36 protein-coding genes and 3 tRNA genes (1 of these 39 cut by a window edge) are annotated in these 57,671 nt (G+C 30.1%); 17 read left to right on the top strand and 22 right to left on the bottom strand.

Features of this window, described 5'->3' with window-relative positions; all coding sequences use genetic code 11:
• Positions 1-306 precede the first annotated feature (306 nt).
• On the top strand, positions 307-1,137 hold the full coding sequence (locus tag ACUBP5_RS00680; protein WP_482168392.1) for a TerC family protein: 831 nt from the start codon (positions 307-309) through the stop codon (positions 1,135-1,137).
• Here the strand turns inward: ACUBP5_RS00680 and lpdA are convergent.
• The 3 genes from lpdA to rny form a co-directional block, all read right to left on the bottom strand.
• The gene (gene lpdA, locus ACUBP5_RS00675) at positions 1,134-2,540 is read right to left on the bottom strand and encodes a dihydrolipoyl dehydrogenase (RefSeq protein WP_482168391.1); all 1,407 of its coding nucleotides are present in this window, start codon (positions 2,538-2,540) and stop codon (positions 1,134-1,136) included. The two genes, ACUBP5_RS00680 and lpdA, sit on opposite strands and share 4 nt — an antisense overlap.
• 83 nt (positions 2,541-2,623) lie before the next feature.
• Positions 2,624-3,598, bottom strand: coding sequence for a deoxyhypusine synthase family protein (locus tag ACUBP5_RS00670; RefSeq protein WP_482168390.1), 975 nt, complete (start codon positions 3,596-3,598; stop codon positions 2,624-2,626).
• Between the two features lie 60 nt (positions 3,599-3,658).
• Positions 3,659-5,221 carry a ribonuclease Y gene (gene rny / locus ACUBP5_RS00665; RefSeq protein ID WP_482168389.1) on the bottom strand — a complete coding sequence of 521 codons (1,563 nt, stop codon included), beginning with the start codon at positions 5,219-5,221 and terminating at the stop codon, positions 3,659-3,661.
• Between the two features lie 1,106 nt (positions 5,222-6,327).
• Between rny and ACUBP5_RS00660 the strand changes: the two genes are divergently transcribed.
• From ACUBP5_RS00660 to ACUBP5_RS00645, 4 genes are read left to right on the top strand one after another with little or no spacing between them, the layout of a single operon-like run.
• Complete coding sequence (locus ACUBP5_RS00660; protein WP_482168388.1) at positions 6,328-6,897, top strand: nucleotide exchange factor GrpE; 570 nt, start codon at positions 6,328-6,330, stop codon at positions 6,895-6,897.
• 11 nt (positions 6,898-6,908) lie between these two features.
• Positions 6,909-8,030 carry a molecular chaperone DnaJ gene (gene dnaJ, locus ACUBP5_RS00655; protein WP_482168387.1) on the top strand — a complete coding sequence of 374 codons (1,122 nt, stop codon included), beginning with the start codon at positions 6,909-6,911 and terminating at the stop codon, positions 8,028-8,030.
• Positions 8,031-8,043: 13 nt separating this feature from the next.
• Positions 8,044-8,976 (top strand): ABC transporter ATP-binding protein, encoded by a 933-nt coding sequence (locus tag ACUBP5_RS00650; RefSeq protein ID WP_482168386.1) that lies wholly within the window; start codon positions 8,044-8,046, stop codon positions 8,974-8,976.
• Positions 8,969-10,246, top strand: a complete 1,278-nt coding sequence (locus tag ACUBP5_RS00645) for an ABC transporter permease (RefSeq protein ID WP_482168385.1) — start codon at positions 8,969-8,971, stop codon at positions 10,244-10,246. Before ACUBP5_RS00650 ends, ACUBP5_RS00645 begins: the two co-directional genes overlap by 8 nt.
• Before the next feature lie 525 nt (positions 10,247-10,771).
• On the opposite strand, the gene ACUBP5_RS00640 is transcribed toward ACUBP5_RS00645, so the two are convergent.
• The 4 genes from ACUBP5_RS00640 to ACUBP5_RS00625 form a co-directional block, all read right to left on the bottom strand.
• Entirely contained in the window at positions 10,772-13,042 is a 2,271-nt protein-coding gene (locus ACUBP5_RS00640; protein ID WP_482168384.1) for an aconitate hydratase, read from the bottom strand.
• A gap of 86 nt (positions 13,043-13,128) precedes the next feature.
• A complete protein-coding gene (locus ACUBP5_RS00635; protein WP_482168383.1) occupies positions 13,129-13,899 on the bottom strand; it encodes an alpha/beta fold hydrolase in 771 nt (256 codons plus the stop codon).
• A 5-nt stretch (positions 13,900-13,904) separates the two neighbouring features.
• Positions 13,905-14,642 (bottom strand): pyridoxine 5'-phosphate synthase, encoded by a 738-nt coding sequence (locus ACUBP5_RS00630; protein WP_482168382.1) that lies wholly within the window; start codon positions 14,640-14,642, stop codon positions 13,905-13,907.
• Between the two features lie 26 nt (positions 14,643-14,668).
• Positions 14,669-15,910 carry a mechanosensitive ion channel family protein gene (locus ACUBP5_RS00625; RefSeq protein ID WP_482168381.1) on the bottom strand — a complete coding sequence of 414 codons (1,242 nt, stop codon included), beginning with the start codon at positions 15,908-15,910 and terminating at the stop codon, positions 14,669-14,671.
• Positions 15,911-15,956: 46 nt separating this feature from the next.
• On the opposite strand from ACUBP5_RS00625, the gene ACUBP5_RS00620 reads away from it, so the two are divergent.
• The 3 genes from ACUBP5_RS00620 (at position 15,957) to infB (ending at position 21,771) form a co-directional block, all read left to right on the top strand.
• On the top strand, positions 15,957-16,736 hold the full coding sequence (locus ACUBP5_RS00620) for a Bax inhibitor-1/YccA family protein (protein WP_482168380.1): 780 nt from the start codon (positions 15,957-15,959) through the stop codon (positions 16,734-16,736).
• Positions 16,737-17,643: 907 nt separating this feature from the next.
• Positions 17,644-18,882 (top strand): transcription termination factor NusA, encoded by a 1,239-nt coding sequence (gene nusA, locus ACUBP5_RS00615; RefSeq protein WP_482168379.1) that lies wholly within the window; start codon positions 17,644-17,646, stop codon positions 18,880-18,882.
• A 102-nt stretch (positions 18,883-18,984) separates the two neighbouring features.
• Entirely contained in the window at positions 18,985-21,771 is a 2,787-nt protein-coding gene (gene infB / locus ACUBP5_RS00610; RefSeq protein ID WP_482168378.1) for a translation initiation factor IF-2, read from the top strand.
• A 577-nt stretch (positions 21,772-22,348) separates the two neighbouring features.
• Here infB and fsa read toward each other — a convergent pair.
• Positions 22,349-23,008, bottom strand: a complete 660-nt coding sequence (gene fsa, locus ACUBP5_RS00605; protein ID WP_482168377.1) for a fructose-6-phosphate aldolase — start codon at positions 23,006-23,008, stop codon at positions 22,349-22,351.
• Between the two features lie 86 nt (positions 23,009-23,094).
• Here fsa and ACUBP5_RS00600 point away from each other — a divergent pair, with 86 nt between their 5' ends.
• Positions 23,095-24,003, top strand: a complete 909-nt coding sequence (locus ACUBP5_RS00600) for a TIGR01777 family oxidoreductase (RefSeq protein WP_482168376.1) — start codon at positions 23,095-23,097, stop codon at positions 24,001-24,003.
• Positions 24,004-24,065: 62 nt separating this feature from the next.
• On the opposite strand, the gene recG is transcribed toward ACUBP5_RS00600, so the two are convergent.
• From recG to murI, 7 genes are all read right to left on the bottom strand, one after another.
• Complete coding sequence (gene recG / locus ACUBP5_RS00595) at positions 24,066-26,171, bottom strand: ATP-dependent DNA helicase RecG (protein ID WP_482168375.1); 2,106 nt, start codon at positions 26,169-26,171, stop codon at positions 24,066-24,068.
• A gap of 871 nt (positions 26,172-27,042) precedes the next feature.
• Positions 27,043-28,296, bottom strand: a complete 1,254-nt coding sequence (ilvA, locus tag ACUBP5_RS00590; RefSeq protein ID WP_482168374.1) for a threonine ammonia-lyase — start codon at positions 28,294-28,296, stop codon at positions 27,043-27,045.
• 120 nt (positions 28,297-28,416) lie between these two features.
• The gene (ilvC, locus tag ACUBP5_RS00585) at positions 28,417-29,505 is read right to left on the bottom strand and encodes a ketol-acid reductoisomerase (protein ID WP_482168373.1); all 1,089 of its coding nucleotides are present in this window, start codon (positions 29,503-29,505) and stop codon (positions 28,417-28,419) included.
• Positions 29,506-29,511: 6 nt separating this feature from the next.
• Positions 29,512-29,841 carry an ACT domain-containing protein gene (locus tag ACUBP5_RS00580; RefSeq protein ID WP_482168372.1) on the bottom strand — a complete coding sequence of 110 codons (330 nt, stop codon included), beginning with the start codon at positions 29,839-29,841 and terminating at the stop codon, positions 29,512-29,514.
• 14 nt (positions 29,842-29,855) lie between these two features.
• Complete coding sequence (ilvB, locus tag ACUBP5_RS00575) at positions 29,856-31,547, bottom strand: biosynthetic-type acetolactate synthase large subunit (RefSeq protein WP_482168627.1); 1,692 nt, start codon at positions 31,545-31,547, stop codon at positions 29,856-29,858.
• Positions 31,548-31,551: 4 nt separating this feature from the next.
• Positions 31,552-33,234 carry a dihydroxy-acid dehydratase gene (gene ilvD, locus ACUBP5_RS00570; RefSeq protein ID WP_482168371.1) on the bottom strand — a complete coding sequence of 561 codons (1,683 nt, stop codon included), beginning with the start codon at positions 33,232-33,234 and terminating at the stop codon, positions 31,552-31,554.
• 1,096 nt (positions 33,235-34,330) lie between these two features.
• The gene (murI, locus tag ACUBP5_RS00565; protein ID WP_482168370.1) at positions 34,331-35,137 is read right to left on the bottom strand and encodes a glutamate racemase; all 807 of its coding nucleotides are present in this window, start codon (positions 35,135-35,137) and stop codon (positions 34,331-34,333) included.
• Positions 35,138-35,678: 541 nt separating this feature from the next.
• Here murI and mutS point away from each other — a divergent pair.
• The 3 genes from mutS (at position 35,679) to ACUBP5_RS00550 (ending at position 38,535) form a co-directional block, all read left to right on the top strand.
• Positions 35,679-38,288 (top strand): DNA mismatch repair protein MutS, encoded by a 2,610-nt coding sequence (gene mutS, locus ACUBP5_RS00560; RefSeq protein WP_482168369.1) that lies wholly within the window; start codon positions 35,679-35,681, stop codon positions 38,286-38,288.
• Between the two features lie 45 nt (positions 38,289-38,333).
• Positions 38,334-38,406, top strand: a tRNA-Gly gene (locus ACUBP5_RS00555).
• Between the two features lie 44 nt (positions 38,407-38,450).
• Positions 38,451-38,535: transfer RNA gene (locus tag ACUBP5_RS00550), tRNA-Leu, on the top strand.
• Positions 38,536-39,940: 1,405 nt separating this feature from the next.
• Here the strand turns inward: ACUBP5_RS00550 and ACUBP5_RS00545 are convergent.
• The 3 genes from ACUBP5_RS00545 to bamG form a co-directional block, all read right to left on the bottom strand.
• Positions 39,941-42,058, bottom strand: a complete 2,118-nt coding sequence (locus tag ACUBP5_RS00545) for a peptidylprolyl isomerase (protein ID WP_482168368.1) — start codon at positions 42,056-42,058, stop codon at positions 39,941-39,943.
• A gap of 72 nt (positions 42,059-42,130) precedes the next feature.
• Complete coding sequence (locus ACUBP5_RS00540) at positions 42,131-43,417, bottom strand: hemolysin family protein (protein ID WP_482168367.1); 1,287 nt, start codon at positions 43,415-43,417, stop codon at positions 42,131-42,133.
• Between the two features lie 578 nt (positions 43,418-43,995).
• On the bottom strand, positions 43,996-45,294 hold the full coding sequence (bamG, locus tag ACUBP5_RS00535; protein WP_482168366.1) for a BamG family beta-barrel-assembly machinery protein: 1,299 nt from the start codon (positions 45,292-45,294) through the stop codon (positions 43,996-43,998).
• 146 nt (positions 45,295-45,440) lie between these two features.
• On the opposite strand from bamG, the gene ACUBP5_RS00530 reads away from it, so the two are divergent.
• Positions 45,441-45,513 (top strand) — tRNA-Phe (locus tag ACUBP5_RS00530).
• A gap of 976 nt (positions 45,514-46,489) precedes the next feature.
• Here the strand turns inward: ACUBP5_RS00530 and ACUBP5_RS00525 are convergent.
• The 4 genes from ACUBP5_RS00525 to ACUBP5_RS00510 all read right to left on the bottom strand — a co-directional run bounded on the left by ACUBP5_RS00525 (position 46,490) and on the right by ACUBP5_RS00510 (position 52,087).
• Positions 46,490-46,981, bottom strand: coding sequence for an OmpH/Skp family outer membrane protein (locus tag ACUBP5_RS00525; protein ID WP_482168365.1), 492 nt, complete (start codon positions 46,979-46,981; stop codon positions 46,490-46,492).
• 294 nt (positions 46,982-47,275) lie between these two features.
• A complete protein-coding gene (locus tag ACUBP5_RS00520) occupies positions 47,276-49,822 on the bottom strand; it encodes a BamA/OMP85 family outer membrane protein (RefSeq protein WP_482168364.1) in 2,547 nt (848 codons plus the stop codon).
• Entirely contained in the window at positions 49,822-50,580 is a 759-nt protein-coding gene (gene uppS / locus ACUBP5_RS00515; RefSeq protein WP_482168363.1) for a polyprenyl diphosphate synthase, read from the bottom strand. Before uppS ends, ACUBP5_RS00520 begins: the two co-directional genes overlap by 1 nt.
• A 616-nt stretch (positions 50,581-51,196) precedes the next feature.
• A complete protein-coding gene (locus tag ACUBP5_RS00510; RefSeq protein ID WP_482168362.1) occupies positions 51,197-52,087 on the bottom strand; it encodes an NAD kinase in 891 nt (296 codons plus the stop codon).
• A gap of 926 nt (positions 52,088-53,013) precedes the next feature.
• Here ACUBP5_RS00510 and ACUBP5_RS00505 point away from each other — a divergent pair.
• From ACUBP5_RS00505 to mnmG, 4 genes are all read left to right on the top strand, one after another.
• Complete coding sequence (locus ACUBP5_RS00505; RefSeq protein ID WP_482168626.1) at positions 53,014-53,949, top strand: GHMP family kinase ATP-binding protein; 936 nt, start codon at positions 53,014-53,016, stop codon at positions 53,947-53,949.
• 498 nt (positions 53,950-54,447) lie between these two features.
• The gene (locus ACUBP5_RS00500; protein WP_482168361.1) at positions 54,448-55,254 is read left to right on the top strand and encodes a pseudouridine synthase; all 807 of its coding nucleotides are present in this window, start codon (positions 54,448-54,450) and stop codon (positions 55,252-55,254) included.
• A gap of 532 nt (positions 55,255-55,786) precedes the next feature.
• A complete protein-coding gene (gene ybeY, locus ACUBP5_RS00495) occupies positions 55,787-56,233 on the top strand; it encodes an rRNA maturation RNase YbeY (protein ID WP_482168360.1) in 447 nt (148 codons plus the stop codon).
• A gap of 2 nt (positions 56,234-56,235) precedes the next feature.
• Positions 56,236-57,671 carry the 5' portion of a tRNA uridine-5-carboxymethylaminomethyl(34) synthesis enzyme MnmG gene (gene mnmG / locus ACUBP5_RS00490; RefSeq protein WP_482168359.1) on the top strand. The gene runs 433 nt beyond the window's last position, so only the first 1,436 of its 1,869 coding nucleotides appear in the window; its start codon is at positions 56,236-56,238; its stop codon lies beyond the right edge, outside the window.

Raw genomic sequence — 57,671 nt, 5'->3', positions numbered from 1 at the left:
GAAAGTATCCGCCGCTATAAATAGAAATAAAAATAATTTGTATATCCCAGTAGATTGTTTTTAAAAACAGTGGTTTTAATATAAAGTTCCAGTTAAAAGGCTAGATAATTATAGAGATATAGTTTTGCATAATAGTATGAAAAAGTAAAATTTTTTGATATCTTCTATATATAATTATATAAATTATGTTCTAATTAATAGAGTTACTAAAATATTAATCAGTAAAAGGAACATTGATATTTTTTTATATTCACAAATATCAAAAATATATTTTATAATATTCTGCTAAATTTGTAAAAAAACCACATGTGGGAATTTTTATTCAATCCATCTTCATGGATTGTGCTTGTCATACTTGTTTTTCTAGAAGTCATATTAGGAATTGATAATATATTATTCTTAGCAATTTTATCTGGGAAACTTCCTAAAAGTCAACAAAAAAAAGCACGTCACCTAGGACTTTTGTTCGCAATGTTATTTCGTTTGGCACTTTTATTTTCTATATCATGGGTTTTAAGTCTTCAAAGGACTTGGATATATTTACAAAATGAGTTATTTAGTTGCCATATATCTGGTCATAATACTATTTTCCTCCTTGGAGGCTTATTCCTTATTTATAAAAGTATTGAAGAAATTCGTTATAAGATAACGTATTCATCTAGAAAAGGTATTACTCTTAAAAAAAAAACTCATGGTTTTTGGAAAATTGTAGTTCAAATTGTTTTTCTAGATATAGTTTTTTCAATAGATAGCTTACTTACAGCTATAGGTCTTATCAATCTTAATAATCCACCAGAAGGTTTTGGTGAGAGAGGGCTTTTACTTATAGCTATTGCTATTATTATTACTATAGTGATTATACTATTTTTTTCTGAAGCAGTAAGTTCTTTTATACAATATCGCCCTTCACTGCAAATACTTGGATTATGTTTTCTGATGTTGGTAGGTATAATGCTTCTTTTAGAAGCAGCTCAGATAGGAAAATGTAATCTGATTGGATATGATATAAAAAACATTCCTAGGGGTTATTTATATTTTGCAATATCTTTTGCCCTTATTATTGAATTGCTTAATTCTAAAAGAATTCGGGAACCTTCAAATAAGGATCCTACAGAACATAATTCTAAAAAATCTTAAATATGCAAAGGCCTGTTTTCTGAGGCAGCAAGAGCTGCTTCAGAAAGAGCTTCTGTAAAGGTAGGATGCGGATGAGGAATCCTAGTGATATCTTCAGCAGAAGCTTCAAATTCCATAGCAATTACAGCTTCCATTATCCAATCTGCAGCACGCGCTCCTAAAATATGCACGCCTAGAATTTTATCTGTATTTTTATCAGCTAATACTTTTACATATCCTTCTGTATCACCGCTAGCATATGCCCGCCCTAAGGCGCGCATAGGGAATTGACCGTGTTTATAAGAGACACCTTCGATTTTAAGCTGCTCTTCAGTTTTTCCTACTGTCGCTACCTCAGGCCAGGTATAAATCACAGATGGGATTAAATGGTAATTGATATGCGGCTTTTGTCCAGATAATTGCTCTACTACAAAAATCCCTTCCTGACTTGCTTTATGAGCTAACATCACTCCTCCGATAACATCCCCTATAGCATAAACGTTTTCACAAGTACTCTGTAATTTTTCATTTACATGAATAAACCCTTTATTATTTGTTTTAACCCCTATATTTTCAAGTTCTAAGCCTGTAGTATAAGGGCTTCTACCAATAGCTACTAAAACATAATCTGAAGTAAAAGAAAGTTCTTTTCCTGATTTTGTACGTACTAAAACCTTGACTTCTTTTATATTTATTTGAGCTGAGATAACAGAGGTAGAAAGATGAAATGAGATGCCTGATTTTTCTAGAACTTTTTCAAGTTCCTTCGCTAAGGAAGAATCTAATGAAGGAGCTATTCTATCAAGAAGCTCTATAATTATAACTTCGGAACCTAAACGATTATATATCGAGCCTAATTCAAGTCCAATAACTCCTGCACCAATAACTATTAAACGTTTAGGAACTTCATTTAATGAAAGCGCTTGAGTAGAATGGATAATCCTCTTTTTATCTGGCCTTAGAAAGGGAAGGTCAAATGGTTTAGATCCAGTAGCTATAATGGCATTTTTAAAAGATATCTCTATAGATATTCCTTCTAGATTTTTTAAGGAAAGTAAATTTTTGTTTTTAAAAACACCTATACCATGATAAACCATGATTTTGTTTTTATCCATGAGATATCTTATTCCTTTGCAAATTTGAGATATAACTTTATTCTTTCGGGAAATCATCTGGGTAAAGTCCAGAGAGATATCCTTAGCAAGGATTCCATGAACAGCAATTTTTTTTTGTATATTATAGTAATATTCCGATGAGTCTAAAAGGGCTTTTGAGGGGATACATCCTACATTTAGACAAGTTCCTCCTAAAACAGGATATTTTTCAACTAATGCTACTTTAAATCCTAATTGTGCTGCTCTTATAGCTGACACATAACCTCCAGGTCCAGAGCCTATAATGATAAGATCATAAGTATTATTCATTTTTTACAAATTTGTTTACTTGCTCATATAATGTGAGTATTCAAGATAAAAAGCTTGGATTTATAATTTAATATTTTCTATTATTACATATCTAATATATAAGCGAACATTAAAGGTGCGACTATCGTCGCATCTGATTCTATAATGAATTTTGGAGTATCGATGCTTAGCTTACCCCAAGTGATTTTTTCGTTAGGCACAGCTCCTGAATAAGATCCATAACTGGTAGTAGAATCAGAAATTTGACAAAAGTATCCCCACATAGGAAGGTTAGATATAGCTATATCTTGTGTTAATAAGGGGACTACACATATAGGAAAATCTCCTGCGATACCACCTCCAATCTGATAAAAACCTATTTTTTTACTCTGAGCTATTTTTTGATACCATTCAGCTAGATACATCATATATTCTATACCATTCTTTATAAGGTCAAACTTTAAATGACCTTTTATACAATAGGAAGCGAATATATTACCTATAGTGCTATCTTCCCATCCAGGGACAATTATTGGAATATTCTTTTCAGCTGCAGCAAGCACCCAGCTATCTTTTGGATCAATCTCGTAATAAGGCTCTAGGGATCCCTCTTCCAATAACTGATATACATATTCATGAGGAAAATAGCGTTTTGAAAAACTTTGTGCTATTTCCCAAATAGCATAAATATACTTCTCAATACGTCTGAATGCCTCTTGTTCAGGGATACAGGTATCAGTAATGCGATTATAACCTTTTTTAAGTAAAACATGTTCTTGTTCAGGACTAAGATCACGATAATTAGGGATTCGCTTATATCGTTTATGGGCTATAAGGTTCATCAGATCTTCCTCTAAATTAGCTCCGGTACACGATATAATATGTACTTTATCTTTCCGGATCATCTCAGCAAGAATTTTTCCTAATTCAGCCGTGCTCATGGCGCCGGCAAGAGTGATCATCATTTTACCACCTTCTTTTAAATGCTGTTTATAACTAATCGAAGCATCTAAAAGAGATGCGGCATTAAAGTGTAGAAAATACTTATCGATAAATGAGCTAATAGGAGTAGATTTCATGCAGAGAAAAAATTGAAGAGTTAAATTAACTTTACTATTAACAAAGATCTATTAAATTTTTTATTTGGCAATCTGTATGGCGCGAGTCTCTCGAATAACTGTTATCTTTATCTGACCAGGATAAGTCATTTCATTCTGTATTTTATTAGTGATTTCCTGAGAAAGCTTAAAAGCGCGCTGATCATCTATTTTTTCACTCTCAACTATTACCCAGAGCTCACGACCAGCTTGTACAGCAAAAGATTTACTAACTCCTTCAAAATTTAAAGCAATATTTTCCATATTGTTAAGCCGTTTAATATAAGATTCCATATTTTGTCTACGAGCTCCAGGGCGTGCACCACTAATAGCATCAGCTATCTGAACAACTGGTGCAATTAAATTTTCCATCTTAATCTCATCATGATGAGATCCTATAGCATTACATATCTGTGGATGCTCTCCGTGTTTCTCAGCCCAATGCATACCTAATAAAGCATGGGGCAATTCAGATTCAGTTTCAGAAACCTTTCCAATATCGTGTAAAAGACCAGCACGTTTAGCTAATTTAGCGTTTAACCCAAGCTCAGCAGCTAATATTCCAGCAAGATGGGCTACTTCACGAGAATGTTGTAAAAGATTCTGTCCATAAGAAGACCGGTATTTCATACGTCCTACCATTTTAACTAGTTCAGGTCGCAAGGTATTAATATCGAGATCAATCATAGTTTTTCTACCGTTTTCTATAATTTCCTCTTCTATTCGTTTTTCAGTATCAGAAACCGCATCTTCAATGCGAACAGGGTGTATGCGTCCATCAGTTACTAATCTTTGTAAAGTTAACCGAGCGATCTCACGTCTAATAGGATTAAAACAAGATAATAATATAGTCTCTGGAGTATCATCCACGATAATTTCTACGCCGGTAGCTTGCTCAAGTGCTCTAATATTCCTGCCTTCACGACCAATAATTCGTCCTTTGATATCATCTGATTCAATATTAAAAACCGATACAGAGTTTTCTATAGCTTGTTCAGTGCCGATACGTTGAATAGATTGTATAATAATCTTTTTAGCCTCAGTCTTAGCTGTAAGCTGTGCATTTTCTATAATCTTTTGTATATGCACTTGTGCTTTTACTTTAGCTTCATCTTTAATTGTTTCTATAAGTTTTTCACGTGCCTCAATAGCGGAACATTGGGAAATTTTTTCAAGTAATCCTATTTGTTTTGAATAAAGATTTCTAAAATCTTCTTGTTTTTTAATAACAATGCTAAGCTTTTTTTCATAATCTATTACTTGATTTTTAAGTTGAGTATTTTTTTTATGGTAAAGGCAAATCTCATCCGAGAGTTTTCGTTCTTTATCTAATATATGTTTTTCTATATCTACGATTTTTTTTTCTCTGTGAGATATATCTTTTTCATGTTTAGACTTCAGTTCCATAAATTTTTCTTTTGCTTGGAGCATCTTATCTTTCCGGGTGATTTCAGCATCTTTAATGATCCTATGTGCCTTTTCTTTGGCTTGCAAAAACAACCTATGATTTTTTTTTGAATAAAGTCGATTACTAAATAAATAGTGAATGATAAAACCAGTAGAAAAACTCACTACTATTATTACAAAAGCTATATATATTTCCATATATTTTACAGACAAAGGCATAAATTAATTGTAACCGGGGATATATAAACAGCATATATGTTAAATACATGTGTGCTTATAGTAATCCGGAATTAATCAGTATACACACAAAGTGTATAATATTAAGCTAAATGGTATTAAGTTTATAAATTAATCTATAAACTAACTATAAGCTAATTTAATATGGAAATTTAAACAGTTTGCTATATCTATATTTAAATAGATACTATGAATAAACACATATAGATGGTACATTTTGTTTGTCACCTACAACATAGATAGATTCTATGCCCTTAATAACTAAAAGTAATATCTTTAATATAGTTATTACGTGACGACTATATCTTTTCCCTTTAATATAGTAATAACATTACTGATTGGTAATGATCATTTAATCTTAATACATTTTTGCATTCTTGCTTTATATCTTAATATAATTTTAGGCAGATCCATGTGGATTCATTTAATCAAATGATCTATATTTAAATTCTATCAATTCTTACTTATAAATATTCTTGACTTCACCGACAGTGAATGAGCTATTTTAAGCAGTTCATTAGTTAGTATAAATTTGATTTTTTACGTATTTTATAATTGAGTTTATGCTTTATCCCCCTATTTTTTCTAAAAACTCTAAACCTAGATTTATGAGATTCATATGTCAATTAAAAAAAAAAAATAGATAATTCCTTTTCAAACTATATTTAAGCGCCTATGGCCATAGGCGCTTAAATAATTAAGCTTATATACCAAATATACAAAGATATCAAGTGGAGGATTATTTTCAATAAATAAAAATATTTTATTATAGTATCTTCTTTTTTTTTATTAACTTAATATCATTAATTTAAATGATACTCTGTTATTGATAATAATACTATAGTTCAATTCGAAATTGAAAAATTATCCCAACTATAAAAATATAATATATATAGTTAATTGATGATTTTTTAATTTTGCTCGGTTTTAAGCTCTATTAAATGAAAAACTATAGAAAATTCGGTAATCTTTAGAAGAGACGATAAGCGTCATTATTCCAAATTAAACTATCTTTGATAAAGCTTTTGATACGTAAAAGATTGCTATTTTACTAAAAATCATAATAAATGATAAACATAATAAACATAGATGATCAAAACCAACAATCTTTTGAAAGAGACAAAGAAAAAAAAACCTGTGAAAAAGAAAAAAAGGAATTAGATGAAAACACTGAACCTTCAAAAGAAATAAATCAGGAAGAACTTAATAAAAAATTAGAAGAAAAAGAAGATAAATTTTTGCGTCTTTTTGCCGAATTTGAAAATTATAAAAAACGTACACAAAAAGAACGTATTGATTTTTTTAAAACGGCTCATCAGAAAATATTAGTTGATTTGATACCTGTAGTAGATGATTTTAAACGAGGGATGTTAGAGATCAAGAAGTCTAAAGATGAAAATCTCATCCGAGGTATTGAGCTTATTCAGGAAAAGTTCTTTCGTATTCTTAAAGAAAAAGGGCTTGAAGAAATTCAAACACAAAAAACGGATGATTTTAATACGGATATTCATGAAGCGGTAACTCAAGTTTCCGCTCCTTCGGAAGAATTAAAAGGGAAAGTCATAGAAATTATTGAAAGTGGTTATAATTTACATAATAAAGTAATACGACACGCAAAGGTAATCGTCGGAAAATAAGTCAAATATTCATGACAAAAAGAGATTATTATGAAATATTAGGCGTTTCAAAAAACGCTTCTGCAGATGAAATTAAAAAGGCTTATAGAAAACTTGCTATTCGTTATCATCCAGACAAAAATCCAAATGATAAGAATGCAGAAGAAAAATTTAAAGAAGCCGCTGAAGCTTATGAAGTATTGAGTTCTTCTGAGAAGAGACAGCGTTATGATCAATTTGGACATGCCGGATTAGCAGGGACTTATACATCAAATGGTAGCGGCATGAATATGGAAGATATCTTTGCCAATTTTGGAGATATCTTTGGAGACGCTCTTGGAGGTGCTTTTTCAGGTTTTAGTTTTGGAAATAGTAGCAGATCTAAACTCCTTAAAGGCAGTGATCTAAGGATTCGCATAAAACTCACCCTTGAGGAAATTGCAAAAGGAGTAGAAAAAAAAGTAAAAGTACGTAGGATGAAAATGGCTAAGGGCATTAAATTTAAAACTTGTTCTAGCTGCAATGGAAATGGGCAGATACTTGCCCAAGTAACCAATACTTTCTTAGGTAAAATGCAAACTATGAGTACTTGTAGACAATGCCAGGGTATAGGTAAAATTGCTGATAAAATTCCTACTGGAGTTAATAGCCAAGGGATGATTAAGGAAGAGGAGCTTGTTAGTATTCATATTCCTCCTGGAGTAATTGAAGGTATTCAGTTAAAAGTATCGGGAAAAGGGAATGAAGCTCCATTTAACGGAGTTAATGGAGATCTTATCGTGCTTATCGAAGAGATACCTCATGAAACGCTCAAACGTGAAAATATTAATTTGCATTACGACCTTTATCTTTCTTTCCCTGAGGCTGTTTTGGGAGCTAATAAAGAAGTCCCTACCCTTGGCGGGAAAGCACGTATTCCAATAGATGCTGGAATACAGTCTGGGAAAACCTTACGTCTTAAGGGGAAGGGGATCCCTGATATCGAAGGGAATGGCCATGGCGATCTCATGATTCATATTAATATCTGGACACCTAAAAAGATCAGTAGAGAACAAAGAGAAATGTTTGAAAAAATGAAAAACGACGAAAATTTCGTGCCTAATCCTAAACAGAACGATAAGTCTTTTTTTGATCGAGTACGAGAAATGTTTTAAAAATTAAAACATTGTGATTAAACCCCTTATTTCTATATGTGACTTAGGAAAAAATTACGGTGATAAGATAGCACTGCGTCAATTTAATTTAGAGCTCTATAAAGGTTCTATTCATGGATTGATAGGGCTAAACGGAGCTGGTAAAACAACCCTCATACGAATTATTAATCAGATTTATAAGCCTGATAAGGGTTATATATTATTTAATGAAGAAAAACTCTCTCAAAAACATATTCAACAAATAGGGTATATGCCTGAAGAACGTGGCCTATATATGAATATGTATCTCAAGGAACAGCTCATTTATTTAGGCCAACTTAAAGGAATGAATATAAAGGAAGCACAGAGAAAAATAAGGCTATGGCTTGAATATATGGATCTTAAAGCCTTAGAAGGGGAAAAAATAAGCATCCTTTCAAAGGGTATGGCTCAAAAAGCACAATTCATAGCTGCTATTTTACATGAGCCTGAATTAATTATTTTTGATGAACCTTTTACCGGTCTCGATCCTATAAATGCAGGCCTTATACGTAAGGAAATATTACAACTTAGAGAAAAGGGGCATAGCATCCTTCTTTCAACACATCGTATCGAATCTGCCGAGGGACTTTGCGATGAAATTACTTTTATAGACCGTGCCTGTAAAATTCTCCAAGGGACTCCCTTTTCTATAAAGAACAATTTTAAAGAGAATAGTTATTACAATGTGCAAATTGAATTGCATGAGGAAAATCTCTGGAAAGATTTTTTAATAACTCATACCATATCCCATATTAAAAAGGATGAAAATAATTGTAGTTTCAAACTAAAAAAAAACATAGAAGATACTACTCAGGAATTGCTTAAAACTTTAATTTCTATAGGTGAAGTTTATGTTTTTCAACAAGTAATGCCTACCTTAGAAGAAGTGTTTATACAGATTATAAAGAATTCCCGTAATGCGTAAAAGCGTTCTTATTATAAGAAGAGAATACCGAGTACAAATACGGCAGAAGTCCTTTAAAATTATGACTTTTCTAGCCCCTATAGTGATTATAGCTTTAATCTTAATTATAACTTTTATAAATCATTTTAGTTCTATCAGGCAAAATATAGCTGTGATAGACGAAAGCCATCAAATATACCCTGAACTTAAAAGTGGCAATACATTTGCTTTTATTTTTTCTAATTCTTCAGAAAAAGAGAAGATAAAAAAACGTTTGCAAAAAGACATAGATGCTATGCTCTTAATCCCTAAGACTGAACATCTAGACTATCTTGAGAAATCTATAAGTTTTTATAGCTATAAACTTCCGTCAACTAAACTTATAAATGAACTTCAGAAGGTTCTTTCTCAAAGAATAACAAATTTAAAACTCATAAAAAAATGCGTATATAATACTTCATTAAAAGATTACGAGACTCATGTCCAGCTTAAAACTATATCTTTGAAAGATCAGACACACCGTCAGATACAACGAACTGAATCTAAAACTCTCCTCCTAGGTATCATGATGTATATTCTTATGATGTTTATCATCATATATGGCGTACGTGTAATGCGTGGTGTTCTTGAGGAAAAGAACAATCGAGTTGTAGAGATTATTATTTCTTCGGTTCAGCCTTTCCAACTGATGATGGGAAAGATTATTGGGACGGCCCTTGTTGCACTTACACAATTTACTTTATGGCTACTAATATTTTTAATTGCGTTCCTAGTTTTTCAATGGTACCCGCTTGATTTAATCAAAAATATAAAAGAGATCCCCTTAGGGAAAATTTACATTTTTATTCAGTCTTTTAAAACGTTAAATTTAACATTTTTGCTGAGCCTATTTTTTCTTTATTTCATAGGCGGTTATCTGCTTTTCAGCGCTTTTTTCGCCGCTATAGGTGCCATTATAGAAAATGGGAGCGATACTCAACAATATTCTATTATTAGTTCTGTGATTTTAATTATCGGGTTTTATGGAGGTATTTTAGCGCTTGATAATCCGGACTCATCAATAGTTTTTTGGCTATCTATGATCCCTCTTACTTCCTCTATTACAATGCTTGGTCGTTTATATAGCAATATAAACGAATGGCAGATTGTAGTATCTCTCATAATCTTAGGTATTTCTGTATGGTTAATGATAGTACTCTCTTCAAAAATATACCGACTTGGCATCCTTAAATATGGAGAAAAAATAGGGCTTATAAAAATATATAAAAGGTGGTTTTATATGAGAAATTAAATTAATAAATAATTAAATATATAACTAAAATATATAAGTATTGTGGTTTTTCGATCTATTCTTGATTAATTATCTATGACTTGATAAAAAAAGTATCAATGATATAAAAAATTTAGGATAGACCAAAATATATTTTGACAGAGAAAGTATATATAGGAGATATGCTTATAATAGCATTTATAAGCATATAGCGTGTAATTTAAATGTTAAAAATATTAAATTAATAATATAAAAATCACAAAATACGTTATTATAATGATATCTATTAGATCTCATCGTTCTATTTGAATTTTAATAAATAAAGCTTGTCCTACTGCAAAGTATAGAGAAGTGTTTATCTACAACAGTTAATAGCTATATATATATAGGATCAAAATAATAATTAATCAATTAATCCTTTTCAAGGAAAAGGATTAATTTCTTTATCAGAGTAATATTTATCTCAACAAGATTTTTAACTCTTTTGTAAAAAAGCAATACATAGGAGATATATAATATTTTAAAATAAATATTAAGATACAATGATCAATTTTTTTTATCTCTCATTTTTATCATATTAAGTGCCGATCCTGCCTTAACCCATTCAATTTGATTCTCATTATAAGAGTGACATGCTTTTATAGTATCTTTTCGTTTATCTTTATGAATTAATTCAACACTAACTAGCTTATTTGGGGCAAAATATTTCAAATCCGTAAAATTAAACCAATCTTCTTCTTGTATCTTTTCATAATCATCTTTATCATAAAAAGTTAGAGCTATAATTCCCTGTTTTTTGAGATTTGTTTCATGAATTCTTGCGAAAGAACGAGCTAAAACTACACGAATGCCTAAATGACGGGGTTCCATAGCAGCATGTTCCCTAGAAGAACCCTCTCCGTAGTTTTCATCTCCAATAATTACAGTGGGTATACCTGCAGCTTTATAAGCCCTTGCTGTAGTTGGAACTTCTCCGTAAATATCGTTAAGTAGATTTTTTACTAAATTAATTTTACCGTTAAATGCATTGATAGCTCCAATAAGTAGATTATTTGAAATATTATCTAAATGTCCACGATATTTTAGCCATGGTCCAGCCATAGAAATATGATCAGTAGTACATTTTCCTTTAACTTTAATTAAGAGTCTTGCTTTCATTATATTTTCTCCATCCCATGCCCTAAAGGGCTTGAGTAATTGCAAGCGCTCTGAATTTGGAGATATACTGATAATTATGTTTTTCCCATCCTTCACTAAAGCTCTATAGCCTGAATTTTCTACTGAAAATCCTTTAGGGGGTAATTCAAAACCTTCAGGAGCAATAAGTTTTATATGTTGTCCTTTTTCATTTTGTATGGTATCAGTAAGAGGATTAAAATTTAGATTCCCCGCTAAAGCCATAGCAGTAACAATTTCTGGAGAAGCTATAAAAGCATGGGTATTAGCATTCCCATCATTACGCTTAGCAAAATTTCTGTTGAAAGAAGTAAGTATAGAATTTTTACGACTCGGATCATTTATATCTCTTTTCCATTGTCCTATACAAGGGCCACAAGCATTTGCTAATACTAATGCTCCTATCTTTTCAAAAAAATTTAAATAACCATCACGTAATAAAGTATAACGCACTTGTTCAGAACCGGGAGTTAATGTAAATTTTGATTTAAATTTTAGATTTTTTTCAATTGCTTGTTTTGCAATTGAGGCTGAGCGACTTATATCTTCATAAGAAGAATTTGTACAAGAACCAATAAGGCCTACTTCAAGTTTTTTTGGCCAATTATTTTCTTCAACCGCTTGAGCAAATTTTGAAATAGGCCAAGCAAGATCAGGAGTAAAAGGGCCATTAATATGAGGTTCTAGCTCACTTAAATCTATGGTAATAAGCCGATCGAAATATTTCTGTGGATTTTCATATACTTGTGGATCTGCTCTAAGATGTTCTTTTATATCTGAAGCTAAGTCAGCTATATCCGCTCGTCCTGTAATTTTTAGGTAATTTTCTGATGCTGTGTCATACCCAAAAATAGAAGTTGTAGCCCCGACTTCAGCTCCCATATTACATATAGTCCCCTTACCGGTACAAGATAGCTTTTCAGCTCCTTCTCCGAAATATTCTAAAATAGCATCAGTCCCCCCTATAACACTGAGTATACTTGCTACTTTTAAAATAATATCTTTAGGTGAACTCCACCCGTTTAATTCTCCTTTAAGGAGAACTCCAATAAGTTTAGGAAATTTTAGTTCCCAAGGCATACCTGCCATCACATCTACAGCATCAGCTCCTCCTACCCCTATAGCAAGCATCCCTAGGCCTCCGGCATTAGGGGTATGAGAGTCTGTACCTATTATCATTCCTCCTGGAAAGGCATAGTTTTCTAAAATCACTTGATGTATAATGCCGGCTCCCGGTAGCCAGAAACCAATGCCATATTTAGTTGATACAGACTGTAGAAAATTAAAAATTTCATTATTTTCGTTAATCGACTTTTGAAGGTCTTTATAAGCTCCTGAGTTTGCCTGTATGAGATGATCGCAATGTACTGTAGATGGTACGGCGGTTTTGTTTTTACCTGATTGTATGAACTGAAGAAGAGCCATTTGTCCTGTAGCATCTTGCATAGCAACACGATCGGGGACAAAATCTACATAGGTTTCATTACCTAATGAACTATTTTCATTTATATCTTTGAATAGATGACTATAAAGTATTTTTTCTGTGTAAGTAAGGGGTCTACCTACAATCGCTCTTGCTCTTGGTACGCGCTCTTTTATTCTCATATATACTTGAGTAATCATCTGTAAATCAAATGCCATAATCTTATTATTATATCTTATCTAAAATGTAGCTTATTCAAAAATAAGCATAATGTAATGATCAATATATATTATTTTATTTATACTTATTCTTGATAATCCCTTAAAAATAAATCAACTTTTTTATAAACGGCTTGTGGATTATCTGCATGAGTCCAATGTCCTGCATTAGGTATAGTTACTATCTCGGATCTTACGAATATTCTTTGAATATCTATAAAATCTTCTTTATCAATATAATTTGAATTAGCTCCACGAATAAAAAGAGTTCTTCCCTGATAAATCTTATCCGTATTTTGCGATGATATTAATTCTTTATAACTATCTTCAATCCCCTGAAGATAAAAACGAAAGGAGAAATTACCTTCTTTAGTACGATAGATATTTTTAGAGAGTAGTCCCTGAATATTTGGATTATCTATAGTTTTTTGCAAAAATATATTTAGATCCATACGAGTCTTAATGTTCTCTATAGGAATACTTTTTAGGTTATTTAATATCTTATGATGATGTGGTGGATAGTCTTTTGGTGCAATATCTATAACTATAAGCCCTTTTAGCTTTTCAGAATGAAATAGACTAAAATGCATAGCTGCTTTACCTCCTATAGAATGTCCAAGTAAGATAGGGTTAAAAAGTTTATAATGGTCTATGTAATTTAAGATATCCTCGCTTAAAAATTTATATCCCATATTTTTGCTATGAAAGCTTTTTCCATGATTTCGGAGATCTAATAAATGAACCTCTAGTTGATTCCTAGCCCACTTTTTACCTAAAGTCATCCAGTTATCTCCCATACCAAAAAGACCATGTAATATGAGCAAGGGGGGGCCTTTTCCGAAAATTTTCGAATGCATGATCATTACTTGTTTACTTTTTTATAAATATTTTTTATACGCTTAAGGTAAGATTGTATAGTTTTTTCTATACCTAAATATATCGCTTCTACTATAAGAGCATGCCCTATAGATACTTCTAAAATCTCCGGTATATGTTCTATAAGATTTTGAATATTATTCAAATTTAAATCGTGTCCTGCGTTAATTCCTAAGTTATTTTTAATAGCCTCTTTTGCTGTTAGTAAATAAGGTTTTATAGAATCGAGTTTTTTATTTGCAAAATCTTTTGCGTAGGCCTCTGTATAAAGTTCTATTCGATCTGTTCCGCTGCGCGCAGCGCTCTCAATATATTTAGGATTTGCATCTACAAATATCGATGTACGAATTCCATAAGATTTAAATTCACTAATTACTTCAGTAAGAAAAGTTACATTCTCAAGAGTATTCCATCCGGCTTTAGAGGTAATATCATCTCGAGAATCTGGAACAAGAGTAACTTGCTGAGGCTTCACTTGTTTTACCAGTTCTATAAATTGGGGAGTAGGATTTCCTTCGATATTGAACTCAGTATATACAGTCTTTTTAAGTTCTAATACATCTTGGTAACGTATATGTCTTTGATCAGGACGTGGATGCACTGTAATACCTTGTGCACCAAATTTTTGTATATCTTTAGCTATCTGAATAAGATTTGGGAAATTCCCTCCTCGTGCATTTCTCAGGGTAGCTATTTTATTTATATTTACGCTTAGATTAGTCATAAAAGAGAGCTATTTTATATACGATTCTAATACGATTTTACTTGAGTGAGTTCTAAATCAAAAAGATGAATAACTGCAAACAAATGGTCAAATACATCAGCTTGAATCCTTTCATATTCTTCTAAAACAGAGGTCTTTGTAAAACAGTAAAGTTGTAGAGGTAATCCATATTCTGTAGGTTCAAGCTGACGCACCATAATCCTTTCATAATTTGAAATCATAGAATGGGCTCGTAAATAATGTACAGCATACTCTCTAAAGAGTCCTATATTAGTGAGTTTAATGCAATTAATTTGATCTTTTTGCCTCTGTTCACTATTATAAGTATTTATTTCCTTCTCTTTTTCCTCAATATACTTTCCGAGTAAGAAAGAATTTTTAAATTTTTTTAAATCTTCCATCTCTAAAAATTTAAAAGAAAGCGCGTTAAGTAGAATCGAACGTTTAATGCGACGAATATTTTTAAGGCGCATTACTTCAAAATTAGTGACAGCTGTTGAAATTAGATCATAAGTTGGTACTGTGGTTATAGTTTTATCAAAATTTTCGATTTTAGCCGATATAAGATTAATTTCAATAACTATCCCTTCTATATTATATTTAGTAATATTGATCCAATCCCCCACTTTAATCATTCTCGTAGTAGCCATTTGTACTCCTGAAATAAATCCTAATATAGTATCACGAAAAATAAGTAAAATTACTGCCGTAGCTGTTCCTAAACTTGTAATAATAGAAGAGAAAGACACACTAAAAATAATTGATATGATTAGCAATGCACTTAATATAATCGAAATAATTTTCAGGAGTTGTGAAAAGGAGCATACTGCAATAGTTTGATGATTATTTTCATTAATGGTAATTTGCATTATAGCATTAATCATACGTATGGAAAATTGCAGGAATATTAATACAAAAACCGTATAAAAAATTTTTTGTATTTGTATAATAAAATCTCTATCATCCTTAAAAAATATTTCCAGTAAAATAGAACCCAAGGCTACTGTAAAAAAGTACCCTAAACTGTTAAAAACCTTATTTTTATAAAAAGTATTATCCCAATTAAAATGAGTAGAATCAACTATATGTTTCCTTGTAAATTTTATTAAGCGATTAAATAAAATCCCAAATGTCAAGATAATAATAAAGAGAATAAATAGCTTGATACCTAAATTCAGGTAAACAGAAGTATACTGATTTAGATTAAAATTTATAAAAAGAGGTTCAAGCCATTGATCATGTTGATCAAAATTTATAAAATTTTGCATTAAGGTAGTTTTTTTTACTTTCAAGTGAAAAAGCAAATTTAGTTAAGTGAGATATAAGTATTATATTTGTACACAAAAAAAAATAGTTGAAATGGCCAATCCATTTTTCAAGAAAGGGTTTTCGCACCCTTCTTTAACAATCGTTGTTCATAACGACAAGATTATGACACGTGCAGGAGTGATAAATAAGGGAATATTTCTCTTAGTCCTAATATTATTGGGAGCATCAATCACTTGGGGGATGTTTTTTCAAGGACTGAATACACTCCCTTATACACTTGCAAGTGGATTACTTGGGTTTATAATAGCCTTGATATCTCATTTTAATCCAACTTGGAGCCCTTATCTTGCACCTGCTTACTCGATATGCCAGGGTGTTTTTTTAGGGGCCTTCTCTGCCTTATTACATTATAGTTACCCAGGGTTGCCTTTGCAAGCAGTTTTAGCTACTTTCGTTACCTTTTCACTTATGCTTTTACTCTACCATATGAGAGTTATAAAGGTTACTGAGAAATTTCATTCTGTTTTATTAGGCGCTACGTTAGCAGTTGCTGTATATTACCTTATAGCCATGGTATTCAGTATATTCTTCAAGGCTATCCCTTTCCATTTTGGAGCTTCCTGGTTAAGTATTTCTTTTAGTGTATTTGTAATTATTATAGCAGCACTAAATCTTGTAATAGACTTTAACTTTATAGAACGTCAGTTAGCTCAACGTGCTCCAAAATATATGGAATGGTTTTCTGCTATGGCGCTTATGATAACTTTGATATGGTTATATATTGAAATATTAAGTCTTCTTTCAAAAATTAATAGAAACAATTAAAGTATGAGAAGACTTACTAATTGAAATTATGATTCTAATAAAGAAGCTATATTTTTAATTATTCACTATTTTTAGCTGCTACTGCAAATATTAGTAATCTTATAAATCTTAAATCTAGATGGAATTATAGTTGTCTTTTTAGATTGATTCTAGACGGTATTATATACTTTCCTAAATAAAGATACAGTTACTATATATATGAGAGATATTCCCCCTCATGAAGAGGGGGTTCTTTTTTTTAGTATAAAAATTATACACTTCACTTTGTAAAAGTTAGTTGGAATAATATTTTCTATCACTTCTTTAAAAGTATATCAAGAAGTATAATTAAGCAAATTTGTATTATAGAATTTTTAAGATATTTTATCTTTGTTATCCTATAAATATATTTATTATATTTGTGTCTTTGGGATTCAATTTGAATGAACAAAACTAAGTAAGGGCTATGAAGGCCCTTATTTTACTATATAATATTTTATCGAAGAAAAATCCCTCAATAATAAAATAGTTAACATACTTAATTCAAGCGATCTTTTAAAAAGTTTCGATTTTTTTAAGTATGATATAGTGTTTGGAACTAACATAATATGAGTAATTAAGATAAGAATAGCAGTATTTTTAATAAAGCCAATCTACTCTATATAATTTAGTATCATGTAAAAATATTAAATAAGAAAAATATTACTTCCTTAAGTATCTTCATATAAGGTTAGATAATTTTTTAAAACATTGTTTATATATACTGAAAAACTGATTAAATACGATATTTTTTATAAGGGTCTTCTTATATTTATGTCAAAAAAGAGACAACGTCACGAATTCGTAAAATTTCCTTATCCTCGTAAAATCCTTTTTCAAAGACTTAAAAAGATAAATTAAAAATCAAATTCTGAAAATATTAAATAATATGAATAATCTGGCTTTGATCGATTCATTCGCAGATTTTAAAGAAGAAAAGAATATAGATCGCTCAACTCTTATGGCTATATTAGAAGAATCTATTAAGGCGGTCTTACGCAAGAAATATGGTTCTTCTGATAATTTTGATATTATTGTTAATCCAGATAAAGGTGATTTGGAAATATGGCGTAATCGTACAGTAGTAGAAGATGGTTTAATTTTAGATGATAATGAACAAATTGAGCTTTCAGAAGCTAAAAAAATAGAGTCTGATTTTGAAATTGGAGAAGAGGTGTCTGAAAGAGTTAGACTTGAAGATCTTGGACGAAGGGCAATTTTATCACTTAAACAAAATTTATTTGCCAAAAGCAAGGAATATTATAATACGGTAATTTATAAAAATTTCAAAAATCGTGTAGGAGAAATTATTATCGGAGAGATTCATTACATGCGTTATAATAAACATTTAATTGTTCGTGATGATAATCATAATGAAATGATCCTACTTAAAGAAGAACAAATCCCGAATGAATTTAATCGTAAAGGCGATAGTATTAAAGCTCTTATTAAAGAAGTACGCCTTGAGGATAATAAACCAGTAATTATTCTTTCACGTAGTGATCCTATTTTTCTTAAAAAGCTTTTTGAGCAGGAGATACCTGAAGTTTTTGATGGACTTATCACTGTAAAAAATGTAGTGCGTATTCCTGGGGAAAAAGCTAAGGTATCAGTAGAATCTTATGACGACCGGATAGATCCAGTCGGAGCCTGTGTGGGGGTAAGAGGAACACGCATACATGCTATAGTTAAAGAATTAAGAAATGAAAATATAGATATTATTAATTATACTAATAATTATCAGTTATATATAACCAGAGCTTTAAACCCAGCAAAGATATCCATGATAGAAATCGACGAAAAAAATAAAACGGCCAAAGTCTTAGTAAAATCTGATCAAATATCAAAGGCTATTGGTCGTAATGGTCAAAACATTCGGCTAGCGAGTCAATTAATAGGGTATAAACTTAATATTTTTAGAGATTCCCCTTATGAAGATGATGTAGAACTCACCGAATTTGGTGATGAAATAGAACCATGGATTATAGAACAATTTAAAAATGCTGACCTTAATACAGCTCGTGCTGTATTGGATTGTGCTTTAGAAGATCTCATTAAACGTACTGATTTAGAAGAAGAGACTATTTTAGATGTCTATAGAGTATTAAAAGAAGAATTTAACATATAAGTTATAGAGCGGGAAAAGAACCCTTATACCGCTGTATAATAATACTTGAAACAAGTACTTTTGTAAAGGTTAAGACGATTTTTTCACAATAGATAGTTTTTTATGATTGATAAGATGAGGTTAAGGACAGTACTTAAGGAGTTAAATGTTTCCCTAAAAAGGGTAGTAGATTTTTTGCAGAGCAAAGGGATAGATTTGCATGGTAATCCTAATACAAAAATTGAGGCGAGAAGTTATCAACTTCTCATAAATGAATTTCAATTAGATAAAAAAGCAAGACATGCTTCTGAAAAAATTTCTTTACAAAAGAAAATAGAAAAAGATGAACTTAGGGAAGAAGTTATACAAAAGACGAAAGCAAAAGAACCTAAGTTAAAAGAGGATACAATTAAATCTAGAGAATACATGCTAGGACCTAGAACTATAGGAAAAATAGATTTACCTTCCTTAGGTCACAGAAAAAAAAAACCTTTGTCAAAGTCTAAAAAAAATATATCAGAGGTCTCTTTAAATTCTCAGATAAATAAATTATATGTTGATCAAAATAATCAGAATCCAAAGATAAAGATAGAATCTACTTTAAAAGAAGAAAGTCTTAGTCAAGAGACTAAAAAAGACTTATCTCAGTCAACAAATCTTTCCGTAACTTTGAATACGGAGACTCAAAAACATCCTTTAAATCCAGAAATTTCTTCAAATCATATAAAAACTCACTATCAAAAGCTTGAAGGACCTGCTTTTACAGGTGATAAAATCGATCTTTCTAAATTTGAGAAGCGCAAATCTTCTATATCTAACGCTAAAAAAAAACGCAGACGTATTCAAAAACAAGTTACTTCTGAGGATTTCCAAGCCATAGGTACACAGCGTATTGAACGTTCTTCAGAGGAAGAATCCTCAAAAAAATCCTCTAACCTAAAGCAACGCTCGAATCCTGTTAGAATAGGCCAACGTAAAATCCGAAGGCAAATTCAGCCATCTGGATTGACAGACGACCAAATTGGTAAACATATTAAAGAAACTCTTGATAAACTTACCTCAAAAGGAGGTAAATCTAAATCTTCTAAATTTCGTCGTGAAAAACGTCAATCTAGAAAAGATCATCAAAATTTTGAAACTAATTTACGAGATGAAGATAGCAAAGTGCTTAAGATAGCTGAATTTGCTACGGTTAATGAGCTAGCAGCTATGATGGAAATTCCTGCTACAGATCTAATTACCACTTGTATGTCTTTAGGAGTCATGGTGACGATGAATCAGCGGCTAGATGCGGAGATACTTACTCTTGTAGCTGATGAGTTTGGATATAGTATAAATTTTGTTAGAGCTGATATTGATGAACTTTTTCAAGAAAAAGAGGATCCTCAAGAAAGTTTACTCAAACGTGCTCCTATTGTTACCGTAATGGGACACGTAGATCATGGAAAGACTTCTTTGCTTGATAACATTAGAAAAACTAATATTATTTCGCAGGAATCAGGAGGAATTACTCAACATATAGGAGCTTATAGTGTTGAGTTCAGAACCGGACAACGCATTACTTTTCTAGATACCCCAGGCCATGAAGCTTTTACGGCTATGCGTGCTAGGGGAACACACATTACGGATATCGTTATTATTGTTATAGCTGTTGATGATGAGGTGATGCCTCAGACTAAAGAAGCCATCAGTCATGCTCAAGCTGCAGGTGTCCCTATGATATTTGCTCTAAATAAAATAGATAAGCCTACGGCAGAACCAGATAAGATTAGAGAACAATTAGCTAGTATGAATCTTTTAGTAGAAGAATGGGGAGGGAAATATCAATCTCAAGAAATTTCTGCGAAAACAGGATTAGGTCTTGATCAATTACTAGAAAAAGTCTGGTTAGAAGCTGAAATGCTAGATTTAAAAGCTAACCCAGATAAACCAGCCTTAGGGACAGTTATAGAAGCTACTCTGGATAAAGGACGTGGTTATATTACTACTCTACTAGTACAGGAGGGCACTCTCAGATTAGGAGATTATATACTAGCAGGATCACATCATGGCAAGACTAAAGCGATTTTAGATGAAAATGGTCATCATATTAAAGAGGCTGGTCCTTCAAGACCTGTAGCTGTTTTAGGTATTGGAAGTGCCCCTACAGCAGGTGATAAATTTAAAGTGTTTTTTGAAGAAAAAGAAGCTAAACAGCTTGCTTCTAGAAGACATCAGTTACAACGTGAACAAAATATTCGTACTCAGAAACATCTTACTCTTGATGAAATTGGTCGTAGAGTTGCATTAGGTGAATTTAAAGAACTCAAAATCATCCTAAAAGGAGATGTAGATGGATCAGTAGAGGCTATTACAGATGCGCTTCAAAAACTTTTCACAGAAAAAGTAGTAGTAAATATAATTCATAAAGGGGTAGGACAAATTACTGAGTCGGATGTGCTATTAGCATCTGCATCAGATGCCATTATATTAGGATTTAATGTTAGGCCCGCGCCTAAAGCTCGTAGTATTGCTGAAAAAGAGAATATTGAAATACTCACTTATTCTGTTATTTACGATGCTATTAATGAGATTAAAGAAGCTATAGAGGGGATGCACTCTCCTGAAATACGTGAACAAATTTGTGGTATGGCCGAAATTCGGGACATGTTTAAAATTACTAAAGTAGGCCCTATAGCTGGCTGCATGGTTATTGATGGTAAAATATCGCGAGGTGTTAAGATAAGATTGATCCGGGAAGGTATTGTTATATATGATGGAGAACTAACTTCTCTTAAACGTTTTAAAGAAGATGTCAAAGAGGTTCCTAAAGGATATGAATGTGGGTTAAAGATTAAAAATTATAACGATATACATATTGGAGATTTTATAGAAGCCTATGAGGAAACTTCAGTTAAAGTAAAAATATAATTCTAAAAATTTATAAAATATCCCCCTATGCTAGGAGATATTTTATACAGTATCTACTAATAGTAGTAAAATTTATTTTTAAGCAATTTATTATATCCTATAATAGAAGTAGTTTTATTTTATATGTGTTCCTAAATAGAAATATACTTATTAATAATTATAGTACCTTTTAAAGGTCTTTTTACCTATAATAGGTCTATAAGTTTTAAAGAAAACACGTTAAAACTAAAAAATATGACTAGCAGATATATAGTATTATTGGAGAAGTGTTTTTTTTCTTATACCAGATTTTATACAGTAATATATATAGCTTTGCTTATTCTATAGTTGTAGAAAGAAGAGAAACTCAGAATAATAATAATATTCATGGTTAACTTCATTATACCTATATAAGGTATAATAGGTAAGCATTTATTTATAATATAATTATCATATATATTATAATTCTATAATAAGTTATTATATATCATAATATGATACTTTATCTTCTAATGAAGAATCCTAATAAACTAGAACAAACAATCTAAAATTATTTTTAGAGATATTAAAATTTTTAGCATAAAAAAAAAATATTAGATTAAGAATAAGATGCTTTATTGTGGTCATCAAGAAATTTTTTAAGACCTATATCAGTAAGTGGATGATATACTAGACTTTTAATAGTTCCTAAAGAGGTAGTAATAATATCCACACCTATTTTTGCGCAACTAACAATATGTAGGGGATTACGGACTGAAGCAGCTAAAATTTCTGTTTCAAAACCATAAATATCATATACTGTCTTAATATCTTGAATTAGTTGTAGACCATCTGAAGAAATATCGTCGAGTCTTCCAATGAAAGGAGATACATAAGTGGCTCCTACCTTAGCAGCTAAAAGTGCTTGCGAGAGAGAAAAAACTAAAGTACAATTAGTTCGTATACCTTGTTTAGAAAAATAGCTAATAGCTCGAATCCCATTACTAGTCATAGGAATTTTTACAACAATTTGCGAATGTAATTCTGATAAAATTATTCCCTCAGAACATATACCATCATAATCAGAAGCTATGACTTCAGCACTTACATCCCCTTGAAAAATATCACAGATACTTAAATAGTGTTTATATATAGTTTCTTTACCAGTAATCCCTTGTTTAGCAATAAGTGAAGGATTAGTAGTAACTCCATCAAGAATACCTAACTCATTAGCTTGACGTATTTGATCAAGGTCCGCTGTATCTATAAAAAATTTCATGACACATTTTTTTATATACTTACAAAAGTATATATTATTTTGATTTTTATATGTGATTTTTTTTAAATTATATTAAAAATTTATATATGAAAAATATACTTATCACTGGCGCTAGCGGACTTATAGGGATGCGATTAAGTGAAATCCTTTCGGAAAGGAACTATACTATAACTCATTTGAGCACAAAACTGAAAGTTTCAGGAAAATTTAATAGTTATTTCTGGGATCCAGAGAAAGGATATATCGATCAAGAGGCCTTAAAACAAATAGATGTCATAATTCATTTAGCAGGGATATCCTTATATGATAAAAAGTGGAGCGCGCTACAAAAAATAAAGCTGTTAGAAAGCCGGAGTGTAAGTGCCCATCTTTTATGGGAATATATTATTAGACTTGATAAAAAACCTGAATGTTTTATAAGTGCTAGCGGGATAAATTATTATGGAAGTATTACTCAAAAAAAACCCTTTACGGAGGATGATCCTCCAGGAACTGATTTCCTAGCAAAGGTATGTCAATTATGGGAAGCTAAAGGAGATCTTTTCCACAAAAGTGGAATTCGTACGGTAAAATTACGTACAGGAATAGTTCTTTCCAGGAAAGGTGGTATTTTAAAAAAAATAGAAAAAATTGTAAAATGTTATCTTGGTTCTCCGTTAGGCAGTGGGAAACAATATGTTCCATGGGTTCATATTGATGATATCTGTCATGCATACATAAAAGCAATAGAAGATAAAACCTTGAAAGGTGCTTATAATATTGTAGCTCCAGAGATAGTAAGTAATTTAGAATTTACTAAAGCCTTAGCCCGGATTCTTCACCGAACTTTATTTTTCCCTAGAGTTCCTGCTTTTATTTTAAGGGTGTTGTATGGAAAAGATTTTTCTAAAGTTTTACTAAATGGAAGCCCTATATCAGCACAAAAAATATTAGATAAAGGATTTATATTTACTTATCCTAAATTAGGAATAGCATTAAAAGAAATATATTCATAGAAACTATAATTGAAAAGGCATTATATACTATAATGATAGTAACTTATATATAACTAGAAAGCTTATCCAATTTTTCCCCAATTCAATTTTTCTTTATATTTTTTTTTAACTATCTCTCGAATCATATGATGATCAGGAACTAAAAACTCAGGATCTTCTTTCATTAAAAGTATGACTTGTTCACGTGCTTTAATTAGAATTGAACTATCTTTAGATATATCAGCAATTCTAAGATTTAGTAATCCACTCTGTTTTGTCCCTATTAAGTCTCCAGGGCCTCGTAAATGAAGATCTTCTTCAGCTATTTCAAAACCATTATTTGTACGACACATTGCTTCAATACGCGCACGTGCTTCATTGCTTAATTTTTTGCCACACATTAATAAACAGTAACTTTGCTCAGAACCTCTTCCTACACGTCCACGTAATTGATGTAATTGCAAAAGACCAAAACGCTCAGCACTCTCAATAATCATAACTGTGGCATTTTGTACATCAACTCCTACCTCAATTACCGTAGTAGAAATCATAATTTGAGTCTCCCCTTTAATAAATCGGTTCATTTCAACTAATTTTTGAGTAGGACTCATTTTCCCATGTAAGACACCTATACGGTATTCAGATAAGGGAAAAGCACAACATATATTTTCATAACCATCTATTAAGTTTTTATAATTTATTTTTTCAGATTCTTCTATCAATGGATAGACAATATATATCTGCCTTCCATAAGCAATCTGATCTTTAATAAATCTAAAAACTTCTAGACGAGAGTTCTCATACCTATAGATTGTTTTTACTATCTTACGTCCATGAGGTAATTCATCAATAATAGAAACATCTAAATCTCCATAAAGTGTCATAGATAGCGTACGGGGGATAGGTGTAGCTGTCATCAAAAGCATATGAGGAGGACGTTGATTTTTACTCCAAAGTCTAGCGCGCTGAATCACCCCAAAACGATGTTGTTCATCTATTATAGCCAACCCTAGATTTTTAAACATTACCTGATCTTCAATAAGAGCATGCGTTCCTACAAGAATAAAAATTTGCCCTTGCTGTAACCCATAATGCAATTGACGCCTTTTAGATTTTGAAGTGCTTCCTGTTAATAGAGAAACTATAATACCTAAAGGTTCTAGAAGTCTAGAAATGGTATGATAATGTTGCACCGCCAGGATCTCTGTAGGAGCCATCAAAGAGGCTTGAAATCCATTATCTAAAGCCATAAGCATAGCCATGAGCGCTACTAAGGTTTTCCCACTTCCTACATCTCCTTGTAAAAGACGATTCATCTGAACGTTTTGTCCAAGATCATAACGTATCTCTTTTAAAACTCTCTTTTGCGCTCCAGTTAAAGAAAAAGGTAAACACTCTTTATAAAAACGGTGTAGATATGAGCCCATTTTTGAGAATGGATAGCCCGAGTGATTTTTTTTTTGATGATATTTTTGCATAAGAAGTGCGAATTGAAGAAAAAAAAACTCCTCAAATTTTAAGCGCCACTTAGCTTTTTGGAGTTTAACTAAGGAAGTAGGGAAATAAATCTGAGAAAAAGCCTCTTCCCTACTCATTAAAGTATAAGCCGTAATTATTTTCTCAGGGAATACTTCATAAATATGTCCTCTAAGCAACTGTAGTAGTTCTTGAAAAATATTTGTAAAAAAATGCTGATGTAACCCCCTCCTTTTCAGCAACTCAGAAATAGACCATACTGGTTGTAAAGGTATAGGAATTCGATTCTTATATCGATCAAAAAGTTCAACTTCAGGATGTGTTATTTGCAGCCGTCCTTTAAAAAAACTCAAGCGGCCAAAAACTACTACAGGTAAATATTTTGGGAGCCAGTTCTTTATAGCATCAATTTTTTGGAACCATATAAGATCTATACTACCGCTTTGATCTTCAAAATGTGCTAAAAGACGTTTGTACTTATCCCTATTAAGTACTTTTGTAAAAGTAATTTGACCTATAATCTGAACTTCAACTTGAGAATCCCCCAACTCACAAATCTTATAAAATCGGGAACGATCGATATAACGTTGTGGATAAAAAGCCAAAAGGTCTTCATATTTTTTAATTCCGTATTCAGCAAAAAGCCATCGAGCACGTTGAGTGCCCACTCCCTTAAGATATTCTATAGGAGTCTCTAATAGAGATTTTGACATATTAGTTCTTTATCTCGTCCCAGATATCCAAAAATATAATTCGTGATCTTGCTTTTAATAAAGCCTTTAACATTTACATCCTTTTCATTAAACTTATTTTTTATTAGATATATTATAAAAAATTAGTCTCGGATCATTTCCATAAAAATTTTATATATCAAGTAATAAAATGATTAGCGTTTTTTTTAACTTATGAATATCCAATTTTCACTTAATCTGAATGTAAGTAAAAATAACAGACGAAAAAGTAAAAATTGCATATTAAACTAGATAATAAAAATAATAAAAATTTTAGTACTGATTTATAGTAAGATAAATAAAATTATAAATATAAGATAAAGTTAAATAAGATGATATATAATGTAACTATTAACTTCTAATCTCAAGTACAAGTAATAAGAGCATAAAGGTAGTATACTAGCTATACTAAATAAGTATATTATAAAGAACCATCCCAAATCTTATATATATATTTATTATATATTAATACTTTAACTTTTGAAGTACTTCTGGTAAGTCTAATTCTACCAAATGCTAGTTTTTTGTGAAAAATTAGGTTAACCGGATTATTACTAATATTTCTATATCTAGAAAAACTAACAATGGAATAATAAGTAATAACCCTCTTAAATTAATTTCAGTATTATTGTATATAATACTAAATAAGTACTTTAACCTTAATCCCCAATTTATGAATCCTCCTATCCTAGGATAGTTTTATTAACTTAAAAAAGAAAAATAATATCCTTAATGGTAAGGATGATAAATAAAATAGCATTTCTTTCTTACATATTAGAATTTAATAATTATGACATAATAACATTTTTAATGTTATTGTCTATCTATTTTACTTATTGAGTAAATTTTAAAACTATATCAGTAAACGAAACAAATCTGGATTTTTATTTATATATTCAAAGGGTATACAGGATTGTTTTATCTTTTTCATAAGCTTTGAAAAATCCTTCTTATCAGCGAGCTCTATACCAACAATAGCAGGCCCTTCCTCACGCGAGGTTTTTTTAGAGTATTGGAAATAAGTAATATCATCATAAGGCCCTAAAACATTACTTACAAACTCTTTAAGAACACCAGCATGCTGAGGAAAATTTAAGATAAAGTAATGTTTGAGTCCTTCATATATTAAAGATCGCTCACGTATCTCTTCAGTACGCATAATATCATTATTACCTCCGCTTAGGATACAAATTACATTTTTCCCAATAATTTCTTCTGAAAAATCATCCAATACTGCAATAGCTAAAGCTCCAGCAGGTTCAGCTACGATAGCTTCCATATTATAAAGTTCTAATAGAGCACTACATACTTTTCCTTCAGGAACAATTTTTACCTGATAAAGTACTTTTTGGCAAATATTAAAATTATGATTACCTACTTTTTTAACAGCTGCTCCATCTACAAATTTATCGATTTGATCAAGTGATACTATATTTCCAATATCCAAAGAAAGTTTCATAGCAGGTGCGCCCTGTGGTTCTACTCCTATGATCTTAGCAGGAAGCCTGTTTTGATAAAAATAAGCTCCTAGACCCGAAGCGAGTCCACCACCTCCTACAGGCAAAATCAAATAATCAATAATCTCCTTAAAATCTTCTAGGATCTCCACACCTATAGTTGCCTGCCCTTCGATGATCTTAGGATCATCGAAGGGATGAACGAAAAAAATTTGATTCTTTTTAGAATATGTTATAGCCTCTTCATAAGCAGAATCGAATGTATTTCCTGTAATAATAACCTCTACATATTCTTTCCCAAACATTTTTACACGTTGAATTTTCTGGCGAGGAGTAGTGGCGGGCATGTAAATCCTTCCAGGAACTTGTAAGTGATAGCACGAATAGGCTACTCCCTGTGCATGATTCCCAGCACTAGCACATATTACACCTTTTTTTAATTCTGATAAAGAAGCACTTTTCATCTTGTTGTAAGCCCCTCTTATCTTATAAGATCGTACTACTTGTAGGTCTTCACGTTTGAGATAAATATGCGCATTATATTTCTCAGAAAGATGATGATTTTTCTGTAAGGGCGTATGAAGGATTACTCCTTTTAATCGTTCTCTAGCTTTTAAGATATCTTCTATAGTAGGGAAATAATTAAGCATGGTTTTATTTATATTTTTATACCCATTCAAAAAAAAAAATACTAAAAAAATTGGCGCCTGTTTTTACAAAAAACGGGCGCCAAGAGAAAAGCAAATAAATCGTATAAAATTTAATGTATCTTATTTTTTCATATAACAATTTTCCTGTAATCCTTCATAAGGTTTTTCATTTTCTCTAGGTCTAAGTTTGCGAACGGTTGCTCCAACTTGCCATAACTCACTTTTACTTAGATCTTTAAGCTCTTCCTTAAGTTTTTTTCTATAGTTTTTATCGCTATTTGCATCTATAGTACGCTGAGCTTCATTACCTGAAGCTACTTCATGGTATAGTTCCTTAAAAACAGGAATAGTAGCATCTCTGAATTTTCTCCACCAGTCAAGAGCCCCTCTTTGAGCAGTTGTGGAACAGTTAGAATACATCCATTCCATTCCATTTTCTCCAATGAGCGGCATTAAACTTTCTGTAAATTCCTCAACAGTTTCATTAAAAGCCTCTGAAGGGGAATGTCCGTTATCTCGTAATACCTGATATTGAGCGTCAAATATACCCTGTATAGCACCCATTAAAGAACCTCGCTCTCCAACTAAATCTGAAAAAACCTCGTTTTTAAAATTAGTCTTAAAAAGATATCCTGAGCCTATACCTATACCTATAGCAAAAGTTTTTTCTTGTGCACGAGTGCTATAGTCTTGGTAAATAGCATAACTAGAATTTATTCCTTTCTTTTTTAAGAATAATCTTCTAACACTAGTACCAGACCCTTTAGGTGCTACTAGAAATACATCTATATCTTTAGGTGGATAAATTCCTGTTTTCTCTTGAAAAGAAAGACCAAATCCATGAGAAAAATACAAGGATTTACCGGGGGTAAGATGCTTTTTTAAAATAGGCCATACTAAAATTTGCGCTGCATCAGAGAGCAGATTCATAATAATAGTGCCTTTAATTGCAGCTTCTTCCACTTCAAAAAGCGTTTCTCCTTCAACCCATCCATCATTTAGCGCTTTTTCCCAAGATGGAGAATTTTTTCTTTGGCCTATAATTACCGAAAAATTATTATCTCTTAGATTTAGAGCTTGTCCAGGGCCTTGGATACCATACCCTATAACAGCTATTATTTCATGTTTTAATACTTGTTTTGCCTTTTCGAGAGGAAATTCTTCTCTTGTAATAACATTTTCTTCAATTGGACCGAACTTTATCTTCATTTTTACTTAATTTCTTTTTTTAGTATTTGATATTAAAATATTATCTGTTGAGTATAGAGATTTTTTTGTTTTATGCGAGTAATTAAATTTCTCTTTATCGTTCTCATAATAAAGGACTGACATCACTCCTATTTGTTTTTCTATTTGTTTAATTAAATTTTCCATATATTTTTCATAGCTTTCTACTCTAACGCTAAAGCGCATAGTATTTGACTCTTCTGAAAAAGAAACAGTAAGAGAAAGTATATTAATATTTCTTCGATTTAATATTATTAATATACGGCTGATCAGCCTTTCTAAACGACTCGCTAAAATAACTATTTTGAATCTCTTCACAGTATTATTATTTTTCAAGCCAGTCTGATTTCATCTACAGCACTCCCAGTAGGGATCATTGGGAAAACATTATTTTCTTTTTCTACTATTATCTCTAAAAGATAGGCTTTACTATATTCGAACATTTCCTTTATAACTTTTTCTAAATATTCTCTTTGATCAATTTTTTTACCCCGTATATTATATGCCTTTGCCAATTGTGTAAAATCTGGATTAATAAGTTCTGTAGAGGCATATCGCTTTTCAAAAAAAAGCTCTTGCCACTGGCGTACCATACCTAAAAAACTGTTATTTAGTAAAATAATTTTTATAGGGAGATCATTTTGAAGAATCGTTCCAAATTCTTGAAGGGTCATTTGTATCCCCCCATCGCCTACTAAACAAATGATCTGACGGTCTCTTGCAGCAAATTGTGCACCAATAGAAGCAGGCAATGCAAAACCCATAGTACCTAACCCTCCCGATGTAATATGGCTTTTTCGAGAAGAGAAATTAAAATAGCGTGAAGCAATCATCTGATGCTGTCCTACATCAGTAACTAAAACAGCATTTTTATCTTTATATTTATTAATCCATTTGATAATTTCTCCCATAGTCAGACCATCTTTTTCAGGATATAGATCCTGTAGTATAATCTTTTCTTCTTTCTGCTGTAGAATTCTAAAATGATTTATCCACTTTTCATGTTTGACCTTGACTATTTTTTCAGTTAATGCAGGTAAACTTTCTTTGCAATCACCTAACACAGATATATCACACGGAATATTTTTCCCTATCTCACAAGCCTCTATTTCTAAATGAATTACTTTAGCCTGTCGTGCATATCGTTTAACGTCTCCTGTTACTCTATCATCAAAACGCATCCCTATAGCTATAAGAACATCACATTGATTAGTTAGGATATTAGGAGCGTAACTTCCATGCATACCTAACATACCAACAAAAAGAGGGTGATTACTATCAATAACATCCAGCCCTAAAAGAGTACTAGCTACAGGAATGCCCGCCTTCTCTACGAAGGCTTTAAATTCTTCTTCAGCTTTAGCTAAAGCTACACCTTGACCAACAAGCACAAGAGGTTTTTTTGCTGAATTAATTAATATAGCAGCAGTTTCTATCTTATCTTGTTCTAGTATAGGGTAAGGATAGTAATAAGGTATCTCTTTATCTATTTTTTTATGAAACAAATATTCTTGAAACTGTGCATCTTTAGTGATATCTATAAGTGTTGGGCCAGGACGAGCGCTTCTAGCGATGTAGAAAGCCTTACGAACCATATTAGCAATATCACTAGCTTTAGTAACTTGCACATTCCACTTAGTTACAGGTAATGAAATATCCATAATATTAGTTTCCTGAAAAGCATCGGTGCCTAACAAAGTCGAAGATACCTGTCCAGTAATGCAAACCACGGGAGTACTATCTGCAAGAGCATCTGCTAACCCGGTAATTAAATTTGTCGCACCAGGACCTGAAGTAGAAATACACACTCCTACCTTTCCACTGACACGTGCATAGCCCTGAGCGGCATGAATAGCACCTTGTTCATGGCGCGTAAGTATATGAGATAAACGATCTGAATAACGATATAAAGCATCATATATAGGCATTATAGCTCCTCCGGGATAACCAAAAATATACTCAACTTTTTCATCTAAAAGAGATCTTATTAAGATATCAGATCCAAAATAAGATTTTTCTTGCATATCCTTAGAACTCATCAGTTAAACATCCTTGAGAAGCGGAAGATACTGTTTTTGCATATTTATAAAGCCATCCATTAGCTACTTTTAAAGGAGGTTGAACCCATTTTAGTCTACGTTTATTCCACTCGTCTTCACTTACTTTAATATTAATAAGGTTTTTTTCTGTATCAATAGTGATAAGATCTCCATTACACACAAAAGCGATTGGCCCTCCTTCTTGCGCTTCAGGGGTGATATGTCCTACTACGAAACCATGGGATCCGCCAGAAAATCTTCCATCCGTAATTAAAGCGACTTCTTTTCCTAGACCGGATCCCATTATATAGGCTGTAGGTTTTAGCATCTCAGGCATTCCAGGACCACCTTTAGGCCCGACATATCTGATTACGATAACTTCCCCTTTATCAATTTTGAGTGCTAAAATGGCGTAATTAGCCTCTTGTTCAGAATTAAAAACCCTAGCAACCCCGGAAAATATAGTTCCTTCTTTCCCTGTAATCTTAGCTACAGCTCCTTGTGGAGCAAGATTCCCATATAGAATACGAATATGTCCATCCTTTTTTATCGGTTGTTCTAAAGGATATATAATTTTTTGATCAAAAGAAAGAATAGGTACTGATTTTAAATTTTCTTCTAAAATATTTCCTGTAACGCTCATACAGTTACCTTTTAAAATGCCTTTCTCAAGTAAATATTTCATAATAATAGGGGTGCCTCCGATAGCATGTAAATCTTCCATTAAAAATTCCCCACTGGGCTTAAGATTCCCTATGAAGGGGATTCTATCGTTAATCCTTTGAAAATCTTTAAGATGAAGAGATATACCTGCGGTTTTGGCAATTGCAAGTAGATGCAAAACTAAATTAGTCGATCCTCCTAAAGCTATAGCTAAAGCAATAGCATTCTCAAGAGAGTCTTTTGTAACAATATCCTTAGGTTTAATGTCTTTCTGTAAAAGTTTCTTAATAGCTTTCCCTATCTGTAAACATTCATAATCTTTATCGCCTCCTACGGCAGGCCTTGAGGAGGAGTAAGGGAGAGTCATACCCATAGCCTCAAGAGCTAATGCCATGGTATTAGCTGTATACATTCCTCCACAAGCACCAGCGCCAGGACAAGAATTTTTAATGATATCTTTATATTCTATCTCTGATATTAATTCTTGATTTTTTTTCCCTAAGGCCTCAAAAGCTGATACCACATCAAGCTTCTGGGATTTATAACTACCTGAGGATATGCTCCCACCATATACAATAATAGAGGGCCGATTAATTCTAAGAAGCGCCATCAAAACTCCAGGCATATTTTTATCACAGCCAGGTATAGCAATAATTCCATCGTAATGCTGAGCATTTACAACTGTTTCTATGCTATCTGCAATTAACTCCCTAGAAGGTAGCGAATACCTCATACCTTGAGTGCCCATAGAAATTCCATCACTCACTCCTATAGTATTAAATTGGAACCCTATCAGTTCTTCCGATTCTATAGAATATTTAACCTGTTGACTCAGTTTATTAAGATGCATATTGCAAGGATTCCCTTCATACCAATTGCTTACAATACCTATCTGGGCTTTTTTAAAATCTTTTTCTTTTAATCCTGTAGCATAGAGCATAGCCTGAGCTGCTGGGAGACTAGAATCCTGGGTAAGCTGACTACTAAAATGATTGATTTGTTTTTTCATGGATTTTTTTCAAAAAACTTTTACCTAATAAAAAAACCCTGCCTCTTTCGAAAATAGGGGTTTATATACATACGCAATGTACCCGCGCCCTAACTGATTAGGAGAATAACTGATAAAATATAATTATCTATAAATTATTAAAATTATTTCATGTAGCAAACATAATTAAAAAAAGATGATTAAAAAAATAAGCATTTCTCGTATTCATATATACAACGTATTAAGTTAATATTCATAATACTATTCTCGTAATCTATTTTTTAAAATTTCTTATCTCTTATTTAGAGATATCAATTCTCATAAATTCTATATATTATTAATAATAAAAACCTTATTTACCTTATTAAGGATAACTATAATTATGCTATAACTCTTTATTTATTAGAAAAGTGATTTTATTCTTTTTTTACAGAAAATCAACCTAATCAGTAAACATATATCAATATTAGTGAGTATTTTTCAGGTAGAAATGATCTCATATGTATTACTTATATATACTGTACGTAGTGAATTGATATAAAAGTATATCCTAAATAAAATAGGGTTTTATATCCTTTTTACTAAGTTCTTATATTAAGCTTCTAGATGTAAATAGAATTTATAAGATTATTTTTTAATAAATTTTATAATAAAACTTCGAAAGTTTTTTATGCCATTTAAATTAAGGATGTGTATTTCGGCAAATAAATATTAATAAAGAATTATATAGTAATGATCCCAATTTTTATAAAAAAAACTAATCTTTCAAAGATTATGTAATTTTATCAAAAGACAATAACTTCTGAAGTTCTATGTATACACTATCTTGTATAGATAAAGAAATTATATAGATAATTTAACATCCTAAATTTTATAAAAAGTTTAGTAAAACTTCCATTTAGAATATGGACATATAATATAAATTATATAAAAGAATATATTCTAACCTTATATCATAATATGTAGAGTTAGTTAATCTTAATCATTAAAAAAATATCCATTATTTGGATTTATATTATCTATAATAAGGTTAAAAATATTAATTAACAATTAATGATTTATTCTTCTATTCTTCTTGAAAATAAGATTTACATGCTAAAAAATTATAGAAGAATGCTTAAAAATTTAAGTAAATCTCTTTAAAAGAAATTTCACCGCCAAAAAACTCCTGAGCACGATTATTAAAATTTTCTGTAAAAGCAGATGTATAAAAAATATCTTCTGTAATTTTATTTTTTGCCAAAGCATCTCTATTTTTCAATGTAAGATACAATTGTTCAGCTAATAACTTTGGAACTTCTACTATAGGGATAGTCCCCTTGTAAAAACAATTAATTTCTTTAAAAAGTATAGGATAGTGAGTGCAACATAGCAATAGAACTTCTATGCCAAATAGTATTTCTTGATTTAAATAATATTTCAAAATAGCAGATGAAATTTCATTGTTTACAAACCCTTCTTCTACCATAGGGGCTAGTAAAGGAGTAGCTAAGGAACATAACTGCATATGAGGACAATTATATTTAATTTCTTTCTCATACATACGAGATTGTATAGTAGAACGAGTAGCTATAAGACCAATTTTTTTATAAGTTTTTTTAGAAATATAAAGTATAAGGGGATGAATCACATTGAGTATAGGAATTTTATTTCCAAAAGTTTCTTTAAGTAGTGAAAAAGCATTAGATGATGCGGAATTACAAGCTATTACGATTGCTTTACACCCTTCTTTTACGAGAAATTGTCCTATAATTAGGGAATATTTTTCAAGAGTCTTGCGAGATTTATCCCCATAAGGAAAATGTAACGTATCACCAAAATAGATTAAACGCTCATTAGGCATACGTTCCTTAATAGCTTTAACTATGGTAAGGCCTCCTAATCCTGAATCGAAAATACCTATCGCAGAGTCTTTATTTATCACTATTAATAGTTATTTTGTACAAAAAATAGATTATAAATAACTTCCATCTCCATATAACCAATATTTACTTAGAAAGTAATAACTATGTTTTTTTATATTCAATAATTTCTTCTTAAATATTTTTTTTTAATTTATTATCAAAAAGAATCACGATATGTTTTATTACACTTAAATTTATTTTAAGTAAATTCCACATCTCTTTATAAGATGCAATTATTTCATAATAAGCGGGTTAGTTAATAAAAAATGCTCTATAAATATATACTAAATACTTATAAAAGTATGCAAACAATGTTCAGCATTAAAACATCCTAATTTCGGTTAAATGATATATAAGTGTTAATTGTTTTTGTATTACAAATACTCTCCTTATATTTTATTACTAAATAAATATTTTCTATATGGCTAGAAATACTAGTAATATTTTTATATCCTTTACTCGAAACTAGTTCTAGTTTTTTTAACGAATAATTTCCTTATTTTATGAGGACCTATAATCCTTATTACCTTATATAAAATAATCAACTTAGTTTAGGTCTATATGAAGTCACAAAGCACCCCTTTGATGAACCAATATGCTCAAATAAAGGCACTCTATCCCGATGCACTTTTGTTATTTCGTGTAGGTGACTTTTACGAAACCTTTGACGAGGATGCTATTAAATGCGCTAAAGTTTTAAATATCGCACTTACAAAACGCTCCAACGGAGCCTCATCAAAAACAAATTTAGCAGGGTTCCCATATCATACATTAGATAATTATTTGCCTAAACTAGTAAGGGCGGGGTTCCGTATTGCTATTTGCGATCAACTAGAAGATTCTAAAAAAACCAAGAGTATTATAAAGAGAGGAATTACTAGTATAATAACGCCGGGTATAGCGCTTAATGATCAAGTACTACAGCCGAGATCGAATAATTTTTTAGCTGCGTTTCATATTGATAAAGAACAATCAGGATTAGCTTTGCTCGACCTTTCAACAGGTGAATTTCTTATTACCCAAGGGTCTCTTACTTATATTTATCAGCTTATTTGCCGTTTTTCTCCAAGTGAAGTGCTTTATAAAAAGCAAATGAAAAGTGATTTTGAAAAAATCTTAGATAGGAAATATTTTAGTTACCCCATGGAAGATTGGGTTTTTGATTATTCTACTGCTTATGAAAAACTTATTCGTCACTTTAAAACTCACTCGCTAAAAGGGTTTGGAGTAGAGACTCTTAAATATGCTATTATAGCTGCAGGGGCTATCCTAATTTACTTAGAGAACACCCAACATGATAAGATTTCACATATTTCTTCTTTAAATAGAATTGATGAGAGTCAATATGTATGGATGGATCAATTTACCTTAAACAATCTTGAAGTATTACATTCTAATCATCCTAATGGATTATCTCTTTTTGATATACTTGATTGTTGCCTTACTCCTATGGGCTCTAGATTATTAAAGCGTTGGTTAATATTTCCTCTTAAAGAAATATCTTCTATTAAAGAACGTTATAATTTACTAGAGGCCTTACGGATCTCACCAGATATCAGCTCTAAACTTAGTGAAAAATTGGGCTCTATCGGTGATATAGAGCGTCTTTCTTCAAAGGTAACTACAGAGAAAATAAATCCACGTGAACTTTTATATCTAGGCCATTCTCTAAATAACATATGTACTATAAAACAAATTTTATCACTTTCCTCAAAAGAGGCTCTAAAAAAAAAATCCAAGGATTTTCCTAATTTTATAACCCTATATAGACATATCTTCAAAGTTTTACATACAGATCCTCCTCATCAACTTGGGAAAGGACAAGTTATAGCTTCAGGTTTTTCTAGAGAATTAGATGAAATGCGTCTGTTTTTGATTTCTGCTAAAGAGCATCTTGAGGCTATTACAATAAGCGAAAAAGAACGTAGTGGAATACAAAATCTAAAGGTATCTTTCAATAACGTTTTTGGATATTATATAGAAATACGAAATATACATAAAGAAAAGGCCCCTTTACATTGGATCCGCAAACAAACTCTTACTAACGTAGAGCGTTATATAACTCAAGAGCTTAAAGAGTATGAGGATCGTATTTTAGGAACAGAGGAAAAAATTCTCCGTCTTGAAGTAAATCTGTTTCTACAATTAATATCTAAAGTAGGAGAACATATAGAAATTTTACAGAAAGGCGCACAATTACTTGCTCATTTAGATGTTATTTTAGCTTTTTCTAAAACAGCTGTAAAAAATCAATACACACAAGCCGAATTAAATCAAGGATTGAGTATTTTTATAGAAAAGGGACGTCATCCAGTACTCGAAAATAGCCTACCTATAGGTAAAGCTTACGTCCCTAATGATATATCGATAGATCCTCAATCAGATCAAGTATTAATTATAACCGGACCGAATATGGCAGGTAAGTCTGCTTTTCTTCGTCAAACGGCTTTGATTTCAATTATGGCCCAAATTGGGAGTTATGTCCCAGTAAAACGTATGCAAATGGGGATAATAGATAAAATATTTAGTCGTGTGGGTGCCTCAGATAATCTATCTCTAGGAGAATCTACTTTTATGGTAGAAATGAACGAAACAGCTAATATTTTAAATAATCTTTCAAAACGTAGTTTGATCATATTAGATGAAATAGGTAGGGGTACGAGCACTTACGATGGAGTATCTATTGCTTGGGCCGTAGCAAAATATATTCATCAGCATCCCATGCGGCCTAAAACTTTATTTGCTACTCATTATCACGAACTTAATAATATGACTCTTTCTTTTCCTAGAATTAAAAATTTTAATGTTTATGTAAAAAAGATTGACGATAAAATTCTTTTTATGCATAAAATTATTCCCGGTGGAAGCGAGCATAGTTTTGGTATTTACGTAGCTAAGATGTCTGGCATACCTTTAGAAGTGGTTAATTATGCGGAAAAAATGCTTAAAGATCTTGAAAATTCCCAAACTTATAATTCTTCTAATAGAGAATCCAGGAGAAAAGTGGGTTCTAAGGTTTTACAAATGAGCTTCTTTCAACTCAAAGATAATGTTCTTAAAGAACTTAGTAATGAAATTATGAATTTGGATATAAATACTATTACCCCTTTGCAAGCACTTTCTCAACTTGATAGAATAAAAAAAATACTTATAAGATCATTTGAGAAATAAATTAGAAGACTTTATCTTTGTTTTTTCTAGAATATTGAGTATTCTGCGAGAATAGCTCAGTTGGTAGAGCACGACCTTGCCAAGGTCGGGGTCGCGGGTTCGAGTCCCGTTTCTCGCTCTTAATGAGGAGTATTAAACTTACATATAATCCCTCTTTATAAGGCCCAGGTGGTGGAATAGGTAGACACGCAGGACTTAAAATCCTGTAGCCATTATGGCTGTACGGGTTCAATTCCCGTTCTGGGTACACTTTTTAATTATTAAAAATAATAATAAAGTAGTTCCTCAATACAAGTTCTACTAGAAAATATATGTTAGATTTGAGTCTATTATAGATCTCTAAAAGAAACATAATATATCTTTTTTTTTAAAAAAAGATTATTAGTTCTTTTATATTAAAAGAATAGGTTTATTTAAATGATTTAATATATTCGCTATTACTCCCTCTTCCTCTATCTTTATTAGAGAGAACTTAACTCTTTTAACTAGTTCGTCGTTTTATTAGTCATAATAATCATTTATATATTAAAGTAAAAAGATTTTACTTATTCATTTTCTTTTTTCTAAATAAGGTTTTTTAGTTAAAATATTAACCAATAAAAAAACTTCTATAAATAATATTCCAAAGTAAGCTACTATATATTGAATAAGAAGATATTTTCTAGAATATTCAAAAATTTTGATTATATAATATAAAAAAAATAGACTATTAGCCATCTTAATCAACCCAGAAATGATATAAGCTAAGCCTACATACCGTGGATATTTATAATAAATTTGTATATAAAATACAAGGAAAATAGCACTTATAGGAATCAAAAAACTATATATAATCCATATATTAAGTCTCTGTTTTAAGATAAATTTTGCTATAGAACTATGTATAACCATAATAATAAAAGTAAATATAATAAAATGAGTTATATATTTTCTAATATCATTCCAGCGGCTTTTCATAATTTTAAATTAAATACCTATTATACTAAGTGATAGTGATTCTATTTTATTTTTTCTCATTACTCTTCATATTAAAGAATAACTTTGTTTTGTTATGGATACTTAGTTTTTGGGAGATAATGAAAATATCTAAAAGTAAAACTCCCTACTAGGTAATTTTTTTTTTAGAGAGTAAAATGCATTTATACTTATATACATATAAGTAATATTTACTAATGTATATATTTCTATTCGAAAATGTAAAAAAAAAATTGTTTGAAACTAAGACTTTAATCTTCTAAAATATTTAGATATGTTTTTTATAATTTGCTATAGCAAATTATTTGCTGCTATTTAAACTACTTCCTAGTAAAAATATACCTTCTCCCTCCCCCTTCCCCTTATAGATTATATACAGAACTGCTATTACTTAAATAAATTTTTTCTTATAAAAGAAATACATTACTAGGTATTTCTAAAGAACTATATAATAAAGTTATAAATTCATTTTTTCTTAATTAAAGGATCTTTATATTTTTTTTTACTATACCTGAATATATGTATAAAACATGATCATTTATAAGAAAAAGTACTACAAATCATATTTATCAATCTAAAAAGCTTTCTCTAAAATTTAGATTCTAAATCTAGAACGCTCAATATTTACAATTTATTATAAAAATATTTCTTTTTTATTTAGATTAATATTACCTATATCACTTAGGTAATATTAATCTTTCCTGTCTATAATCTTTAATTTTATATTTATTTTTTAATGATTCTAAAATTAGAATAGGATTAATGTTTTTTTCGATATCTATCTTTTTAGAAGAATCATGGTTTTTTATATTTCTAGTACGTTCCAATGCATATATTATAAATAACCCTTTGTTCCCTTCTATAGGGTTAGATTGCTTATTTAATGTAATTCCTATAGCTGCACCTACTACTTTAGGTTCAGGCCCTATCCCCTTTATTTCAGAATCAGAAAATGCAACATGAACATTTTTTGTTATTTTTTCTCCTAGAATATTTGCAAGATCTTTAAGAGTGACTGTATTTATTTCTTGTATTTTTTTAGATAGTAGAGCAGCGATCTTTTTTTTCTTTAGAATAGGAATAATCTCTTCTCTTACATTTTCTAATGTAGCAAATCCTTCTTTTTGAAGACCTGAAAAACGTACTATAATATAGTCTCCATAAGAAGTCGTAAACATTTTAGTATCTCCTTTTCTACGATCTTTTTCAAAAGACCAATGAATAATATCTAAATCAGAATCTGTTTTAAGCCCTTCTATAAAAGGTTGTGAAGGTAAAATCTCCCTCAAAACTAGTGTTTGATAACCTGATCCCCTAGCTTTATTAATAAAAAAATTCTCACTCTTCTTTGAAATAGTTTGCATAAACTGCGTTGCCTTAGTATATATAGAATTCTCAGTTTCTTTTGAGGGTTGCAGTTTTTTTACTAAAATAGCTAATTTATAAGCAGGGTTCTTTATAGAACTTTTATCATCAATTCTTATAATATGGTATCCAAAGGAGGTTTCGACTATACCAATAGATCCCTTTAGATGTCCTACTATATAATTTTGGAACTCCTGAGTAAAGTTCTGGTCATCACTTCTGCACCAACCTAAGTTTCCCTTATTACTACTAGCTGAAGGATCATCAGATTTTTCTACTAACGCTTCAAATTTTTTAGGATCTAAATTAATAGTTGATAAAATATTTTCAGATATTTTTTTTGCTTCTTCTCTACTACGTCTGGATTTTGAATTTAAGGCTTCTTTATAAGAGATAAGGATGTGACTAGCTTTAGTAGATTCAGAAAGCATTTTTTTATCAACGAGCTTAATTACGATATAAGAATTTAGATCTTTAATTGGTCCATAAATTTCGCCAATTTTAGCGCTCTTAAGAAAAGTTCTTAAAAAAAAAGGTATTTGTTTCTCTAAATAATAAGCCAAATTATAAGGTGCTTCAGAATTAGCTAAGATAAATTGTTCATCATCTATGGCATTTCTTAAGCCTTTAGCTAAAATTTGCATCTCTTGCTCCATTTTTTTTGTATCCTTTTTTGAGGGACTTCCAGAAAAAAATACAATGCTCAAATCTGAGGAATTATGTCTTTTATAAAGCGCTGGATGTGATTCTATATATTTTTTAATCTCTTTATCTTTTATAGATATAGAATAGTATGAATCATACTTTCGGTAAGGAATAAAAATATAATTAATCTTAGTAGATAAGCTTTCAACATTATTAAATGGGTTAGCTTTGGTTTTATAAGTATTCAAATATGCGAGTATCATTTCCATGTATCTATCGCCTCGCATTTTTTTTGGTATATTTTCTTTTTGATACTTCCATATGTTACGCTCCTCAATTATCTGAGGATTTTTTTTTACATTATTTTCTAAACTAGAAAGGTAGTTTATAAACATTTTTCGATTAAAAACACCTTTTTTATCCTGGAATTTTTGAATACCCGAATATATTGACTCTTTGCCAATAGCTTCCCAAAAATCCTTATCGTTCACTTGTATGCCTACTTTTTCTGCTTGTTGATTTAAAAGTTTTTCATTTAATATAGAATCCCAAGTTTGGAAAGCTAGATAACTTTCTGGTATGCCCTGAGATAATTGTCTATAAAATTCTATTCGTTCAAGATATTCTTGACGTGTTATTTTATCGCCGTTCACTTCACCTATAACATTTGGATCTTTTCCAAGATTTAAAAGAGTTTTAGGATCTAAAAGAAAGGCAATCATAGCTAACCCTATAATTATGATTAATAACCATGATTTTTTTCTAATTTTTCCTAATAAAGCCATTTGAAATATAATTTGTAAGGTATACGAAAGTACGATTTAAAACTAAAATTTGAAAAATTCAAATTCTAAGATTTATGTTGTTTTAATAAAAACTTCTTCTATTCTATTTTTAGAAACTTTTTTTACTTCAATATATATATTTTTTATTTGTATGCTTTTACCTATTCTTGGAATATCTTCGGTATGTTCAACTATTAATCCTCCAATAGTTTCATATTGTTCTGAAATAGGTAGATTAAGTTTATATTTATCATTAATATAATTAACTTCAAGACGTCCAGAGAAAAGAAATTCAGTATCATTGATTTTTTCTTCTAGAAGGTATTTTTTATCATGTTCATCTTCAATATTTCCAAGAAATTCTTCTAGTAGATCTTCAATAGTAATTAATCCTGCCGTCCCTCCATATTCATCTAAAACTATAGCTATACTTTTATGCTTTTTGATTAAAAGATTCATTACTTTTTGTGCTCTTGTAGTAACATGTACAAACTCTAAAGGCATTAAACTTGAACGAAGATTCTTTGGTTTTTTAAAAAGTTCGAAATAGTGAAGATACCCTTCAAGATCATCAAGATTGCCTTCATTGCAAATAATTATTTTAGAAATTCCATTTTTAATGAATTTTGCAATTACTTCTTCTATAGGATCCTCTATATTTGCTGTAATTATTTCATTTCTAGGAATCATGCATTCTCTAGCTTTAATTTGCGAAAAATCTAATGCACGGTGAAAAATTTGTACCTCTGATTCAATGTCCTCCTTGCGGAGAGTTTCTATTTTTTCCGAAATAAAAAAACTAAGATCTTCTCTATCAAAAATCCGAGTTTCGTTTTGTTCTTTTTCTCCCGATAGTTTTAAAATTTTGTTTGAAACCCATATCAATAAGGACGTTATAGGAGAAAGAACTTGGAAAATAATATAGGCAGGTATAGCAAAAAAATAAAGTGCTTCAGCTGCATAGACACTGAAAAATGCTTTAGGTAAGAATTCTCCTATAACTAAAATAATTAAAGTAGATAAAATGCTTTGTAAAAAAAGGATTGATAATCCTGGTTCTCTTCCTAAAGAGAAGCTTTCGAGTAGAAATTTTGTAATCAAATCGCTCATATACAACCCGTAAATTACTAAAACAATAGTATTACCTATAAGCATGGCAGCAATAAAACGCTTATATCTTCTACTTATTTTGGATAAAAACTTAGAAGATAGATTTTCTTTTTTTTTTTGTAGTTCTATCTGAAACTTATTACAGGATATAAGGGCCATTTCCATTCCTGAAAAAAAAGCTGATAAAAACAGCGTGATGAGTATAAAAAATATATTGGAAATCATAGGATTTTCCCCCTTAAAAAACAATAATTACGTCAGTATTTTTTAATATGACATTATCCAAATTTTCTAAACTTTCCAACCCACTTTTAGCTTGCAACTCTGTACCGTTAGTGCAATAATTTTTTGTTAAAGTTTTAGTGTATTTTTTTCCCCTCTTTTATCTCAAATAATTTCATCTGTCTGTAAAGTATCTCCTTGTACATTGATAACTTCTACATGACCTTTTGCTTTATAGATACCTTTTTCTTCAATTTCTTCTGTCCAGTCAGCTTTTAGATATCTTGGTCCTAACTAGTCTTTTTCATAAAAAAATTATATATATCCCCTCAGGGAGGGATTTTAGACTTTCCCCTTTTTCAGATTGGTACTGTTCAACTAAAGACGCTTTTGATATCCATTTTTAATTCTCCTGAAACTTTATTGAGGATATGCGCTTGTTTAACCCCCGATTAGAGATAAGGGCTTTGTTTAATGTATAATTATTCTTTTTACTATTACAACTGACATGTAAGATAAAAGGCCAGAAAACAAAATATATTTTCAAATAAAACCTTCATCGTATTTTAAGGCTCATTAATTTATAAAGTTTATAAAAAATATAACTAGTCGTAAACTGTTTTTTCAAACCATTTAGAACCAAATGTAAAGCTAACTCTTAAAGTTATATAAATTTCTCTAATAAGCCCTTTCTGGACGCTTCCCATTTGCCCTAATCCAACCCCTATATTAAAATAAGAAGGAACCTGCTTATAGACATCATCTTCCCTTTTTAAGGGAAGACTTATTCCAAAATTTATTCCATAATCGTTAATTGACTGATTAAAAAGGAATAACCCTGTTTTTTTATAAAAAATTCCACATCTATAGATTAGTCCTGAAAAATAATCCTTATGAGAATTATACTTAGGTATCCAATATCCTCCTAGAGAAAACCGTTGACTATTTTCCCATTCTTGGGGAAATTCCCCTTTGGGGAATCTCAAAGAATTTAATTCACTCATTTTGTTCCAGTCGAATTGGAAGCTAAGTAGCCAATTGAGATCTTTCTCATAGGCAACCCCTAAACTAAAGGAATTTGGTATATGGAATGGAGCTTCTTCCAACTTAGAAGAATTATCTTTAATTTCTTTATATTTTTTTCCTTGATTAGGAATATCTCCTCCAATTTTAAATCCGGTAGAATAAGTAGTTCCCATAATCCACTTTTTACCATTATCTAATTCCGTACTGTAAAGGGCTCCTAGTTTTATCTCTAATTGCTTAATTTCAGAGTTAAAATTTAAGAACTGTAACGTTTTATCAGATGGAATCTGTTTATAATTTCTCTCTATGATTCCATGAATATAACCTGCTGTAGCCCCTATTTGAATCCTATCGTTAATAGTATAACTCACTAGAGTTTGCAATGCATTTATATTTCCAGATCCTTCTATATTGTTTATCGATGGATTAGAACTTATAGGAGGATAAGATTTTTCTGAGAGATGATTAATATGACCACTATAAGGCTGGGCAGATAGAGCCATAAACCATCTTTCGGTTAAAGGGAATCCAAAAGAAATTTTTGAAAAATAGAAAGTATTTCTCGAATTAAAAGCATTATCCCCAGAATATGTCACCCAGATGGAATTACCTTCAAGACAAAAAATAGTATAGCTAATTCCATAATTAGAAGCTGGATTAGAAAAATTAATTCCACTTCCTAAGATAGACTTATAAGCAGTTGAAATTCCCCCCATACTTCTTATTAAGATGTCATTATCTATAAGTTTTTCTCCAATTCCGTAATTACTATAGGAAGAGATAGACAACACCTGAGCTTGAAGTCCTGTAAATAAAGGACATAAAATAAAAAATACTATACTATTAAGATATCTTCGTAAACACACAAAATAAAACACACAAAATAAGTTTTACAATAATTAAGCAAAGATGTAATTTTTTATTTATTAAAATAAAAATTAAGAAAGTTTATTTTTTAAACAATTATGTAATATTGGAAGATATTATATTTTCTATTAGCTTTGTTGTGACGCGTTCTTGTATAGGTACCTTAGCTCAGTTGGTAGAGCAACGGACTGAAAATCCGTGTGTCCCCAGTTCGATTCTGGGAGGTACCACTGCGTTTTATACACTACTATAAATCTTTTTTCCTTATTTTATATTTACTTTATATAATTGATAAAATTATATGCTAATAAAAATTACATACAGCATATATAGTTTTTTAAACATTAAGCCTATCTTTACTTTAAGTTGTTTTTCTGAGTTATATCAGAAAAAAAAAATAACCTCCTCTCGGAGAGGTTTATAAAATAACTTCACTTACTTTTAGTAAGTAATTAAACTATGAATAATTTTATGAAATTCTTATATCTTACATTAAGATATCTTTCTCCCCCCTTTTCTAGGATTAATTCTACAATAATTTTTATTTAAACTTTTTGATAATTTTACTGTAGCATAAGACTATAAATTTTACGTGCTATGCTTACTAATAGTCTATCTTTATAGAGAAAAAATCTAAATAAATACATTGAACAATAATCTAATACTAATCCCCTTCTAAATTTAGAGCAAATTATTCTTCATAAGAATTACAATAGATAAAATAGACATTAAGAGCTTAACCCCTATTTTAGGGGTTAAAAAATAAATAAATTATTATTACTATTACTATAATAACAATAATTTATGCTTTTGAACTTAATCTGATACTACAGAAAACAAAGTAAATATATTTAAAATCGCTTACTAAAAATTTAAACTTAAAAGCTACTTACCTATTAAAATATGTAAATCTATAGATATACACGTCATAAAATGATTAGATCTTATATTAAGAGAACATATTTAATTTGTATCACATTTTTTCTCTAAATAATAAAAAACTATTACTTATATATAGTAATTTATAATGCTCTTCATAAGGATAAAAGATAAGAAGAGGACAAAATTATTTCTAAAAGAATATATATATTTTGTAGTTTTAAAAGAATAACCCTCTTCATTAATATGATTATTATCTCATAATGAGAGAACTTAAAAATCATAAACAATTAAACTCCTTTAACTATAATTAGCCCCCTATGCCCATTATTTTCCTAATTTATTTTTTATCTCTTGTGTAAGATCTATTGAATTAGCTACGATCACTCCTTTTCCAGGACTGCTATCTAATACATATTCTAAATTTTTATTATTAGCTACTTCACGTATAACCTTTTCTACTTTGCTATAGATATATGAAAAAGCTTTTTCCTGCTCCTTTACTAAGGATTCTCCCGCAGTACGTTGATAGATTTGAGCTCTCTGTTGCAGATTATTAACTTCCTTAACACAAGAACTCTTTTTATTAGAAGGACTTTTTTCACATTCTTGTATTTTTGCTTGTATTTGCCCAATGAGTCTTTGTAATTCTTTTGAATGTTTTTGTTCTAATGCATTGAGTTTTTCTTGAACAGTTTTTGCTTCAGACAAATTATTCATGACATCACTAACATTTACATGAGCTACCCTAAGGGATTGTGAAAATCCTAAAGAAGTGATTATAAATAATAAAGAGGCATATACAATACTTTTTTTCATATGTTCTAATTTTATATCTTTGGGAAAGGTTATCATTTTTTTTATATCCATAATACTACTCCTTACTCATCCTCCCCCCCCCTCCACCAATTTATACTAGGGAATTGAAGAATTACAAATTTAAGATCTATACATATTATATTCAAGTTATTTTTTTTTAAAAAAAAAAATAATAGATAGCTTTATATATTTGATTTTTTTTATATTCTAACCTAATTATTTTTAGATATAAATAAAAGATAACACTAAAAAACTTTTTCCCTAATTTTTATATCTATCTATTTTTTAGTTTTACTAAAAATCTTTTCCTATTACAAAATGAGTTTGCCATTTTGATGGAAGTGTAGTGTTATCAAATCCATATCCAAAATCAACCCCAATAAGACCAATAGCAGATATAAATATACGTACACCAAAACCAGCTGATCTTTTTAATTCAAAAAGTTTATATTTTTTATATTCATCGCCGACATTCCCTGCCTCAGAAAAACATAGCATCCATATTTTTAATATATCATTTATTAACACAGGATATCGCAATTCCAAAATAAACTTATTATAAATTATACCTCCTCCTACTGCAATAGGTGATGTAGGATTTGGATCCCCTGCATTAGGATATCCCCTCAAGGGGATATAATCTCTTCCACCTAAGCTAACGCCTGTTAAACTAGTCCCCCCTATAAAAAATTTTTGAAATTCAGATATACTTCCTGAGTTATAATTTTTGATAAAACCAAACTCACCTCCTATTTTAGCTATAAAATTTTTAAAAATGTCTCTGTACCAATATCCTAGCATTTTAAATTTAAAGTATTCTATCCATTCATAATTATTTTTTGTGTTTTTTTTATTGAAAAAAGAATAAGGAAAAGTTAAAATACCCGTGATATTAAATTCTGAACCATTAGTAGGGAATATCATATTTGGCCCTATAGAAATACGACGGATTGATATTGAGTGGCTTAAATCATTATATATTTTTGTTATGGAATGCCCATTTAGATCTATATCATTTTTATTATGCTGTTCATAATTTAAAGATGAACAAATACTAAATTTGTTATCCGGCCAATTTAGCTGTTTAATAAGGCTTAAAGAAGTACTAAAAGTAGTTAAAAAATTATTAGTCTCTGATTTAGATTCAGTGTCAATTTTTTCTTCAGCATCAGAATTAGATACTTTTGAACTATCTAATTCTAATTCGGAATTTTTATTTTTTATATTCTGTTTAGAATAATTTATAGAGAAATTTAAAGAGGCAAGATTTTTAATGTTAATCAAAGGTTCTATAAAAGAAAGACTATAAGATTGAAACTCATATCCAGCCTGAACTGATAAAGATATATGTTGTCCATCACCCTGAGGAATCGGGTTCCATTTTCTCCGTTTAAAAATATTTTTAAAGGAAAAATTATTAAATGCTAATGCCAGAGTACCAAGTAATCTGCCGTTTCCGTAACCGCCTTGGAATTGAATTTGACTGGAACCTTTTTCTGTGAGTTGCCAATTAATATCTGTAGAATGTGTATTGGGGTTAACCATGATATCTGGAATAATTTTTTCTGATTCAAAAAGCCCTAACTGTAATAAATTGAGGAAAGTACGTTTGACATCTATTTTGGAAAATAGATGCCCTGGATATGTTAATAACGCGGGTATAATTACATTATCTTTTGTTAACGTGTTCCCTGAAAAGGTGACTTTATCTAAAGTAGTAGGATTATATTCTTTGATATAGACGTCTATATCCATAATATTATGATCTTTTACTATTATTTTTTCTGTAATTGTTATTTCAGAGAATAGGTACCCTTTATCTAGATAAGCGGATAAAATACTGCTATCATATTGCTTATCACAAATTTTTTTACGTATCCCGATAAAATCATATAAATCTCCTTTTTTATAGTTAAGCATTTCTTTAAGTTTCTTATCATTAAACACTGTATTCCCGATAAAAGAAATATCTCCAAGATAATAACGTTGTCCTTCGTTTAACTTTATTTTAATACCGTAATTTTTTTTATTTATCTTCCATATATTATGAGAAACTATATAAGCATCTCGAAATCCTAGAGATTGGTATTTTTCTATGATATGTTTTAAATCTTGTTCGAACTCATCACTAATATACCTTGATGGAGAAAATATCAAACTAGAAAAAAATCTTTTTTTCTTGGCATTTTTTATGCTTTTAAGTAAGATATTATCAGATAACTCTTTATTACCTTCAAATATTATTTTAGATACTTTTATTCGATCATTACTTTTAACATAAATAACTAGATTGGATTTATTTTTCTTGTTCTTATACGTTTTAAACTTAACTTCTACTTCTGAATAACCCTTCTCTTCATAGTATTTTAGGATGTCAGCCTGAATATTTTTTAATAGATTTTCACTAATTCTAATTCCAGTTTTTATAGGGTTATTTTTAAAGATTTTTTCAAATTGCAATTCTTTTATCCCTTCAACCTCAATCTCGGAAAGCTCGGGAAGTTCTTCGAGATAAATTTCGAGATAGAGTTGATCCTTATTTATTTTTGATGCATAAATATCTATATCATTAAACATATGAGTATTCCATAATTCCTTTATCGCATGATTAATTTTATTTCCAGGAATTATAATTTGATCTCCTATATTTAAATGGGCAAAACGTAAAATCTGACTTTTGCTAAGTCCTGATGTCCCTTTAATATCTATGTCCGCTAAAATATAAACTTTGGGTTTTTTATTAGTTATCTCATCTTTGCCCAATGTTTGTTTATGAATTTGAGCTGATAGCATGCTCATATAAAAAAGGGCAAACAAAACTGTAAAAGAATAATTTTTCATTATGAAAGATTAGAATATTGATCTTTAATTTGTTCTTGAGTTTTTCCAAAACGACGTTCTCTTTTTTGGTAAGCATAGATAGCTTCAAAAAAGTCATTCTTTCTAAAATCAGGCCATAGTACTTCAGTAAAATAAAACTCGGCATAAGCTGCTTGCCAAAGCATAAAATTACTGATTCGTTGTTCACCACTAGTACGTATGATCAAATCAACATCGGGAATTTCTGCTGTATAAAGGTAATTTTTATACGTTTCTATGTTGATATCTGATAGATTTATTAGACCTTTTTTTAACTTCTCTAAAATCATTTTAGTAGCTCGAATAAGTTCTTGTCTAGCACTATAATTTAGTGCTAAAATAAGCGTTCCTATTTTGTTATTTTCGGTTTTTTCTATTGAATATTGGAGTTGATCTAAAAGTTTTTTGGGAAGAATATGGGTTTCGCCTATAGCCATTAGGCGAATCCCCATTTTATGAATTCTTTCAATATTATCTCTAAGGTTTTCATAAAGCAACTCCATCAAAAAATGGATCTCATGCTTTGGGCGTTCCCGGTTTTCCAAAGAAAAAGTGTATAGTGTGATATACGGGATGTTTAATTCTTGACAAGCTTCAATAGTTGAAGTTATAGAGCCTATAGAATTTTTATGACCAATCGTTCTTATCAGACCTTTTTTTTGTGCCCATCGACCACTGCCATCCATAATAATGGCAACATGTTTTGGTATCTTATGAAGATGTATATTTTGTGATAACATTTGCATAGGTGAATAATTGCCCTAGATGAGGATATTAATTAAAGATATAAATAGATGTCTTTTATTTAGGATATATAACAACAGTTTTAGCTCAAAATAATCAAATTTATAAGATTTTATATTGCGATTTTACATTCTCTATAACCTAAGTTCATTTAATCATTAGCATAATGACTTTAGGCATATTCCTTTTTTAGCTTGTATTATTATAATGTATTTATGTAAAATAACCTTTTATATAATTTTTTATATAAACTATTTTATAAGAGAACTTATATTTAATATATAACCTCCTTCCCTTGTCCCTAAAAGTAATATTACAAATCATTCATTATGTATATTTTTATATAAATATCTGAAGATCATATCCCCTACGGGGAGGGGGGGGGATTTTTATTTGAGTAATTTATATTCATAGGCACATGACAAAATAAATGATTTTTTTTAAAAAACAAATTTTTCTAATAGTGAATAGAATTATTCATATTGGAAAAATTATATAAAGAACCGCTTAAAATCTAACTATAAAAAAATGGACATCAAAGGTAATTAATTATTATAGATTTGTAGTCTTTTATTAACTTCTCTTTCTTTAGAGAAAGATCCATGTTATTGATCAATTTCTCTGATCAGCTCCCCAGAGAAGTTTTTCTCGAAGTGTTTTATAGTAAGTTTGTGATTCATCTTGAATGATGTAGATGTTAAAAGGCGCTTTTTTTATGGTAAGTTCTGTTTTGGTTTTTAAAGATTGGATACGTGCATCTAATGAAAGTGAATACTCTTTAACACGACTATGTATTTTAAGTTTAATATATTGATTATCTGGAATTATTAGTGGTCGAGCAAATAAATTATGCGGAGCTATAGGCGTTAACACAAAATTTTTATTTTCCGGAGTAATAATAGGGCCTCCACAACTCAAAGAATAACCTGTAGAACCCGTTGGGGTAGATAAAATAAGTCCATCTGCCCAATAAGAGGTTAAAAATTCATTGTTGATATAAACCTCTATAGTGATCATGGAAGTAGTCTCTTTTCTGAGTACTGCAATTTCATTAAGGGCAATAGGCATGGCTGTTTTTTTAAAGATCTTTTCATCATCTTCAATATAAAGTAGACTTCTAGCTATAGGTTTAAATTTTTGTTCAAGGATACCATCTAACTTGTGAATAAAAGCATTTTTGTTAAAAGTAGCCAAAAAACCTAGATTCCCAGTATTAATGCCTACAATAGGAATCCCAGAATCTTTAACAAAGTTTACAGCTGATAATATAGTCCCATCTCCTCCGAAAGTAAAAATGAATTGAAATTTTTCATTAATGGTTTTTTTTTGATAAAAAATAGGTTTATCAAGTGTTTTAAGTTCTTTAAAATTTTTTAAATTCTTAAAAAATAATTGTTCTATATATAATTCAATATCATGTTTATTTAAATACTCTAGAAACTCTACTATATAAGGAATATTCTCAGTTTGTATATTTTGACCGTATAAACCGATTTTTTTCATATTTTATATTTAAATATAAATTGTTTTAGCGACTATTTTAGACTTATTATTATTGATATAATTACATATTATAGTTAAGGAATATATTTTCTTATATGATCTATACGATACTTTTATAAATGCAATTTTTGAACGATATTCTTAACTTTAGACAATTAATTGTCAACTATCTACTATAAACCAGCTTTTAACTAACTATAGTTATTTTAATATGTTAATTCCGGTAAATTTATAGAATTCTTTCAGGGGGAAGGTCTTTACTTGCAAAAGTATAAAGTCATACTTTACGCCTTTAATATTGATGTTTTACTCCTAAGTTTATAATAAAATTCAATAACTTTTGTGTTATTAATAAACTTAACATAATAAATAGTAATTGAGAAAGTAATCTTATGCTTGAATAAAAGATAGGTAAAATTATATGTATAAAAGAGTTTACAAAAAAAAAGTGATATCTTTATCTATATGTTAATAAACATAAGATACTAATTGAGTTAAAGCAAATTTCATTATATGAAAATAATGAAAGAGAAGATATAGTATATAGAGATTTTAATCGTAAATTCTTCATATATATTATATTTGGGTTAGGAACTATTATATTCTTTAGATTAAAGAATTATAAGAGGACTTTACTGATAAGTAGTTAAAAAGATAGTATTATGAATAATATTATATAATGGGTAATGAACGGTTAGAAAAGATCAGTTTTTAAAGTTTAAATTATGATTTAAAAGAGATTAATCTAATAAAGATCTATAAAGTATTAATATAACTAAATTATAAGATCTACAATCCTAACAAAAGAATTTATAAATCTTGTAAAGATGCTAAGTATATTAAAAATTAAAGATATTATTATAGAGATAGCTTTAATTAAAGCATTTTTAGTAAATTTACAGAGTATCATTTCATTAGTAATGAAAATAAAAAAGTCTCTATTCCCTGCTAAATTAATTCTTTTTGGTGAGTATGCTGTCATGGAAAATTCTAAAGGACTTTGTATACCTCACGATTTCTACAAAGGTACTCTTAAATTTAAAAGTCAGTCTGAGATATTTTCAAATCTTTCTAATAAAATTCTGATGAGATACGCTGACTTTCTTAAGAAATTACAACAGCATGATGATTTTACAGTAGATCTAGATCTTTACTCTATTTGTACTGATGTTGAAAAGGGAATGTATTTTCACTCAAATATTCCTCAGGGTTATGGCATAGGTAGTTCTGGAGCGTTAGTGGCAGCGATTTATGAAAATTATGTGCGTAATCGTATTTCACCGAAAAATGCCTTTAAAAAAAACTCTATTCTTATCTTAAGAAAAACATTCAGTATAATGGAGTCATATTTTCACAAAAAAAGTTCTGGAATAGATCCGTTAATTTGCTATCTTAATTTACCACTACTTATTCACTCCACTAATGATATTTCTACTGTAAATATTCCAAAAATCAAAAATGGAGTAGGAGCAATTTTTTTAATTAACTCAGGGGTTTCAAGTAGTACATCTTCTATGATTGAAGTGTTTTTTCATAAATTAAGAAATAGAGGTTTTAGAAAAACACTTCGTAAAGAATTTATGAAATATAATGATATTTGTATAGAAGCTTTTCTTAAGGAAAATTTTAAACCTTTACTTAAAAATGTAAAGTCGCTTTCAACATGGGTGTTACAAAATTTACGTCCTATGATCCCTCCGTTTCTATGTGATCTTTGGTATGAAGGTATTCATACAAATACTTACTATCTTAAATTATGTGGTTCTGGAGGTGGGGGATTCCTATTGGGTTTTGCTGGTGATTATGAAATAGCTAGGGAAAAATTAAAGGATTATAGCCCTGAAGTCATTTTTAGATTTTAAGCAACAGAAAAGTAGATATAAAACATTACATATAGCTTTATAAAAAGCTCTATTCTGATTTTTTATTGATTGTTTATCAAAACTTTTTTTTATAATTACTTATTTCTACATATTTGAACGATTACTTCTTTTATCCTTAGTATAAGGGTAATTTTTTTTAGGGATATTATACATTATAATATATAGTTTATACTATTGATTTTCTATTTATATAGGTTGGCTTGACTAACAAATTGGTCAGTCAATAATTTTTAATATACTAAATAAAGTGGTTTTTAGTTTTTAACTATTTAAATTATAGGATATATATAATTATTATAATAAACTTATAAGGGAGGGGGGTAAATATCCCAGATATTTTTTTTTTGTTTAGATTATATATTTTTAATTAATTAATGTGTGATTTTTTAACATATTTTATGATGTCATTATAATACTAGACTTATTTTATATAAGCCTATAATTAAATAGTAACATATACATTTATAAAAAATTCAAATGGAAAAAAAGGATCTTTCTTCTTTCTCTCATAAAGATATTTTTTTTGGGAGGGGGGATAGAAAATCAGTTCAAAAAAAAAATCCTGAGAACTCTTCCGAAAGCATACGATTAAATAAATATCTTGCAAATGCTGGAGTAGCCTCTAGAAGAGAGGCTGATGAGCTTATTAAAACAGGAATAGTAGAAATAAATGGGAAAATAGTTACTGAACTTGGATATAAAGTGCACTTTAAGGATCGGGTAAAATTTGATGGTAGATATATTTATCCAGAAAAAAAAGTATATATTATAATAAATAAACCTAAAGGGTTTTTAACTACGACCCATGACGAAAGGGATAGGAAAACGGTTATGGAGCTTGTGTCAAAGGCCTGCCCTTACAGGCTTTATCCAGTTGGGCGACTCGATCGTCAGACTACAGGTGTACTACTTATAACAAATGACGGAGATCTTGCGAAAAAGATGACACACCCGGCATTTAAAATTAAAAAAATTTATCATGTCATTTTAAATAGAAAAGTTCAGGGTAGTGATTTTCAAAAAATACGTGAAGGAGTTCGCTTATCAGAAGGTAAGGTCAAAATAGATGAGATTTCTTACATTCAGGGAGCATCAAAAAATGAAGTAGGTATTGAGCTCCATATAGGCTGGAATAGAGTATTACGTCGTATGTTCCAAAAATTAGGTTATGAAGTTATTAAACTAGACCGAGTTTCTTTTGGAGGTCTCACAAAAAAAACACTTAAAAGAAGACAATGGCGTATTCTAACTCAAAAAGAAATTAATTTCATTAAAATGCTGTGAAACCCTCACTAAGGTTAACATTTACTAATAAAAATAGTAAATCAACTTTATATAGAGATTTTATCTAAGTAATCTTAGATAATTTATAAATGCTACATTCCCTTTTAGTTTTTAAACTAAAAAAGATAATCATATAAATATATGATATATCTATTATGATTATAATATAAATAAAAACGGATAGAATGAACTATATACTTTTTAAAGTAAGCTAAAATTGATATTTAATAAAACAATGTTTTTATTATATAAAAATATAGATTTTCAGTAGTTTAAACTATCTTATAGAATAAATTTATTATTCTATATCCATAATCCTCTACTAGAAACGAGTATTATAATCCTCTAGAAAAAGAGAACCGATTTTTTAACAAACTATTTATAATTGCACTTTTAGTATATTTTAAAATCTAAATTAATACTTAATTTAAGATGCTAATTTTTAAAAAAAACTATAAGTTTTTTAATTAATGTAATTAAATATTAAAAACTAAATCATAGAGATTTAAAATTACTTAAATATGATAGAGTAATGATTTACTTTTTTTTTGAAACTCATTTTAAGTTACATAAAAAAAAACTATTAGAAAAATGGTTGAAAGAATTAATAATTAAAGAAAATGCTTATATAGGAGATATCAATTTTATATTTTGTGATGATAAATATCTATTAAAGATCAACCGTCTCTATTTACAGCATAATTTTTATACAGATATCATCACTTTTGATTATACAAAAAATAGGAGTATAATCTCCGGAGATATTTTTATTAGTGTAGATAGGGTCAAAGATAATGCTTTGGAATGGAAACAATCTTTTGGAATAGAACTTTGCCGTGTAATGACACATGGGGTTCTACACTTATTAGGATATAAAGATAAAAAATTCAAACAAAAAAAACTTATGCGTGAGCGTGAGGACTTTTATCTAAGTTTGTTGTTTCAACAATTCGAATATTCCCAGATGAAATTTATTTGATAATGTTTTTAAGTGTTTATGATGTAATAGTAGTAGGCGGAGGGCATGCCGGAGCTGAGGCTTCAGCTGCTGCTGGTCGTATGGGGTCATCGGTATTATTAATTACCATGAATCTTCAGACAATTGCTCAGATGTCTTGCAATCCATCTATGGGAGGAATAGCTAAAGGTCAGATAGTTAGAGAAATTGATGCCCTAGGAGGTTGTTCTGGAATAATTACTGATAAAACCATGGTTCAGTTTAGAATGCTTAATCGTTCTAAAGGGCCTGCAATGTGGAGCCCTAGAGCACAATCTGATCGTATGGCTTTCGCTCAAGTTTGGCGTTCAACTTTAGAAAGTATTTATAAAATTGATTTTTTTCAAGATACCGTTAGTGAACTTATCATAAAAAATGGACAAGTTAAAGGAGTAAAAACCTTATTAGGATTGGAAATTAAAAGTAAGACGGTAGTACTTACTAATGGTACTTTTCTTAATGGGTTAATCCATATTGGTGAAAAACAGTTTAGTGGTGGGCGTATTTCAGAAAAATCTGCTATAAATCTTAGTGAACAACTTAAAGAATTAGGATTTTCTAAAGGGCGTATGAAAACTGGCACTTCACCTAGAGTAGATGGCAGATCTTTAAATTATTTAAAAATGATTGAACAACTTGGAGATGAAAATCCTCAAAAATTTTCTTATTCAAGAACTCCTATCCTAGATAAACAACGTAGTTGTTATATCACTTATACAAATACTCAGGTACATGATATTTTACGTTTAGGCTTTGACCGTTCTCCTATGTTTAATGGAGTCATACAGAGCTCTGGTCCACGTTATTGTCCATCTATTGAGGATAAAATCTATCGTTTTGCCCAATCTGAGAGACATCAGATATTTGTAGAACCTGAAGGTTGGGATACTTATGAAGTTTATGTTAATGGTTTTTCTACTTCTCTGCCTCAAGAGATCCAGTACGAAGCGTTACGTAGAGTTTCTGGATTTGAGAATGTGAAAATTTTAAAACCTGGTTATGCTATAGAATATGATTATTTTCCACCAGTACAATTAAAGCATTCTTTAGAAACCCAACTTATAAAAAACCTTTTTTTCGCCGGACAAATTAATGGGACTACTGGTTATGAAGAGGCTGCTGCGCAAGGACTCATAGCAGGGATTAATGCACATCATAAAGTTTATGATAAAGAACCTTTTATTTTAATGCGTAATGAGGCTTACATAGGCGTATTAATAGATGATTTGGTAACCAAAGGTACTGAAGAGCCTTATCGTATGTTTACTTCACGTGCTGAATATAGGTTGCTTCTTAGACAAGATAATGCGGATCAAAGACTTACTCCTTATGCTTATAGACTAGGACTGGTAGATGATAATCGTATTAAAGAACTTGAGATAAAACTCAAAAAAGTAGAAAACTGCATACATTTTTTTGA

The sequence above is a fragment of the Candidatus Insignibacter tubulum genome, assembly GCF_056790205.1.
This window is presented reverse-complemented; position numbering and strand designations above follow the sequence as displayed.

Coding starts and splice junctions, on each gene's coding strand:
- infB (WP_482168378.1), top strand. CDS start 18,985: ATGATTGATAAGATGAGGTTAAGGACAGTACTTAAGGAGTTAAATGTT.
- ilvA (WP_482168374.1), bottom strand. CDS start 28,296: ATGCTTAATTATTTCCCTACTATAGAAGATATCTTAAAAGCTAGAGAA.
- ACUBP5_RS00645 (WP_482168385.1), top strand. CDS start 8,969: ATGCGTAAAAGCGTTCTTATTATAAGAAGAGAATACCGAGTACAAATA.
- rny (WP_482168389.1), bottom strand. CDS start 5,221: ATGGAAATATATATAGCTTTTGTAATAATAGTAGTGAGTTTTTCTACT.
- uppS (WP_482168363.1), bottom strand. CDS start 50,580: ATGTTATCACAAAATATACATCTTCATAAGATACCAAAACATGTTGCC.
- ACUBP5_RS00635 (WP_482168383.1), bottom strand. CDS start 13,899: ATGCATTCGAAAATTTTCGGAAAAGGCCCCCCCTTGCTCATATTACAT.
- recG (WP_482168375.1), bottom strand. CDS start 26,171: ATGTCAAAATCTCTATTAGAGACTCCTATAGAATATCTTAAGGGAGTG.
- ACUBP5_RS00600 (WP_482168376.1), top strand. CDS start 23,095: ATGAAAAATATACTTATCACTGGCGCTAGCGGACTTATAGGGATGCGA.
- ilvD (WP_482168371.1), bottom strand. CDS start 33,234: ATGAAAAAACAAATCAATCATTTTAGTAGTCAGCTTACCCAGGATTCT.
- ilvC (WP_482168373.1), bottom strand. CDS start 29,505: ATGAAGATAAAGTTCGGTCCAATTGAAGAAAATGTTATTACAAGAGAA.
- ybeY (WP_482168360.1), top strand. CDS start 55,787: ATGATTTACTTTTTTTTTGAAACTCATTTTAAGTTACATAAAAAAAAA.
- ACUBP5_RS00670 (WP_482168390.1), bottom strand. CDS start 3,598: ATGAAATCTACTCCTATTAGCTCATTTATCGATAAGTATTTTCTACAC.
- ACUBP5_RS00500 (WP_482168361.1), top strand. CDS start 54,448: ATGGAAAAAAAGGATCTTTCTTCTTTCTCTCATAAAGATATTTTTTTT.
- ACUBP5_RS00660 (WP_482168388.1), top strand. CDS start 6,328: ATGATAAACATAATAAACATAGATGATCAAAACCAACAATCTTTTGAA.
- dnaJ (WP_482168387.1), top strand. CDS start 6,909: ATGACAAAAAGAGATTATTATGAAATATTAGGCGTTTCAAAAAACGCT.
- ACUBP5_RS00510 (WP_482168362.1), bottom strand. CDS start 52,087: ATGAAAAAAATCGGTTTATACGGTCAAAATATACAAACTGAGAATATT.
- lpdA (WP_482168391.1), bottom strand. CDS start 2,540: ATGAATAATACTTATGATCTTATCATTATAGGCTCTGGACCTGGAGGT.
- fsa (WP_482168377.1), bottom strand. CDS start 23,008: ATGAAATTTTTTATAGATACAGCGGACCTTGATCAAATACGTCAAGCT.
- ACUBP5_RS00520 (WP_482168364.1), bottom strand. CDS start 49,822: ATGAAAAATTATTCTTTTACAGTTTTGTTTGCCCTTTTTTATATGAGC.
- ilvB (WP_482168627.1), bottom strand. CDS start 31,547: ATGCAAGAAAAATCTTATTTTGGATCTGATATCTTAATAAGATCTCTT.
- ACUBP5_RS00630 (WP_482168382.1), bottom strand. CDS start 14,642: ATGACTAATCTAAGCGTAAATATAAATAAAATAGCTACCCTGAGAAAT.
- ACUBP5_RS00545 (WP_482168368.1), bottom strand. CDS start 42,058: ATGGCTTTATTAGGAAAAATTAGAAAAAAATCATGGTTATTAATCATA.
- ACUBP5_RS00625 (WP_482168381.1), bottom strand. CDS start 15,910: ATGCAAAATTTTATAAATTTTGATCAACATGATCAATGGCTTGAACCT.
- ACUBP5_RS00525 (WP_482168365.1), bottom strand. CDS start 46,981: ATGAAAAAAAGTATTGTATATGCCTCTTTATTATTTATAATCACTTCT.
- ACUBP5_RS00680 (WP_482168392.1), top strand. CDS start 307: ATGTGGGAATTTTTATTCAATCCATCTTCATGGATTGTGCTTGTCATA.
- nusA (WP_482168379.1), top strand. CDS start 17,644: ATGAATAATCTGGCTTTGATCGATTCATTCGCAGATTTTAAAGAAGAA.
- mutS (WP_482168369.1), top strand. CDS start 35,679: ATGAAGTCACAAAGCACCCCTTTGATGAACCAATATGCTCAAATAAAG.
- ACUBP5_RS00640 (WP_482168384.1), bottom strand. CDS start 13,042: ATGGCATTTGATTTACAGATGATTACTCAAGTATATATGAGAATAAAA.